Source organism: Pelomonas nitida (genome assembly GCF_043555975.1).
Lineage (GTDB): Bacteria > Pseudomonadota > Gammaproteobacteria > Burkholderiales > Burkholderiaceae_C > Pelomonas > Pelomonas nitida.
In genome coordinates this window covers 286,267-340,886 of sequence record NZ_JBIGIA010000003.1, presented here as the reverse complement: position 1 = coordinate 340,886, position 54,620 = coordinate 286,267, and the positions used below count along the sequence as shown (strand labels likewise).

At 70.4% G+C, this 54,620-nt stretch carries 53 protein-coding genes and 1 tRNA gene (2 of these 54 only partly in view); 21 read left to right on the top strand and 33 right to left on the bottom strand.

Annotation, left to right across the window (positions count from 1 at the left end; translation table 11 throughout):
- The 3 genes in view from ACG00X_RS05920 to ACG00X_RS05910 are tightly spaced (at most 11 nt apart) and all read right to left on the bottom strand, a layout consistent with a single transcriptional unit that may run on beyond the window.
- Positions 1-553, bottom strand: partial view of a protein-glutamate methylesterase/protein-glutamine glutaminase gene (locus ACG00X_RS05920; protein WP_394487091.1) — the 5' portion only. The gene continues 536 nt to the left of window position 1, outside the view; only the first 553 of its 1,089 coding nucleotides appear in the window; its start codon is at positions 551-553; its stop codon lies beyond the left edge, outside the window.
- Between the two features lie 11 nt (positions 554-564).
- Positions 565-1,230: a chemoreceptor glutamine deamidase CheD gene (gene cheD, locus ACG00X_RS05915; protein WP_394487090.1), complete on the bottom strand. Its 666-nt coding sequence runs from the start codon at positions 1,228-1,230 to the stop codon at positions 565-567.
- A gap of 3 nt (positions 1,231-1,233) precedes the next feature.
- Positions 1,234-2,085: a CheR family methyltransferase gene (locus ACG00X_RS05910; protein ID WP_394487089.1), complete on the bottom strand. Its 852-nt coding sequence runs from the start codon at positions 2,083-2,085 to the stop codon at positions 1,234-1,236.
- Positions 2,086-2,323: 238 nt separating this feature from the next.
- Between ACG00X_RS05910 and ACG00X_RS05905 the strand changes: the two genes are divergently transcribed.
- From ACG00X_RS05905 to ACG00X_RS05865, 9 genes are all read left to right on the top strand, one after another.
- Positions 2,324-3,034: a GGDEF domain-containing protein gene (locus tag ACG00X_RS05905; RefSeq protein ID WP_394487134.1), complete on the top strand. Its 711-nt coding sequence runs from the start codon at positions 2,324-2,326 to the stop codon at positions 3,032-3,034.
- Between the two features lie 58 nt (positions 3,035-3,092).
- A complete protein-coding gene (locus ACG00X_RS05900) occupies positions 3,093-3,905 on the top strand; it encodes a MinD/ParA family protein (RefSeq protein ID WP_394487088.1) in 813 nt (270 codons plus the stop codon).
- A gap of 165 nt (positions 3,906-4,070) precedes the next feature.
- A complete protein-coding gene (locus ACG00X_RS05895) occupies positions 4,071-4,469 on the top strand; it encodes a group II truncated hemoglobin (RefSeq protein ID WP_394487087.1) in 399 nt (132 codons plus the stop codon).
- Positions 4,470-4,528: 59 nt separating this feature from the next.
- A complete protein-coding gene (locus ACG00X_RS05890; protein WP_394487086.1) occupies positions 4,529-4,906 on the top strand; it encodes a response regulator in 378 nt (125 codons plus the stop codon).
- A gap of 78 nt (positions 4,907-4,984) precedes the next feature.
- A complete protein-coding gene (locus ACG00X_RS05885; RefSeq protein ID WP_394487085.1) occupies positions 4,985-5,554 on the top strand; it encodes a biliverdin-producing heme oxygenase in 570 nt (189 codons plus the stop codon).
- Positions 5,551-7,749: an ATP-binding protein gene (locus tag ACG00X_RS05880; RefSeq protein WP_394487084.1), complete on the top strand. Its 2,199-nt coding sequence runs from the start codon at positions 5,551-5,553 to the stop codon at positions 7,747-7,749. The genes ACG00X_RS05885 and ACG00X_RS05880 overlap by 4 nt, the downstream gene beginning before the upstream one ends.
- Positions 7,750-7,765: 16 nt before the next feature.
- Positions 7,766-8,239: a response regulator gene (locus ACG00X_RS05875; RefSeq protein ID WP_394487083.1), complete on the top strand. Its 474-nt coding sequence runs from the start codon at positions 7,766-7,768 to the stop codon at positions 8,237-8,239.
- 21 nt (positions 8,240-8,260) lie between these two features.
- Positions 8,261-10,228, top strand: coding sequence for a hybrid sensor histidine kinase/response regulator (locus ACG00X_RS05870; RefSeq protein WP_394487082.1), 1,968 nt, complete (start codon positions 8,261-8,263; stop codon positions 10,226-10,228).
- Complete coding sequence (locus tag ACG00X_RS05865) at positions 10,225-12,408, top strand: ATP-binding protein (protein WP_394487081.1); 2,184 nt, start codon at positions 10,225-10,227, stop codon at positions 12,406-12,408. The genes ACG00X_RS05870 and ACG00X_RS05865 overlap by 4 nt, the downstream gene beginning before the upstream one ends.
- A 53-nt stretch (positions 12,409-12,461) precedes the next feature.
- On the opposite strand, the gene ACG00X_RS05860 is transcribed toward ACG00X_RS05865, so the two are convergent.
- From ACG00X_RS05860 to radC, 3 genes are all read right to left on the bottom strand, one after another.
- Positions 12,462-13,106 (bottom strand): hypothetical protein, encoded by a 645-nt coding sequence (locus ACG00X_RS05860; RefSeq protein WP_394487080.1) that lies wholly within the window; start codon positions 13,104-13,106, stop codon positions 12,462-12,464.
- 155 nt (positions 13,107-13,261) lie between these two features.
- Positions 13,262-13,906 carry a Smr/MutS family protein gene (locus ACG00X_RS05855; protein WP_394487079.1) on the bottom strand — a complete coding sequence of 215 codons (645 nt, stop codon included), beginning with the start codon at positions 13,904-13,906 and terminating at the stop codon, positions 13,262-13,264.
- Positions 13,903-14,577: a RadC family protein gene (gene radC, locus ACG00X_RS05850; RefSeq protein ID WP_394487078.1), complete on the bottom strand. Its 675-nt coding sequence runs from the start codon at positions 14,575-14,577 to the stop codon at positions 13,903-13,905. Before radC ends, ACG00X_RS05855 begins: the two co-directional genes overlap by 4 nt.
- A gap of 40 nt (positions 14,578-14,617) precedes the next feature.
- Here radC and ACG00X_RS05845 point away from each other — a divergent pair, with 40 nt between their 5' ends.
- From ACG00X_RS05845 to ACG00X_RS05830, 4 genes are all read left to right on the top strand, one after another.
- A complete protein-coding gene (locus ACG00X_RS05845; protein WP_394487077.1) occupies positions 14,618-15,061 on the top strand; it encodes an FKBP-type peptidyl-prolyl cis-trans isomerase in 444 nt (147 codons plus the stop codon).
- Positions 15,061-16,038, top strand: a complete 978-nt coding sequence (ispH, locus tag ACG00X_RS05840) for a 4-hydroxy-3-methylbut-2-enyl diphosphate reductase (RefSeq protein WP_394487075.1) — start codon at positions 15,061-15,063, stop codon at positions 16,036-16,038. Before ACG00X_RS05845 ends, ispH begins: the two co-directional genes overlap by 1 nt.
- Positions 16,039-16,110: 72 nt before the next feature.
- Positions 16,111-17,412 carry a serine--tRNA ligase gene (gene serS, locus ACG00X_RS05835; RefSeq protein ID WP_394487074.1) on the top strand — a complete coding sequence of 434 codons (1,302 nt, stop codon included), beginning with the start codon at positions 16,111-16,113 and terminating at the stop codon, positions 17,410-17,412.
- A 205-nt stretch (positions 17,413-17,617) separates the two neighbouring features.
- Positions 17,618-17,708 (top strand) — tRNA-Ser (locus ACG00X_RS05830).
- Positions 17,709-17,753: 45 nt separating this feature from the next.
- On the opposite strand, the gene ACG00X_RS05825 is transcribed toward ACG00X_RS05830, so the two are convergent.
- The 5 genes from ACG00X_RS05825 to ACG00X_RS05805 all read right to left on the bottom strand — a co-directional run bounded on the left by ACG00X_RS05825 (position 17,754) and on the right by ACG00X_RS05805 (position 22,807).
- The gene (locus ACG00X_RS05825; RefSeq protein WP_394487073.1) at positions 17,754-19,118 is read right to left on the bottom strand and encodes a multicopper oxidase family protein; all 1,365 of its coding nucleotides are present in this window, start codon (positions 19,116-19,118) and stop codon (positions 17,754-17,756) included.
- Between the two features lie 16 nt (positions 19,119-19,134).
- Positions 19,135-20,496, bottom strand: a complete 1,362-nt coding sequence (locus tag ACG00X_RS05820) for a TolC family protein (RefSeq protein ID WP_394487071.1) — start codon at positions 20,494-20,496, stop codon at positions 19,135-19,137.
- Positions 20,497-20,577: 81 nt separating this feature from the next.
- Complete coding sequence (locus ACG00X_RS05815; RefSeq protein WP_394487070.1) at positions 20,578-20,934, bottom strand: hypothetical protein; 357 nt, start codon at positions 20,932-20,934, stop codon at positions 20,578-20,580.
- A gap of 29 nt (positions 20,935-20,963) precedes the next feature.
- Positions 20,964-21,842, bottom strand: coding sequence for a tRNA glutamyl-Q(34) synthetase GluQRS (gene gluQRS, locus ACG00X_RS05810; protein ID WP_394487069.1), 879 nt, complete (start codon positions 21,840-21,842; stop codon positions 20,964-20,966).
- A complete protein-coding gene (locus ACG00X_RS05805) occupies positions 21,839-22,807 on the bottom strand; it encodes a LysR family transcriptional regulator (protein ID WP_394487067.1) in 969 nt (322 codons plus the stop codon). The genes gluQRS and ACG00X_RS05805 overlap by 4 nt, the downstream gene beginning before the upstream one ends.
- A gap of 336 nt (positions 22,808-23,143) precedes the next feature.
- Here ACG00X_RS05805 and ACG00X_RS05800 point away from each other — a divergent pair, with 336 nt between their 5' ends.
- Positions 23,144-23,869, top strand: coding sequence for a pirin family protein (locus ACG00X_RS05800; RefSeq protein WP_394487066.1), 726 nt, complete (start codon positions 23,144-23,146; stop codon positions 23,867-23,869).
- A 77-nt stretch (positions 23,870-23,946) separates the two neighbouring features.
- On the top strand, positions 23,947-24,501 hold the full coding sequence (locus ACG00X_RS05795) for a flavodoxin family protein (protein WP_394487065.1): 555 nt from the start codon (positions 23,947-23,949) through the stop codon (positions 24,499-24,501).
- A gap of 9 nt (positions 24,502-24,510) precedes the next feature.
- Here ACG00X_RS05795 and ACG00X_RS05790 read toward each other — a convergent pair whose 3' ends face one another.
- Both ACG00X_RS05790 and ACG00X_RS05785 read right to left on the bottom strand, forming a co-directional pair.
- On the bottom strand, positions 24,511-25,713 hold the full coding sequence (locus ACG00X_RS05790; RefSeq protein WP_394487064.1) for a DUF1501 domain-containing protein: 1,203 nt from the start codon (positions 25,711-25,713) through the stop codon (positions 24,511-24,513).
- Positions 25,714-25,717: 4 nt separating this feature from the next.
- Positions 25,718-27,256: a DUF1800 domain-containing protein gene (locus ACG00X_RS05785; RefSeq protein WP_394487063.1), complete on the bottom strand. Its 1,539-nt coding sequence runs from the start codon at positions 27,254-27,256 to the stop codon at positions 25,718-25,720.
- A gap of 280 nt (positions 27,257-27,536) precedes the next feature.
- On the opposite strand from ACG00X_RS05785, the gene ACG00X_RS05780 reads away from it, so the two are divergent.
- Positions 27,537-28,523, top strand: a complete 987-nt coding sequence (locus tag ACG00X_RS05780) for an intradiol ring-cleavage dioxygenase (RefSeq protein WP_394487062.1) — start codon at positions 27,537-27,539, stop codon at positions 28,521-28,523.
- Between the two features lie 37 nt (positions 28,524-28,560).
- Here ACG00X_RS05780 and ACG00X_RS05775 read toward each other — a convergent pair whose 3' ends face one another.
- Entirely contained in the window at positions 28,561-29,553 is a 993-nt protein-coding gene (locus tag ACG00X_RS05775) for a sulfate ABC transporter substrate-binding protein (protein ID WP_394487061.1), read from the bottom strand.
- Positions 29,554-29,625: 72 nt separating this feature from the next.
- Complete coding sequence (locus ACG00X_RS05770; RefSeq protein ID WP_394487060.1) at positions 29,626-30,600, bottom strand: CysB family HTH-type transcriptional regulator; 975 nt, start codon at positions 30,598-30,600, stop codon at positions 29,626-29,628.
- 119 nt (positions 30,601-30,719) lie between these two features.
- Between ACG00X_RS05770 and ACG00X_RS05765 the strand changes: the two genes are divergently transcribed.
- Positions 30,720-31,601, top strand: coding sequence for a dienelactone hydrolase family protein (locus ACG00X_RS05765; RefSeq protein ID WP_394487059.1), 882 nt, complete (start codon positions 30,720-30,722; stop codon positions 31,599-31,601).
- Between the two features lie 83 nt (positions 31,602-31,684).
- Here ACG00X_RS05765 and ACG00X_RS05760 read toward each other — a convergent pair whose 3' ends face one another.
- The 8 genes from ACG00X_RS05760 to ACG00X_RS05725 form a co-directional block, all read right to left on the bottom strand.
- Positions 31,685-32,527 carry a hypothetical protein gene (locus tag ACG00X_RS05760; RefSeq protein ID WP_394487057.1) on the bottom strand — a complete coding sequence of 281 codons (843 nt, stop codon included), beginning with the start codon at positions 32,525-32,527 and terminating at the stop codon, positions 31,685-31,687.
- A 434-nt stretch (positions 32,528-32,961) separates the two neighbouring features.
- Complete coding sequence (locus tag ACG00X_RS05755; protein WP_394487056.1) at positions 32,962-33,549, bottom strand: RBBP9/YdeN family alpha/beta hydrolase; 588 nt, start codon at positions 33,547-33,549, stop codon at positions 32,962-32,964.
- A 10-nt stretch (positions 33,550-33,559) separates the two neighbouring features.
- Positions 33,560-33,778 carry a TOBE domain-containing protein gene (locus ACG00X_RS05750; protein ID WP_394394681.1) on the bottom strand — a complete coding sequence of 73 codons (219 nt, stop codon included), beginning with the start codon at positions 33,776-33,778 and terminating at the stop codon, positions 33,560-33,562.
- Positions 33,779-34,149: 371 nt separating this feature from the next.
- Entirely contained in the window at positions 34,150-34,470 is a 321-nt protein-coding gene (locus ACG00X_RS05745; RefSeq protein ID WP_394487055.1) for a hypothetical protein, read from the bottom strand.
- Positions 34,471-34,591: 121 nt separating this feature from the next.
- Complete coding sequence (locus tag ACG00X_RS05740) at positions 34,592-35,650, bottom strand: sulfate/molybdate ABC transporter ATP-binding protein (protein ID WP_394487054.1); 1,059 nt, start codon at positions 35,648-35,650, stop codon at positions 34,592-34,594.
- Positions 35,651-35,758: 108 nt separating this feature from the next.
- Positions 35,759-36,646, bottom strand: coding sequence for a sulfate ABC transporter permease subunit CysW (gene cysW, locus ACG00X_RS05735; RefSeq protein ID WP_394487053.1), 888 nt, complete (start codon positions 36,644-36,646; stop codon positions 35,759-35,761).
- Positions 36,647-36,725: 79 nt separating this feature from the next.
- Positions 36,726-37,595, bottom strand: a complete 870-nt coding sequence (gene cysT / locus ACG00X_RS05730; RefSeq protein ID WP_394487051.1) for a sulfate ABC transporter permease subunit CysT — start codon at positions 37,593-37,595, stop codon at positions 36,726-36,728.
- A gap of 204 nt (positions 37,596-37,799) precedes the next feature.
- Positions 37,800-38,810: a sulfate ABC transporter substrate-binding protein gene (locus tag ACG00X_RS05725; RefSeq protein ID WP_394487050.1), complete on the bottom strand. Its 1,011-nt coding sequence runs from the start codon at positions 38,808-38,810 to the stop codon at positions 37,800-37,802.
- 205 nt (positions 38,811-39,015) lie between these two features.
- Between ACG00X_RS05725 and cynS the strand changes: the two genes are divergently transcribed.
- Both cynS and ACG00X_RS05715 read left to right on the top strand, forming a co-directional pair.
- Positions 39,016-39,459 (top strand): cyanase, encoded by a 444-nt coding sequence (gene cynS / locus ACG00X_RS05720; RefSeq protein WP_394487132.1) that lies wholly within the window; start codon positions 39,016-39,018, stop codon positions 39,457-39,459.
- Positions 39,460-39,594: 135 nt separating this feature from the next.
- The gene (locus tag ACG00X_RS05715) at positions 39,595-40,398 is read left to right on the top strand and encodes a hypothetical protein (RefSeq protein WP_394487048.1); all 804 of its coding nucleotides are present in this window, start codon (positions 39,595-39,597) and stop codon (positions 40,396-40,398) included.
- A gap of 39 nt (positions 40,399-40,437) precedes the next feature.
- Here the strand turns inward: ACG00X_RS05715 and ACG00X_RS05710 are convergent, their stop codons facing one another.
- The 4 genes from ACG00X_RS05710 to modB all read right to left on the bottom strand — a co-directional run bounded on the left by ACG00X_RS05710 (position 40,438) and on the right by modB (position 43,629).
- Entirely contained in the window at positions 40,438-41,241 is an 804-nt protein-coding gene (locus ACG00X_RS05710; protein ID WP_394487046.1) for a TOBE domain-containing protein, read from the bottom strand.
- A 102-nt stretch (positions 41,242-41,343) separates the two neighbouring features.
- Entirely contained in the window at positions 41,344-42,108 is a 765-nt protein-coding gene (locus ACG00X_RS05705; RefSeq protein ID WP_394487045.1) for an ATP-binding cassette domain-containing protein, read from the bottom strand.
- Positions 42,109-42,202: 94 nt separating this feature from the next.
- Positions 42,203-42,949: a molybdate ABC transporter substrate-binding protein gene (modA, locus tag ACG00X_RS05700; protein WP_394487044.1), complete on the bottom strand. Its 747-nt coding sequence runs from the start codon at positions 42,947-42,949 to the stop codon at positions 42,203-42,205.
- Entirely contained in the window at positions 42,946-43,629 is a 684-nt protein-coding gene (gene modB, locus ACG00X_RS05695) for a molybdate ABC transporter permease subunit (RefSeq protein ID WP_394487043.1), read from the bottom strand. Before modB ends, modA begins: the two co-directional genes overlap by 4 nt.
- A gap of 96 nt (positions 43,630-43,725) precedes the next feature.
- On the opposite strand from modB, the gene ACG00X_RS05690 reads away from it, so the two are divergent.
- Together ACG00X_RS05690 and ACG00X_RS05685 are read left to right on the top strand one after the other, a co-directional pair.
- Complete coding sequence (locus ACG00X_RS05690; RefSeq protein WP_394487042.1) at positions 43,726-44,661, top strand: VTT domain-containing protein; 936 nt, start codon at positions 43,726-43,728, stop codon at positions 44,659-44,661.
- A gap of 225 nt (positions 44,662-44,886) precedes the next feature.
- Positions 44,887-45,501, top strand: a complete 615-nt coding sequence (locus ACG00X_RS05685; protein WP_394487041.1) for a BON domain-containing protein — start codon at positions 44,887-44,889, stop codon at positions 45,499-45,501.
- Positions 45,502-45,530: 29 nt separating this feature from the next.
- Here ACG00X_RS05685 and ACG00X_RS05680 read toward each other — a convergent pair whose 3' ends face one another.
- From ACG00X_RS05680 to ACG00X_RS05655, 6 genes are all read right to left on the bottom strand, one after another.
- The gene (locus ACG00X_RS05680; RefSeq protein WP_394487040.1) at positions 45,531-46,748 is read right to left on the bottom strand and encodes an acetate/propionate family kinase; all 1,218 of its coding nucleotides are present in this window, start codon (positions 46,746-46,748) and stop codon (positions 45,531-45,533) included.
- The gene (locus ACG00X_RS05675) at positions 46,745-48,154 is read right to left on the bottom strand and encodes a bifunctional enoyl-CoA hydratase/phosphate acetyltransferase (RefSeq protein ID WP_394487039.1); all 1,410 of its coding nucleotides are present in this window, start codon (positions 48,152-48,154) and stop codon (positions 46,745-46,747) included. Before ACG00X_RS05675 ends, ACG00X_RS05680 begins: the two co-directional genes overlap by 4 nt.
- A gap of 32 nt (positions 48,155-48,186) precedes the next feature.
- Positions 48,187-49,320, bottom strand: a complete 1,134-nt coding sequence (locus ACG00X_RS05670) for an ABC transporter permease (RefSeq protein ID WP_394487131.1) — start codon at positions 49,318-49,320, stop codon at positions 48,187-48,189.
- Positions 49,321-49,381: 61 nt separating this feature from the next.
- Entirely contained in the window at positions 49,382-52,105 is a 2,724-nt protein-coding gene (gene rbbA, locus ACG00X_RS05665; RefSeq protein ID WP_394487038.1) for a ribosome-associated ATPase/putative transporter RbbA, read from the bottom strand.
- Positions 52,106-52,142: 37 nt separating this feature from the next.
- Complete coding sequence (locus ACG00X_RS05660; protein ID WP_394487037.1) at positions 52,143-53,231, bottom strand: HlyD family secretion protein; 1,089 nt, start codon at positions 53,229-53,231, stop codon at positions 52,143-52,145.
- Positions 53,228-54,620: the 3' portion of an efflux transporter outer membrane subunit gene (locus tag ACG00X_RS05655; protein WP_394487035.1), read on the bottom strand. The gene runs 20 nt beyond the window's last position; 1,393 of the gene's 1,413 nt are visible here — the last part of the coding sequence; its start codon lies off the right edge, out of view; the stop codon is at positions 53,228-53,230. The genes ACG00X_RS05660 and ACG00X_RS05655 overlap by 4 nt, the downstream gene beginning before the upstream one ends.

The following is a 54,620-nucleotide window of genomic DNA, read 5'->3' as shown; positions in this document are numbered from 1 at the left end:
GCACGTCCTTCGTCGCCTCGGTGCCGCCGGTGGAGGCCCCAATGAAGATGATCTTCTCGGTGGACGCTCGGCCGAGGCTGGCCATCGTCACCGGCTTGGCTGGCGCAGCGGGCGCGGTGCCCGGCGCGGCCGGCGGCGGGGCGCGGCGGATGTGGGCCTTGGCCGCGATGCGGATCTTGTCGGTGATGTCCTGGGCCAGCAGCCGGATGCCGTCGGCCACGCCGATCTTGGGCTTGGCGACGAAATCCACGGCCCCCAGTTCCAGCGCCTTGAGCGTCACCTCGGCGCCGCGCTCGGTCAGCGTGGAGACCATGACGACGGGCATCGGGCGCAGGCGCATCAGGCGAGACAGGAAGTCCAGCCCGTCCATGCGCGGCATCTCGACGTCCAGCGTGATGACGTCGGGGTTGAGCGTGCGGATCATTTCCCGCGCCACGAGCGGATCGGCGGCGGCGCCGATGCATTCCATGTCGGTCTGGCGATTGATGATTTCGGTCAGGATGGAGCGCACCAGCGCCGAATCGTCCACCACGACGACCTTGGTTTTGGCCATAGCCGGCCTCCTCAGAACAAGTCGATGGAGCCGCCACTGCTGGCGACGGGCTGCACCTTCTGGATGGCTGCCTTGTCCTGCTGGATCAGGGCATCGGTATTCGTCGGCGCCAGGCGCTTGACCATGGCCTTGCCGCTCGCGGGCAGGAAGCACACCTTGCGCGGATACACGTCCATCACGTCCTTGGACACGATGGGGATGCGCTCCAGCTTCAGGTAGTCCATGACGAAGTTGGTATTGCGCTCGCCGACGTTGAGCGAGTTCATGCCGGAGATGACCGCGCCGCCGCCGAAGATCTTGGCCTCCATGCGGGCCTTGCTGGCGCCGCGCTTCATCATCTCGTTGATGAGCAGTTCCATCGCGAACGAGCCGTAGCGGCCGGAGTCGCCATTGCCCTCGGGCAGCATGAAGTGGTTCATGCCGCCGATCTTGGCCGTGCGGTCCCACAGGCAGGCGGCGATGCATGAGCCCAGCGTCGTCATGACGAGCAGGTCCTCGGTGTCGACGAAGTACTCACCCGGCAGGATCTTGACGGCGGCGTTCTTGAAATGTGCGTCGTAGAAGAAGAACGAGGCCTCACCCTGCTTGCGCGGCTGGGCCTTGAGCTGGTTGACCCGCGCGACGGCAGCCGGGTTGCCGAGGCCGACGGAGGCAGCAGAGGCGAGGGGCGTACTCATGGATCAGACCCGTTCGTAAATGGTTTTGCCGCGCAGCTTGAACAGGTCGCGGGATTCGGTGAAGTTCTCGGAATGACCGACGAACAGCAGGCCGCCCGGGCGCATGACGCGGTGGATGCGTTCCAGCACCTTGCGCTGCGTGGGTGCGTCGAAATAGATCATGACGTTGCGGCAGAACACCATGTGAAAGGGGTCGCCGAGCTGCCACTGCGCATCCATCAGGTTCAGCGGGCGGAAGTCCACCCAGCGCTGCAGTTCGGGCTTCACGCGGATCTTGCCGGAGTTGGCGCCGGTGCCGCGCATGAAGAAGGTCTTCAACCGCGTCGCGTCCAGGCCGCGGGCATCGGCGTTGTAGACACCGCGCCGGGCGGTGGCCAGCACGTTGGTGTCGATGTCGCTCGCCACCAGTTGCACCGACGCAGCGGGGCCGAGCGCTTCGCTGCAGGTCATCAGGATGGAGTACGGCTCTTCGCCCGTCGACGCCGCGCAGCACCAGATCCGCACGCCCTTGCCGGCAAACGCCTTCAGGTCGTCTTTCAGCGCGTGGAAGTGATGTTCCTCGCGGAAGAACGAGGTCAGGTTGGTGGTCAGGCAGTTGACGAACTCCTGCCATTCGGCCGCGCCCGAGGCGCCCGTCGAGGCTTCGAGCCACTGCAGGTAGCTGGCGAAACTCTTGTGGCCGGTCTCACGCAGCCGCCGCGAGAGGCGGCTGTAGACCATGGCGTGCTTACCATCGTGCAGGCTGATGCCGGCATGCTTGTAGATCAACTCGCGCACGCGGTCGAAGTCCGCTTTGCTGAAGCTGAACTCGTGGTCGATCGCATCGGTGCCTGGGGCGAGGTCGGGTGCGGGCATGTCTCGATATCAGATTTGTGGTTGCTCGCAGCAGTTCTGGCGTTTCCGCATCGATTCTGCACCGCAGGCCGTTGGTATGGCCCCCGATCGCTCCAGCATATTGCAAACAGGCGACAGGAACGTGCCTGTTTCACGACCTGGGAGCGCGCGTGCCGCTGATAGACTGACTCGAAAACCCCGCCCTACCGAGCGCTTGCCGCCTCGCCGCCTTTTGGAAAACCGCTTGCCCGCCACCACGATGATCGACGCCCAGGCGCTCGATCTTGACCAGGCCCTGCAATTGCTGCAGCAGGCCGGTGCGCTGCTACCGGACGAGCCGCCACGCAGCGTGGCGTGGCTGCAGGCGGTGCTGGACGCCCTGTGCGACCTGTCGAGCAAGGACGCGCTGACCGGCCTCGTCAACCGCCGCAGCTTCGAGATGGCGTTGACGCGCGAGGTCGACCGCGTCGCCCGCTCCGGCGAGGCCGCGCTGCTGCTGATCCTGGACATCGACCACTTCAAGGCCGTCAACGACACCCATGGCCATGGCGCCGGTGACCTGGTCATCTGCGCTGTTGCCAAGGCCATTGCACAGGCGGTTCGCCCGATGGACCTGGTCGCCCGCGTTGGCGGCGAGGAGTTCGCAATCATCTTGCCGAACTGCGCCACGCATGTCGGCCTCATCGTGGCCGAGCGGGTGCGGGAGCGCGTGGCCGAACTCAGCGTCGAGATCGCGCCGGGCCAGATGCTGGGAGTGACCGTCAGTCTGGGCGGTGCTTTCGCGCCGCAATGGGTGCGGTCGTCGACACTTTTGTGGACGGAGCGGGCCGACCGTCAGCTCTACCGCGCCAAGGCGGACGGCCGCAACCGCACCCGCCTCGAACCTCAGATCGATTCCCTGGTCAGTGCCGAAGAAAAGGGCATGTTGTTCACCCCGCTGAACGTCGATACGCAACAGGACCTGCCATGAGATCCGCACGGCTACCCCAACGGGCATGCACCGGCGTGCGTCGCACGAAGGTTTCCCGATGAACACCACCCACGATTCCGCCGCCCCTGCAGCTCCCACGTCGCGCCCGGTGCGCGGTGGTGCGCGCACGCTGGCCGTCACCAGCGGCAAAGGCGGCGTCGGCAAGACCTTCGTCACCGCCAACCTCGCAGCGGCGCTGGCCGCCCGCGGCCAGAAGGTCCTGGTGCTTGACGCCGACCTGGGCCTCGCCAACCTCGACGTCGTGCTGAACCTGCAGCCCAAGCTGACGCTGCACGATGTCTTCACCGACAAGGCCACGCTGGACCAGGCCATCCTGCCGGCGCCCGGCGGCTTCAGCGTGCTGCTGGCCGGCTCCGGCATGGTGGAGTATTCGCGGCTGACGCCCGACATCCGCGACAAGCTGCTGCACATCATCGACCTCGTGAAGCCCCGTTTCGACTGGGTGCTGCTCGATACCGGCGCCGGCATTTCCGACGTCGTGCTGTTCGCCATCTCGATGGCCAGCGACGTGCTCGTGGTGGCCACGCCCGAGCCGACGTCGCTGACCGATGCTTACGCCACGATCAAGGTGCTGGCGACGCAGCAGGAGCGCCGGCAGGTGGGCCTGCTCGTGAATCAGGCCAACCGTGTTGGCGAGGGGCGGCTCATCTGCGGGCAGTTGCAGCAGGTGCTGCAGCGATTCGTCGGACCGACACCGGGCCAGACCTTCAAGCTCGAACTGATGGGCGAAGTGCGGGCCGATCAGGCGGTGCGCCAGGCCGTGCTCAAGCGCCAGCTCATGCTGGAGCATTTCCCCGGCTGTGACGCGGCCCAGGCCATCAAGGCGCTGGCCAGCAAACTCCTTGGCTGAATCGGAGCCCCTCGCCCAGTCGCGCCGCGCTGAACGCGGGCGCCCCTGGTCGCTCTCCCGTGGGGACGACGATGCCCGCGGCATCAAGCCGCGAGCACGTCGCCTAGGGCGGGCCGGCTTGGGAGCGGCCCAGCGCTCGGCCCGCGAATGCAGTACGGATTGCGCATGTCGGCGGAAGTGAACCCTTCAACTGCTTTCGAGTGGATCGGCGGCGAGGCGCGCGTGCGCGAACTCGTCGATCGCTTCTACGACCTGATGGACCTGGAGCCTGCCTATGCCCGCCTGCGCGAGGCGCATGGCGATTCGCTGGACGCCGCGCGCGACAAGCTGTTCTGGTTCCTGTGCGGCTGGCTGGGCGGGCCGGACCACTACATCAGCCGCTTCGGCCACCCACGGCTGCGGGCACGCCATTTGCCCTTCCGTATCGGGATCGCCGAGCGTGACGAATGGCTGGCCTGCATGTCGCAGGCCATGCGCGAGACGAACGTCGATCCGGCGTTGCAGGCACGCCTCGCGGAGGCGTTTGCCGGCACGGCCGACTGGATGCGGAACGTCGGCGCCTAGGGCCCTGGTTCTTTGTAACGGTCTTCAGTCCGCAGGCCGTGCTCACATAGCATTGCCCGATGATTTCTGCTGTTCCTTCACCGCGCGTCCTGATCGTCGACGACAACGTGGATGCCTCCGAAGTGCTGTCGCTGCTCATTGAGAGCGAGGGCTTCACCGCCGACACCGCGGGTACGCTGGCCCAGGCCCGCGAGCGCATCGCGCAGGTCCCGCCGCACCTCATCTTTCTCGACATGAACCTGCCGGATGGCAGCGGCCTGCAGTTGCTGGCCAGCGTGAAGGCTGACCCCAAGACGCAGGGCATCGACGTCGTCATGCTCAGCGGCTGGGGTGACGAGCGCGTGCGCGAAGAGGCTCAACAGCTCGGCGCCAGTGCCTATGTCGTCAAGCCCGTCAGCCACACCCAGCTGAGCGAGCTGCTCGGGAGGGTTCGCTAGGTGCTGCCGCCGTCAACGGTGGCGGGCGTTGCTTGGGGGCAGGATGCCTCACCGCGCCAGCCGGCTGCAGCCGGTGGCTTGCTGCCCGAACTGCGGGCGGCCACGCGGGCTCAGCATGACCGCATCGAGCAGTTGCTGGCCTTGCAGGCGCCGATGCCGCTGCGTCGCTATGCGGCCATCGTGCTGGGCTTCCAGCATTTCCTGGCGGGCTGGGAGCAGGAACTTGTCGAGGCGTTGCCCACCCGGCTGCATGGCTGGCTGGCGGCGCGCAGCCGTCGCCGTTTCGTGGCGCAGGACGTCGAGTTCCTCGCCGCCGCGCTGCCGGTCGATGTGATGCCCGCCGCCGCGCGCTGCCTGCCGGCGCTCCGTCTCGCGGCGGCATTCGGCGCGTTGTATGTCATCGAAGGCTCGGCGCTGGGCGGTCAGGTCATCACGCCCTGGCTCGAGCGCGATCTCGGGCTGACGCCGGGGCGCGGCGCCAGCTATTTCCATGGCTTTGGCGAGCGCACCGGCGCGATGTGGAAGGAATTTCGTGAACTCGCCCAGGCCGAGGTGGGCGATGCGCCGGCCGACCGGGCCTTGGCTGTTCGGGCCGCCGAGCAGACCTTCGAGGCGCTGATGCTGACGATGGCGCCGCTGCTGCGATGAATGCGCCCGATCGCGCCCCGGTCACTGCGGTTGCCGACTGCGCGAGCGAACCCATCCGCGTGCCCGGCGCCATCCAGCCGCATGGCTGGCTGCTGTCGATCGATGCGTCGGCATCCACGCCCGTGGCCTGGAGCGACAACTGGACGGTGCTGCTGGGCGATACCCCGGCGCCGGCCCTCGCGGCCTTCGCCGCGTCGCTGAGTGGCGAGACGGCCGCGCTCGTCGACGGCGAGGGCGCGCTGTCGCTCGGGCTGCGCGTCGTGGCGGGCCGCACGCTGCACGTGTCGGCCCATCGCCTCGGCGCGCTGGTGCACCTGGAGCTCGAGCCGGCCATCGCCGACCACGGCGCGCAGGCGCCCATCTACAGCCTGGCGCGCCATGTGGTGCCGCTGATGCAGCAAACGCAGTCGGTGCTGGAGGTCTGCGAGGTCGTCACCCGCGAGATGAAGCGCCTCACCGGCTTCGGCCGCTGCCTGGCCTACCGCTTCGACGCGGATGGCCACGGCGAGGTGCTGGCGCAGGCCATCGACGCGGGCTACGAGTCCTACGCCAGCCATCATTTCCCCGCGTCGGACATTCCGGCGCAGGCCCGCGCGCTGTACCGCTTGAACCATCTGCGGCTCATTCCCGACGCGAATTACACGCCCGTACCGGTAGGTTTTGCCGATGGGTCCGGGACGGCGATGGCGCTGGACCTGTCGCAGGCGCAGTTGCGCAGCGTCTCGCCGGTGCACCTCGAGTACATGCGCAACATGGGCACGCTGGCTTCCATGTCGGTGTCGATCATCGTGCGCGGCGAGCTGTGGGGCCTGGTGTCTTGCCACAACCACGAGCCGCTGGCGCTGCCCTACCAGACCCGCATGGCCTGCGAGCATCTGGGGCAGCTGCTCTCCTTGCAGATCGAGGCCAAGGAGGAGAACGAGCAGGTCAGCGAGCAGTTGCGCTTGCGCGAACTGACGCTGACCATGGTGGCCCACCTGGGCGACAGCGACGCCACGCTGCAGCGGCTGGTGGCGGAACCCGGCCCCTTGCTGCGCGTAGCGCGCGCCAGCGGCGCGGCCGTCATCCTCAACGACCGCTGCTGGCGGGTGGGCGACACGCCGGACGAGGCGGCGGTGCTGGCGCTCGGGCAGTGGCTGGGCGGCCGCATCGGCGAGGTGCGCCACACCGATCAGTTGCCGCAGGACGCGCCGGAGTTCGCGGCCCTGGCCGACACGGCAGCCGGTGTGCTGGCGATCTCGATCTCCACGCTGCACCGCCACTATGTCGTGTGGTTTCGCCCCGAAATTCCGCAGACCATCACCTGGGCCGGCGAGCCGCGCAAGGCCGCGTCGCCGGACGCGCGGCTGCATCCACGGCGCAGCTTTGCCAGCTGGGTTGAGCATGTGCGCGGCCGCTCGGCGCCGTGGCGGGCCGCCGAGGTGCATGCGGCGCTGGAGTTACGCCACGCGCTGATCGGCATCGTGCTGCGCCGCGCGGAGGAGATGGCCGAGGTGGCGGCGGAACTGGGACGCGTGAACCGCGAACTCGAGGCTTTCTCGTACACGGTGTCGCACGACCTGCGCGCGCCGATGCGCCACATCTCCGGCTTCGTCGACCTGGTGCTGGAGCTCGACGGCGCCAGCATCAGCGACCGCGCGCGGCGCTATCTGTCCCATGTGAAAGAGGCGTCGGCCCACGCCGGCCTGCTGGTGGATGCGCTGCTGGACTTCTCGCGCATGGGGCGCTCGGCGCTCAAGTGCAGCTGGGTCAACACCGAGCTGCTCGTGCAGGATCTCATCGCCGAGCAGGAGGGCGTGCCGCACGCGGCGCGCATGGAGTGGGTCGTCCAGGGGCCGCTGCCGCGGCTGTGGGCCGACTCGGTGCTGCTGCAACTGGCCTTGCGCAACCTCATCGGCAACGCCGTGAAGTACAGCCGCACGCGCGAGGTGGCACGCATCGAGATCGTGCCGGTGCAGGACGAGCGCGGCGTGGGCCTGTCCATCAGCGACAACGGCGTCGGCTTCCAGATGAAGTACGTCGACAAGCTGTTCGGCGTGTTCCAGCGCCTGCACGGCAGCGAGGCCTTCGAAGGCACCGGCATCGGCCTGGCCAGCGTGAGGCGCATCGTCGAGCGCCATGGTGGTGTGGTCGACGCCTTCGGCGAGGTGGATCGCGGCGCCAGGTTCACGTTCGTGCTGCCGCGACCGGAATGAAGAATCAGAGGACGTCATGCATAACCCCGCAAGCCTGAAGCCCATCCTGCTCGTCGAGGACGACGCGCGGGATCTCGAACTGACGCTCGTGGCGCTGGAGAAGAGCCAGCTCGCCAACGAGGTGATCATCGTGCGCGACGGTGCCGAGGCGCTCGATTACCTGAACCGCGAAGGCGCCCATGCCGGCCGCGCCGAGGGCAACCCCGCCGTCGTGCTGCTGGACCTCAAGCTGCCCAAGGTCAACGGGCTGGAGGTGCTGCGCGCCGTGCGCAGCACGGAGCCGCTCAAGAGCATCCCGGTCGTCATGCTGACGTCGTCGCAGGCGGAGTCCGACGTCGTGAAGAGCTATGAGCTGGGTGTGAACGCCTATGTCGTGAAGCCGGTGGAGTTCAAGCAGTTCGTCACGGCCATCTCCGACCTGGGCATGTTCTGGGCCGTGCTGAACGAGCCGCCACCGGGCTCGCTGCGAACCAGCCGCCGCTATGAATGACGCCCCGGGCGAGCGCACGCGATGCCGACGCTGAAGATCCTGCTGCTGGAAGACTCGGCCTTCGACGCCGAGCTGCTGCAGGCCGTGCTGGACGCGGCCTTCCCGGACCATGCGCTGACCTGGGTGCAGGACGGCGCGTCCTTCCAGCGCGTGCTGTCGGCCGGGCGTTTCGACATCATCCTGTCCGACTACCGGCTGCCCGATTTCGACGGCGGCGAGGTGCTGACCCATGCGCGCGAGCTGGCGCCGCTGGTGCCGTTCATCTTCGTGTCGGGCGTCATCGGCGAGGAGAACACGGCCGAGCTGCTCAAGCGCGGTGCGACCGACTACGTGATGAAAGGCCGCCTCACGCGGCTGCCGCTGGCCATCGAGCGCGCGCTGCGCGAGGTGGCGCAGCGCGAGGCGCAGCAGCATGCGCAGGAGCGGCTGCGCGAGGCTGATGCGCTCTATGCGCGCGTGGTGGACTCTCTGCATGACTACGCCGTCGTGCTGCTGGACAGCCAGGGGCTGGTGCGCGACTGGAACCGTGCGGCCAGCGTCATCTTCGGGCGCGAGCTGGACGAAGTGCGCGGTCGGTCGCCGGAGGTGCTGTATTTGCCGGAAGACCGCGCCGATGGCGTGCTGGCGCGCGAGATGGCGCAGGCGTTGGCCACCGGCTCCGCGCCGGGCGACCGCTGGCTGTTGCGCAAGGACGGCACGCGGCTGCGCGCCGAGGGCGTCATGACGCCCATCTACAGCGCCAGTGGCGAGCACACCGGCTTCTCCAAGATCGTGCGCGACGTGACGGCGGCCTACGAGGCTTCGCTGCAGCTGCAGCAGGCCAAGGAAGAGGCCGAGCGCAGCAACGCGCTCAAGGACGAGTTCCTCGCCGTGCTGTCGCACGAATTGCGATCGCCGCTCAGTGCCATCAGCGGCTGGGCCGACATCCTGGAGAAGCACGCGGTCGGCAACGACCTGCTCGTCAAGGCGGCGCTCGTCATCCGCCGCAACGCGCAGCTGCAGACGCGCATGATCAACGACCTGCTCGACATGAGCGCCGTGGTCGCCGGCAAGCTCGTCGTGCAGCGCGAGACGCTGGATCTCGCCGCGCTGGCGGCCGAATCGCTGCTGTCGCACCTGCACACGGCGCAGGCACGGGGCATCGCGTTGCGCTGCGATGCCGCCGGCCCGTTGTGGGTGGTCGGTGACGCGCAGCGGCTCGGGCAGGTCATGGCCAACCTGGTGGGCAACGCGCTGAAGTTCAGCGCCGATGGGGCGGCCGTCGACGTGACCGCCGCGATGGACGGCGAGGGCCATGTGCGGCTGTCCGTGCAAGACACCGGCCGCGGCATCTCGGCCGAGTTCCTGCCCTATGTGTTCGACCGCCTGCGCCAGGAGGACGGCTCGCGCACCCGCAAGGCCGGCGGCCTGGGCCTGGGCCTGGCGATCGCGCGTGCCATCGTCGAGCTGCATGACGGCGACATCCTCGCGCACAGCGACGGTGTGGGGCAGGGCGCGCGTTTCGACGTCCGCCTGCCGGTGGCGCCGCCGCCGGCGCGCCCGCCGCTCACGGCCATCGCCGAGCCGGCGGGTCAGCCGCCGCCGCGGCTCGATGGGGTGCGTGTGCTGTTGGTCGACGACGAAGACGACGCGCGCGACGTCGGGCAGGCGGCCTTGCAGGAACTGGGGGCTGACGTGACCGTGGCCGGCGGTGCACGTGCGGCGCTGGCGCTGCTGTCCGAGGCGCGGTTCGACGTGCTGGTGTCGGACATCGGCATGCCGGAGATGGACGGGCTGGCGTTGATCCGCACCGTGCGGGCCGCCCCCGCCACGGCGGCGCTGCCGGCCGTCGCGCTGACGGCCTTTGCCATGCTGCCCGACCGGCAATCGGGGCTGGCGGCCGGGTTCCAGCGCTACATCGCCAAGCCCGTCGACGTGCGCAAGCTGGGTGCGGCCATCCGCGATGTGCTGCGCAGCGCGCCGGCCTCGGCTGAGGGGACCTTGCCATGAGCGGCCCGACCGCGGAGCCGGTGACGCTGGACAACTGCGACCGCGAGCCCATCCACACGCCCGGTTCCATCCAGCCCCACGGCGCGCTGCTGGCCTTCGACCGCCTGGGCCGGCTGGTGTCGATGAGCGCCAATGCGAACGAGCTGCTGGGCCTGACGCTCAGCCTGGGCCGGCCGCTGCGCCCGTCGGACCTGGGCGATGACGCCGACATCGCCCGCCTCGTGCAGCAGGGCATTGCCGGCATCGGGGCGGCCGAGAGCCTGCCCGAGTCCAGCGAGGCGTTGTTGCAGGGGCAGGTGTTCGACGTCGTGGTGCATTCGCAGGGCACGCTGTGCCTGTGCGAATTCGAGCAGCGCGACGACGGCGCCCATGGCTTGGCCAGCTTTGCGCAAACGGCCTACCGTGCGATGGACAAGCTCAAGCGCCAGTCGTCCATTGCCCGGCTGCTCGATGTGGCGGTGGCCGAGGTGCGCGCCATGACGGGCTTCGACCGGGTGATGGCCTACCGCTTCCGGCATGACGACAGCGGCGACATCGTGGCCGAGGCCTGCCGCGGCGATCTGGAGCCCTACGTGGGGCGGCGCTACCCCGCCAGCGACATCCCGGCCCAGGCGCGCCGCCTCTATGTGCTCAACACGCTGAGGCTGATTGCCGACGTGCACTACGCGCCGGTGGCTCTGATCGCCGCGCCGGGGCACGCCGAGCCGCTGGACCTGAGTCACAGCGTGCTGCGCAGCGTCTCGCCCATCCACATCGAGTACCTCACGAACATGGGCGTGGGTGCGTCGATGAGCGTGTCCATCGTGGTGGGCGGGCGGCTGTGGGGCATGCTGGCCTGCCATCACATGGGCCCCTTGCGCGTGCCGTATGCGCTGCGCATGGCCTGTGATGTCGTGGCGCAGTTGATCGCGGCGTCGGTGCAGTCGCTGGCTGCCCGTGAGCGCGAGGCGGTGATGGCGCGCGCGGCGATGCTGCGCGCTGACATCGCCGCCCAGATCGCCCAGGGTCACGAGGCCGTGGACGTGCTGGCACGCGAGGCGCCCGCGCTGTGCGAAAGCCTGGCCTGCGACGCGCTCGTGGTCAGCCTCGACGGCCGCGTGCGTTGCCACGGCCCGGTGGACGAGCGCTGGGCCGCCGCCATCGTGGGGTGGTTGCAGCTGAAAGGGCAGACGCTGGTGCACGAGAGCCGCGCCGATGCGCTGCCGGCGGCCGTGGGTGGTGAGCGGCCCTGCGGCGCGCTGGGCCTGCGTTTCGACGCACCGGGTGCGGGCTGGGTCGTGGCGCTGCGGCGCGAGCAGATCGAGACCATCCGCTGGGGCGGCCGGCCCGAGAAGGTGATGGCGCACGGGCCGCTGGGCCCGCGGTTAACGCCGCGCGGCTCGTTTGCCGAATGGCGCGAGACTGTGCGCGGCACCGCCGTGCCCTGGTCGGAGGTCGAGCTGGAAAGTGCGACGCTGCTGCTGGACGCCGTCAGTCGCGCCCATGCCGATCGCGTGCTGGAGCTGGACCGGCTGCGCTCCCAGCTGTGGGCCGTGCTGGGCCACGACCTGCGCGATCCGCTGCATTCGCTGAGCATGGCGTCCGTCGCGCTCGACCGCGAACAGCGGGCCGGCGGTCGGCTGTCGTCGGTGATCCGCAACTCCACCAACCGCATGCAGCGGCTGCTGCGGGACCTGCAGGACATCACGCGCATCCAGAACGGCCTGGGCCTGGCCATCGAGGCCGAGGACGTCGACCTCGCCGCGCTCTTGGCCGAGGTGCTTGCCGACCAGCAAACCGTGCATGCCGACATGGCGGTAGCGGCCGACCTGCCCGCCAGTTTGGCGGCGCGGGTGGATCCGCTGCGATACCTGCAGATGGTGGCCAACCTGCTGAGCAACGCGCGTCATCACGGGCAGGGGCTGATCCGCCTGGAACTCGTCGCGCACGACGGCCAGGCCGTGCTGACCGTGCGCAACCCGGCGCCGCCCATCCCGGGCGAGCTGCTCGACGGGCTGTTCGACCCGTTCAAGCGCACGTCACTGCGGAACGCCCGCAATCCGGGCAGCATGGGCCTGGGCCTCTACATCGTCGACCAAGTGGCGCGGGCCCACGGCGGCAGCATCCGGTATGCGCCGGGCGAGGGCGAGGTGGCCTTCGTGCTGACGGTGCCGCTGAGCGGGCCTGACGCAGCGGGCTGAGCGGACGAACGGGTGGCTGGCCGGCCGGCTGAGCGGCCGGCCGTCAGCCAGGGTCAGTCGACCCGGAACGCGAAGTCCTGCTGGAACAAGGCGTCGCCCTGGCATTGGTAGCCGGACAGGGCCGCCTCGACGGCACGTTGCAGCGAGCGGCGCGTCTTGCTGTCAGGCGCGCCCTGCGTCACGCGGATGTCGGTGCCGACCACGCGGCCGCTGCGCACGGTGGCCACCACCTGCAGCACGGCCTCGCCGCTCCAGCTCAAGGCCGGCATGTCGGGCGCCGGCATCACGGAGCAGACGGCGCCAGGGGTTTGCACACGCTGCGTGACGGCCGGTTGCGACGGCGTCGTGTCCACGTGAGTGGGGCCCGTGGGGGGCGTGGCCGGCCGGCTGTCCTGGATGACCTGGGTCGTCACGACCGGGTCTGGCGCGATGACGGGATCGGCCGGCAGCGGCACGCGGATGGGTTCGATCTCCTTCATCACCGGGCGATCCACGGGACGCGGCTCGGGCTTGGGCGGCTCGGGTGTCACCTCGGGCGGCAGCGGCTTCATCGTGATCAACCGTGGCGGCTCCGGCGCCACCCGCACGAGCCCGGCGCTCAGCGCGCAGATGCCTGCAACGTGCAGTGCGACGACCAAGCCGAGGCCCACATAGCGCTTGGGCTTGGGGCTGGCATAGGTGGAGTGGGACAGGTCCATGGGCGCTCCTCTCGTGGGGCAGTAATGAAGCCGGTGCCCGCGTGTACCGCGGCTGTAACTCAGGCTAATGCGGGAGGAGGAGCGGGTCAATGGTGGCTTTGCCCGTCGGCGCTATGCCACGCACGGCGGCGTTCGCAGCCGTTGTCAGTGCCGTGTCAGGCCGTGCCGGTGAGCAGCACGATGAGGGCGCCCGCGCCGCCATCGCTGCCGCGGGCCTGTACGAAGGCCAGCACCTCGTTCTTCTGCACCAGCCAGCGGCGCACGCGGCCCTTGAGCACCGGCTCGCGCCCCGGTGAGCCATGGCCCTTGCCGTGCACCACGCGCACGCAACGCAGGCCGCGCCGGGCGCTGTCGTGGATGAACAGGCTCAGCGCCTCGCGTGCGGCGTCGCGGCGCAGGCCGTGCAGGTCGAGCTGCCCCTGCAGCGCCCAGTGCCCGCGGCGCAGCTTGCGCACCACTTCCACGCTGATGCCGTCGCGGCGAAAACTCAGCGTTTCATCGGTGTCCAGCAGCGTGTCGATGTCGATGTCGTCGGACAGCGCCTGCAGCAGCACCGCCCGCTCGTCGGCTTCGCGCTGGCGTGGCTCGGGGCTGGGCTGGGCGAGGTCGTGCAGCACGCGGTCGACGCGGCGCAGCGGCGTCACCGGGCCCACGGTCAGCTCGAAGACGCGGCGCTCCTGGTCGGCCAGGCGTTGTGCGGCCGCGCGGCGTTCACGCTCCAGCTCGGCGGCCGCGCGCGAGGCGGCAAGCTCGCGCGCCAGCGGCTTGAGGTCGGCCAGGCTGCGGACGGTCTTGGTCACAGCAGGCCCCGTTCGGCGAAGGAGACCACCTCGCCCGCGCCGACGATGAAGTGGTCGACGACGCGCACGTCGACGAGGGCCAGCGCCTGGCTCAGCTGGCGTGTCAGCAGCTCGTCGGCGCGGGACGGCTCGGCGACGCCGCTGGGGTGGTTGTGCGCCAGGATGGCGGCACCCGCACCGAGCGCCAGTGCGCGCTTGACGACCTCGCGGGGGTGCACGGTCGTTTGGCTCAGCGAGCCGTGGAACAGCGTCTCCATCGCGATGAGCCGCAACTGCGCGTCCAGGAACAGCACCGCGAACACCTCCTGCCCCAGGCCGCCCAGGTGCAGGCGCAGAAAGGTCTTGACGGTGTCCACGTCGTTCATCGCCGGCTTCTCGGCCAGCCGCTGGCCGAGGGAGCGGCGGGCGATCTCCAGCACCGCCGCGATTTCGGCGCGCTTGGCCGGGCCCAGCCCCTTGACCTTGCCGAGGTCCTGCACGCTGGCCGCCAGCAGCCCGGCCCAGCCACCGAAACGGTCCAGCAGGCTCTGCGCCAGCTGCAGCACCGGCAGGCCCTGGATGCCCGTGCGCAGCAGCAACGCCAGCAGTTCCGCGTCCGCCAGCGCCTGCGGCCCGCGGGCGAGCAGCTTCTCGCGCGGGCGGGCGTCCGGGGGCAGGTGGGTCAGCGGCATAAAATCGGCAGTCTAGCCAAGCGCTTCTCCACTCTCTCGAATGAACCCCATCCAGGCCGGCTCCTTCCTCACGCTGCACTACCGGCTCTCGGGCCCGGACGGCGCCGACATCGTCAACACCTTTGACGACAAGCCCGCCACGCTGTCGCTGGGCGCCGGCCAGCTGTCGCCCGCCATCGAGGCACGGCTGATCGGCCTGCCCGAAGGCGCGCACGAGACCTTCCAGCTCGCCGCCGGCGAAGCCTTCGGCGAACGCAACCCCGAGCTGCTGCAGCGCGTGAAGCTCACGCTGCTGCGCACGCTGGGCGACCCCGACGAGGTCTACAACGTCGGCGACGTCGTGCAGTTCCCCGGCCCGGACGGGCAGGGCGGCTATGCCGGCGTCGTGCGCGAACTGGGCGACGAGGCCTTGCTGTTCGACTTCAACCACCCGCTGGCCGGCCAGCCGGTGAGTTTCGAAGTCCAGGTGATCGGGGTGCTGTGATGGAAACCACCGTGAACCTGCAGGAAGTGTTGCTGGCCGAGCCGCGGGGCTTTTGCGCCGGCGTGGACCGCGCCATCGAGATCGTCGAGCGCGCGCTCGTCAAGTTCGGCGCGCCGATCTACGTGCGCCATGAGATCGTCCACAACACCTATGTCGTCAGCGACCTGAAGTCGCGCGGCGCGATCTTCATCGAGGACCTGGCCGAGGTGCCGGCCGGCGCGACGCTGGTGTTCAGCGCGCACGGCGTCAGCCAGGAGGTGCGCCGCGAGGCCAATGCGCGCGGCTTCCAGATCTTCGACGCGACCTGCCCGCTGGTCACCAAGGTCCACGTGGAGGTGGCCAAGCTGCACCGCGAGGGCTTCGAGTTCATCATGATCGGCCACAAAGGCCACCCCGAGGTCGAGGGCACGATGGGCCAGCTGTCCGAAGGCATCTTCCTGGTGGAAGACGTCGAGGACGTGGCCAAGGTCACCGTCAAGGATCAGTCCAAGCTCGCCGTCGTCACGCAAACGACGCTGAGCGTCGACGATGCCGCCGAGATCCTGGCCGAGGTCAAGCGCGTGTTCCCGGGCGTGCGCGAACCCAAGAAGCAGGACATCTGCTACGCCACGCAGAACCGCCAGGACGCCGTCAAGGTGCTGGCGCCGCAGGTGGACGTCGTCATCGTCGTCGGCAGCCCGACCAGCTCCAACAGCAACCGCCTGCGCGAGCTGGCCGAGCGCCTGGGCACGCCGGGCTACATGGTCGACGCTGCCGAGGATCTGAAGGCCGAGTGGCTGGAAGGCAGGCCGCGCGTGGGCCTGACGGCCGGCGCCTCCGCGCCCGACGTGCTCGTGCAGGCCGTCATCGACCGCCTGCGCGCGCTGGGCGCCACCACCGTGCGCAGCCTGCCCGGCGTGGAGGAGCATGTGCGCTTCCCGCTGCCCATGGGGCTGGGCGACAAGTCCATGGCCGAGGTGAGTGCGTCCCGATCTTGACGCCGGCGCTTCATGCACCCGGTGGCGCCTGACTTCGGCGCCGCTTTCGTATCCAGTTTCTGAAGGACATCCATGCTCGACATCACCCAGCTGCGCAAGGACCTCGACGCCGTCATCGAGCGCCTGAATGCGCGCAAGTCTCCGCAGCCTTTCCTCGACGTGGAGCGCTACAAGGCGCTCGAAGCCGAACGCAAGGACATCCAGGTCAAGACCGAAGCCTTCCAGGCCCGCCGCAACGCGCTGTCCAAGCAGATCGGCGCCGCCAAGGGCAAGGGCGAGGACGCCTCGGCGCTGATGGCCGAGGTGGGCGGCATTGCCGACGAACTCAAGGCCGGCGCGGAGCGGCTGGACGCCATCCAGCTCGAACTCAACCAGCTGCTGATGGGCGTGCCCAACCTGCCCGACACCAGCGTGCCCACCGGTGCGGACGAGACCGGCAACGTCGAGGTGCGCCGCTGGGGCACCCCGCGCACGTTCGACTTCGAGGTCAAGGACCACGTGGACCTCGGCGCGCCGATGGGCCTGGACTTCGAGACCGGCGCCAAGCTGTCGGGCTCGCGCTTCACGTTCCTGAAGGGGCCCGTGGCCCGGCTGCACCGCGCGCTTGCCCAGTTCATGCTGGACGTGCAGACCACCGAGCACGGCTACACCGAGTGCTACACGCCCTACATCGTCAACCGCGAAATCCTCGAAGGCACGGGCCAGTTGCCCAAGTTCAAGGAGGACATGTTCTGGGTGCTGCGCGGCGGCGACGACGAGCAGGTGGAGCAATACCTGATCTCCACGTCGGAAATCTCGCTGACCAACACCGTGCGCGAGAGCGTGCTCAAGGCGGAAGAGCTGCCCATCAAGCTGACGGCGCACAGCCCCTGCTTCCGCTCCGAGGCCGGCTCGGCCGGGCGTGACACGCGCGGCCTGATCCGCCAGCACCAGTTCGACAAGGTCGAGATGGTGCGCATCGAGCACCCCGAACACAGCATGGCCGCGCTCGAAGAGATGACGGGCCACGCCGAGGCCGTGCTGCAGAAGCTGGGCCTGCCGTACCGCACCATGCTGCTGTGCACGGGTGACATGGGCTTCGGCTCGACGAAGACCTACGACCTGGAAGTGTGGCTGCCGGCGCAGAACACCTTCCGCGAGATCAGCTCCTGCTCGAACATGGGCGCCTTCCAGGCTCGCCGCATGCAGGCGCGCTTCAAGAATGCCCAGGGCAAGAACGAGCTGGTGCACACGCTCAACGGCTCCGGCCTGGCGGTGGGCCGCACGTTGGTCGCCGTGCTGGAAAACTATCAGCGAGCCGACGGCACTGTTGAAGTGCCGGAGGTTCTCCGCCCATACATGGGCGGAGTGTCGGTGCTTGCACCGACGCGCTGAGAGTTTGGGCGCAGGCTAACTTCGCGCAGCGAAGTTAAGCGCAGCGGGCCGCAGCCAGAACTACCAGCAGGCCGACGGCAGCGTCACGGTGCCCGAGGCGCTGCGCCCCTACATGGGCGGTGTTGAGGTGTTGCGCGGCTGAATTTGCTCGGGGTGCAAAAAGCTGTCTATAATGATTGGCTTCGCACCAGCGCACACCGAATCAGGAGAGGTGGCAGAGTGGTCGAATGTACCTGACTCGAAATCAGGCGTACGGTATCCCCGTACCGAGGGTTCGAATCCCTCCCTCTCCGCCACGACAAGCCCGCCGGACTATCCGGCGGGCTTTTTCGTTTCTGGGCTCAGTGGTGGTCGTGATGGCCTTGCGGCTTGCGCACGTTCACATCGATGGCGGCAGGCGTGGTGGCGCCAGGCGCCGTCGGGGCTGCGGGTGCGTCGCCGACCTCGCGGGCCAGCGTGCCGGGCGGATGCTGGAACCAGCCCGGGTCGGTGTAGTCGCCGCGCGGCAGGCCGCGGCGCACTTTCAGCACACTGAACATGCCGCCCATGGCCACCGGGCCGAACGGGCCTTCGCCGGCCATCATCGGCGCGGTGTTGGCGGGCCCGGGCATCTGCATCTCCGTCATCTCGTGCATGCCTGACTGGCCCATGGCCATGTAGCCGGGCACGAGCTTGCGGATCTTGGCCTCCAGGTCGCTCGCATCCACGCCCAGCATGGTGGGCACGTTGTGGCCCATCGCGTTCATCGTGTGATGCGCCTTGTGGCAGTGGAAGGCCCAATCGCCTTCCTCGTCGGCCAGCAGTTCGATCTGGCGCATCTGGCCCACGGCGATGTCGGTGGTCACCTCCGGCCAGCGCGCCGAACGCGGCACGGGGCCGCCATCCGTGCCAGTCACCTCGAACTCATGGCCATGCAGATGGATGGGGTGGTTGGTCATCGTGAGGTTGCCCACGCGGATGCGCACGCGGTCGCCCTGGCGTGCCACCAGCGGCGCGATGCCCGGGAAGATGCGGCTGTTCCAGCTCCACAGGTTGAAGTCCAGCATCGTCATCACCTTCGGCACGGCGCTGCCAGGCTCGATGTCGTAGGCGTTGAGCAGGAAGGCATAGTCGCGGTCCACCTCGGCGATGTGCGGATGCCGGGTGCGCGGATGCGTGATCCACAGGCCCATCATGCCCATGGCCATCTGCACCATTTCGTCGGCGTGCGGGTGGTACATGAAGGTGCCGGGTCGGCGGGCGACGAACTCGTAGACCCAGGTCTTGCCGGGCGGAATGGCCGGCTGCGTGAGGCCCGACACGCCGTCCATGCCGTTGGGCAGCCGCTGGCCGTGCCAGTGCATGGTGGTGGGCTCGGGCAGGCGGTTGGTCACGTACAGGCGCACGCGGTCGCCTTCGACGACCTCGATGGTGGGCCCGGGGCTCTGGCCGTTATAACCCCACAGCCGGGCGGTGAAGCCGGGCGCCATCTCGCGCACGACGGGTTCGGCGACGAGATGGAATTCCTTGACGCCGTCTTTCATGCGCCAGGGGGCGGTCCAGCCGTTCAGCGTGACGACGGGGTTGTACGGGCGGCCCGTGGGCGGGATGAGCGGCGGCTGGGTCTCGGGCGAGGTCTGGCTGACGGGTTCAGGCAGCGCGGCCATGGCGACCTTGGAAACGGCGGCGAGCGAGGCTGCGCCGAGCAGGGAGCGTCGATTGAACATGGGAGGTCCTCGGAGATCAGTGGAAGGCGGGCGCGGCCAGCGGGCCGGCGAGTGCCTGGTCCAGGTCGGCCTGGGCGAGCCAGAAGTCGCGCAGCGCCTCCTGCGCGGCGCTGACGGCGGCGACCTGTGCGCGCGCGTCGGCCAGCAGCTCGAAGACCCCGATGAGCATGCCGTTGTAGCGCAGCAGCTGCTCGTCGGCGATGCGTGCGGCCAGCGGCATCAGCTCGTCGCGATGATGGCGCGCGACCTCGAAGGCGCTTCGGTACAGGCCGTGCGCCTCGCGCACCTCCGAGCGGGCGCGGATGGCCGTGTCGGCAGCCTCGTGCGCCGCCTGGCGCGCCAGCGCCTGCGCGCGCGGCAGCGGGCCGGGGCCGAACAGCGGCAGCTCCAGCGCCACCTCCCAGCCGCGCTGGGTCGGCTGCTCGTTGGACGAGTTGCGCACCGCGCCCAGCTCCAGCATGGACACGAAGCGCGTCGTCTGGGCGAGCTGGGCCTGGCGTGCCGCCTGCTCCAGTGACGAGCGCGCGGCCATGACGTCCAGTCGTTGCGTCAGCGCGCGGGTCTCGGCGTCGGCCAGCTCGCGCGGCGTGTCAGGCAAGGCCGGCAGTTGCGCGGGGAGTTGCAGCGCTGCGCCGTTCTCCAGCCCCAGCAGCCGCACCAGGCGTTCGCGCGCTTGCAGCTGCTGCTGACGGGCCAGGGCCAAGGCCAATCGGGCGTCGGCCTCGAAGGCCTGCTCACGCGCCTGGGCGAGCGCATTGAAATTGCCGGCGGCCTGCATGCGGCGGGCCAGCTCGGCGCCGGCCTCGGCGGCGTCCATGACCTGCTCGCGGTAGCGCAGCGTCTCCTCGGCCGACACCGCGCGCACCCAGGCGCGGCGGGTGTCGGCGGCGAGCGCCAGCACTTCGGCGGCGGTCTGCTGTTGCTCGGCCTGCAGGCGGCGCTGTTCGGCAGCGCGCACCAGCGGCAGCGTCAGCAGCCGTGCCAGGTCGAGCTGCCAGCCGCGCTCCAGCTCCACCTCGCTGCCCCGCGTGAGGCGGCTGAAACGAAAGCCCGGGTTGGGCAGCCGGGACGCATCGGCCACCTCGGCGGCAGACACGTCCAGCCGCGCCAGCCGGGCGAGCAGCGCGCGGTTGTTCTGCAGCGCGAGCTGCACGGCGCCGTCGGCGTCCAGCGGCACCTGCAGCCGCGCGGCGACCGCCTGCGGCGACAGCGGTGAGTCGCCGACGGGCTGGGCGAGATGGGGGTGCGTCAAGCGATTGACGTCGGCGAGCGGGGGCGCGGAGGACGCGCCAACGGGGGCCTGGAGATCGGTGCTGGCGCAGCCGGCCAGGGCCAGCAATACCAGCGGCCAGGCCGCACGGAAGAAGACAGGGGACATACAACAAGCCTCTCGAGGCAGGGCGAAAGCGAGCCGCCGGTCACCCGAGGCGGGGACGGCGGGGCAGCAGCGAAGAGAGTGTCAGGCCCGGGGTGGCGGGTCGGGGAGCGGCGGCACGACGCTGACCCAGGCTTCGGCCGGCGCAAGGCCAGCGCGGGTGGCCGGTGTGCAGGTGGCCGCATTCGTCGTCAGCGCCGGTGGCGGCGCGGCGGCCAGGCAGCACGGCGCGCAAAGCTTGCAGGCCTTGGCGGCGGTGGCGTGGGCCTGCCCGTGATCGCCATGGGCGCCATGATCGCCATGAGCGCCATGAGCGCCATGAGCGTCCGCATGGTGGGCATGCGGCGCATGCGTGGCCGGCGGCGGCTCACAGCCCAGATGCGCGGCCGCCAGCACGCCGCGCAAGGGCAGCAGCAGGAGCAGCAGGCAGAGGACGAACAAGCGGCCGGATCGACGCATGGCCCGGGACTTTAACTGCCGCTGCCGAAGTGCCCGCCCGGCCATCGCGCCGCCGCCTCGGCCAGCCATGGGCCGAGCGCGGGCGACACCGGCGGGGCGCTCAACCCCAGGCGTGCCATCGCTTCACGCAGCCGCTCTTGCGGGGCGCCGATGTCGATCGCCGCGGCGCCGTTCTGCTTCGACAGCTTGTGCCCGTCGGCCGCGAGCACCAACGGCGTGTGCAGATAGCGCGGCGTGGGCAGGCCCAGCGCGCGTTGCAGTGCGATCTGGCGCGGCGTGTTGTCGGCCAGGTCTTCGCCGCGCACGACGTCGGTGATGGCCTGCTCGGCATCGTCCACGACGACGGCGAGCTGGTAGGCCCACAGGCCGTCGGCGCGCTTGAGCACGAAGTCGCCGACCTCGGTGGCCAGGTCTTGCGAGTGCGCGCCGAGCCGGCGGTCCTGCCAGTCGATGCGGCCCTGCACGCGAAAGCGCCAGGCGCGCACCGGCCGGCCCTGGGTGCCGCCGTTCTCGGGCCGGCAGGTGCCGGGGTAGATCAGTTCGCCATGTTTCGCGCGCGGCCCCATCGCGGCGGCGATCTCGGCCCGCGTGCAGGCGCAGCCGTAGGCCAGGCCGGCCGCGATCAGCCGGTCCAGCGCGGCCTGGTAAAGGTCGCCCCGGCGGGACTGCCAGACGGGCGCCTCGTCCGGCACCAGGCCCAGCGCGGCGAGCTGGCCCAGGATGACGTCATCGGTGCCCGGCGGGCAGCGCGGGCCGTCGACGTCCTCGATGCGCACCAGCCATTGGCCGCCGTGGGCGCGGGCGTCGAGCCAGCTGGCCAGCGCGGCGACGAGCGAGCCGTCGTGCAGCGGCCCGGTCGGCGAGGGGGCGAAGCGGCCCCGGTAGCTCAAAGCACCAGCCCTTCGTGCTGCTCCAGCAGCGCGCGGCGCGTCGTGTCGTGGCGCAACCGCTCCAGCCACCAGGCCAGCGCGCGGCCGGGCGCGTGGCCGGTGTCGCGCCAGGCGTAGCTCATGACGCCGGTCCGGCGGCCCTCGTAGGTGGTCTTGCGCACGAGGCGGCCGGCTTCGAGGTGCCGCCGCACCATGCTGATGGGCAGTGAACCGCAGCCCAGGCCCCGCAGCATCGCTTCCAGCTTGGTGGCCATGGACGGCATGGTCAGCACGTCCTGCCCGGGCAGCAGGCCCACGGTGATGGGTTTGAGCGTGCGGGCGCTGTCGGCCACGGCAATGATGCGGTGGTCGGCGATCTGCGACGCCGTCAGCGGCTCGGGCAGGGCGGCCAGCGGGTGGTGGGGGGCGATGCAGAAGGCGAACTCCAGTTCGCCGGCCGGCTCGCAGTGAATGCTGCTGCTGGCCGACTGGGCCGGCACGCCCAGGGCGAGGTCGGCCTGGCCGTGCAGCAGCGCCTCCCAGGTGCCGGCCAGCACTTCCACGCGCAGCTTCAGCCGCGTGGGCGGTGGTGTGCCGTCCTCGCAGCGCTCGGCGTAGAAGGCTTCCATCAGGTCGAAGACGGCGCGGCGCGCCACGGCGTCGTCCATCACCAGCGTCAGCTCGCTCTCCCAGCCGGTGGCGATGCGCCGCACGCGGTTGGCCACGGCGTCCAGCTCCTGCAGCAGGCGCCGGCCTTCCACCAGCAGTTCCTGGCCGGCCGACGTCAGCACCGCCTGGCGGGAGCTGCGGTCGAACAGCAGCACGTCCAGCGCGTCTTCCAGCTGCCGCACGGAGTAGGTCAGCGCCGACGGCACGCGGCCCATCTCGCGCGCCGCCGCGGCAAAGCTGCCGGTGCGGGCGATGGTGTCCATCATGGTCAGGGCTTCGGGGGTCAGCGCGCGGCGCTTGTCTTGGGAGGTGGGCATCCTAGCTACGACGGTTGGGCGCGCCCGGGTGGGCGGCGATGGGGTGCGCGGGCCAGGCGCGACGACGCTGCGGGCTCATGCCCGCAAGGAGGCGCAACGCGGCCGGCGCATGCCGGCGCGGCGCCATCGGGCGTGCGGCGTTGCCGCCTGAGACGCGGCGGTGGTCGTTGGACCGGTTGGGGAGTGGGGCTGTCACTGGCAAGCGCTGGAAAGTGGTCGACCGTCGCATCTGGGATTTGTTCAGTCTATTTGAATGATGCCCTCAGAGCGCCTTGTCGATGGCGGGCGGCCTCGCTCCTACATTGACTGCATCGCAAGCAGAAAGAGGAGCCCCACATGGCAATGCAACTCATCAAGTCGGCCGACCGCGGCTATGCCGACCATGGCTGGCTGAAGTCCTTCCACAGCTTTTCGTTTGCCGACTACTACGACCCGGCTCGCATGGGCTTCGGCGCCCTGCGGGTCATCAACGAGGACAAGATCGCCCCGGGCACGGGCTTCGGCACGCACGGCCACCGCGACATGGAGATCATCAGCTATGTGCTGTCGGGTGAGCTGGCGCACAAGGACAGCATGGGCAACGGCGAGCAGGGCGCCGCGAACAGCGGTGTCGTGCGGCCGGGCGACGTGCAGCGCATGAGCGCCGGCACGGGCGTGATGCATAGCGAGTTCAACCACGCCAAGGACCAGACCACGCACTTCCTGCAGATCTGGATCCAGCCCGACCGCCGCGGCATCGCGCCGAGCTACGAGCAGAAGCATTTCGATGCCGGCTCCAAGCGCGGCAAGCTGCGCCTGGTGGCCGCCAACGACGGCGCCGGCGGCGCGGTCACCATCCATGCCGACGCGAAGCTGTACGCGGGCCTGTTCGACGGCGCCGAGGCCGCCGAGCTGGCGCTGGCGCCGGGGCGCATCGCCTACGTGCACCTGGTCCGCGGCGCGCTGACGGCCAACGGACAAGCCCTCACGGCAGGCGACGCGCTGCAGGTCCGCGACACTGCGCAGCTGACGCTGGCGGCCGGTCAGAACGCCGAAGTACTGGTCTTCGACCTGGCCGCCTGACCCGCAACCCCAGGCCCGGCACGCGGTGTGCCGGGCCTGATCTCACCCTACCTCACCCCACCCCGAAAGGACTTTTCATGAGCAAGATCGTCGTCGTCTACCACTCCGGCTACGGCCACACCCAGAAGATCGCCGAGGCGGTGGCCGCCGGAGCCGGCGCCCAGCTGGCCGCCATCAACGCCGAAGGCGTGCTGGCCGACGCGGACTGGGCGGCGCTCAACGCGGCCGACGCCATCGTGTTCGGTTCGCCCACCTACATGGGCAACGTCAGCTGGCAGTTCAAGCGCTTCGCCGACGCCACGTCCAAGCCCTGGTTCACGCGCGCCTGGCAGGACAAGCTGGCCGCCGGCTTCACGAACTCCGCCTCGCTGAACGGCGACAAGGCCGGCACGCTGAGCTATCTGCAGACGCTGTCCAACCAGCACGGCATGCTGTGGATCAGCCTGGGCATGCCGCCGGCCAACAGCAAGGCCGCCACCCGCGCCGACGTCAACAACCTCGGCGGCTCGGGCGGCCTGCTGGCGGCCACGCCGTCGGACGCCTCCACCGCCGAAATGGTGGACGGTGACCTGGCCACGGCCAAGGCCTTCGGCGAGCGCATCAAGGCGGCCGTGGAGCGCGTGGCCCGCTGAGCGGCCGCGTCAGAGCAGGCCGGCGTCCCGCGCGCTGGCGCCGGGGAACACGGTGGCCAGCTGCGCGTTGCTCAGGCCGTACATGCGCTTGAACAGCCCGCCGAACAGCGCGCGGTACTCGTTGAGCACCGGATAGTCGCGGTTCTGGAACAGCGTGGCGGCCTTGAGCTCCACCTGTTCGCCGGCAACGCGGCCGCCCCGCACGCCACCGCCCAGCACCCAATAGGTGCTGCCGTGGCCGTGGTCGGTGCCGCGGTTGCCGTTCTCGCGGAAGGTGCGGCCGAACTCGCTGACGACGACGACGACGGTGTTGGCCCACTGCGGCCCCATCTCGTCGGCGAACAGCGCCAGGCCGCGGCCCAGCTCGCCCAGCCGTGTGGCGAGCTGGCCGGTGGCGCCACCCTGGCCGACGTGGGTGTCCCAACCGCCCACGTCGATGAAGCCCAGCGTCACGCGTTCGCGCATCAGCCGCGCCACGCGGCGTGCCTCCAGCGCGAAGCCCTTGGTGGCGATGGCGCCGCGGCTGGCGGCCTCCATCTCGCCGGCCATCTCCCGCGACACCTCGTCGCGCACCTCGAAGCCGCCGCTGACCGTGCTGGCCAGCCGCGTGTTGGCGTACATGCCGGCAATGGCCTGCGCCTGCGCGGCGCTGAGGCCCGGCTTGCCCAGCTCGCGCAGCGCCTGGTTGCCCACGGGCAGCTTGCCGCGCAGGATCAGCGGCACCTGGTCGGTGAAGGCCATGGCCTCCAGGCGCGAGCCCGCGCCCAGCACGCCGGCCAGGCGGTTCATGAAGCCGCTGCGGAAGTCGCGCGAGCCGTCGTCGGCCTGGCCCAGCTCGATGTGGTCCTGCGTCTCGAAATGGCTGCGCGTCGTGTCGTGGGTGCCGGCGAAAGGCACGAAGGCCGCCTGCCGCTTCAGCCACAGCGGGTGAAGGCTGTCGCCCAGCGCCGGGGCCAGGCCCCAGCCGGCGTCCAGCGGCAAGGCGGCGTCGCGCGGGATCGCGATGTTGGGCCGGGCTTCGTAATAGAAGCTCGACGACGTGGGCACCAGCAGGTTGGCCGCGTCGTAGGCGCCGCGCAGGAAGACGACCAGCAGCCGTGGCTGTGCCGCCGACGCGGCGGGCGTGGCGGCCCAGAGGCGGGTGGGCAGCGCGGCTGTGCCAAGGCCGGCGAGGCTGGCCAGGCCGAGCGGGAGCAGAGTGCGGCGTTTCATGGCTTCACCTGTGCATGAAATCGGGGGAGGCGAGCAGGTAGGTGTTCCATTCCTGCGGCGAAGTGGCCGTGCCGAGCGCCTGCTGCGTGGGCGCCGCCAGCCGGGGCGCGATGCCGTCGTAATACAGCGGGTTGGCGATCTGCGGGAAGGCCGGCCGGTCCTTGGGCTCGCCTTCCACCTTGAACAGCCCGGCGCTGCCGCTGCCGATGGCGCGCGCGATCTCGAAGCGCGTGGTCATCTGCCCGGGGCCTGCCCAGGCGCTCTCGTCCATCGCGTAGCCGTCGGGCGTTTGGCGGTTGTAGGGCGCCTGGCCCAGGCGGTAGAGCCAGCCGATCATGGGGGCCGTGTTCAGCACCACCTTGTCGGCGTAGGCCAGCCGCACGGCGGAGACGACGTAATGCGTCGGGTCCTTGAACTTGCGGCCCAGCGAGGCCTCGAACTCCGGCGCGGCGATCATGGCGCGCAACACCTCGGCGATGCTGCCGTCGCTCTGCTGCCAGCGCTCGGCCATGCGCCTGACCAGCGCCGGCGGCGGCTCGTCGGCCACGAAATACTGCGCCAGCTTGTGCGAGACGAAGCGGGCCGTGCTCGGGTGCCGGGCGAGCCGGTCGAGCACCTCGTCCAGCTCCGCATAGCCGCGGCCCTTGACGGTGATGCCCAGCAGCGTCTTGTCGCCGAAGTCGTGGCGGGCCGGGTTGAACTCGGTGAGGCCGTCGCGGCGGTATTGCGCCTCCTGCGCGGGCTTGAGCTTGGGGCGGTTGTCGCCCAGGTTCACGCCCAGCCCGGTGAGCACGCGGGCCAGCTCCTGCACGTCGCGCTGGCTGTAGCCGCCGCCCACGCCCAGGGTGTGCAGCTCCAGCAGCTCGCGGGCGTAGTTCTCGTTGATGCGGTTGGCGGCGTTCTGCTCGTTGTCCAGGTAGCGCAGCATGGCCGGGTGGTGGGCCGTGTAGCCCAGCAGCTCGCGGAACGACCCCAGCGAGCGTTCGCGCAGGCCTTGCTCGTAGTCGCCCACCATCGCGCGCAGGTTGTGCTTGAACTGGTGCACGTTGAAGTGGTTGAACCAGAACCACGTCATCTGCTCCTGCAGCTGGCGTGGCGAATACAGCGCGTTCAGCAGCTGGCGCGCGGACGCCTCGCGGGCCAGCCGTGTCATGGCCTGCTGGTAGGCCTTCTGTGCCTCGGCCTTGGCGGCATCGTCGGTGATGGCGTCGGCGGCCTTGCGCTGCGCTTCCATCTGCTGCACCAGCGGTACCAGCGGTTGTTGCGACACCGTCATCGCCTGGATCTGGGCCTGGGCGGCCTCCGGCAGGGCGGCGGCGGTTCGCGGCGTCAATTGCTCGGTGAGCCAGGCCTCACGGCCCTGGCGCCGAACGGCAGCCAGATCGGCGCTGCCGGCGCCCCAGGTGAGGCGGTCCAGCCAGAGGGCGTCCTGCGCGGCGCTGGTGGCGGTGCTGCGGGCAGCCGGCGTCTGTTGGGGTGTGCTGTGGCAGGCCGCGAGCAGCAGCAGGGTCGCGTACAGCGCGGCGCGGGGCAGGGCTTTCATCGGACGGGGCCTTTCGGGCAGGGCACGGGGCCAACGGTTCCCCAGGGCCCGGCGTTGACGCTGGCAGGCTAGCAGAAACCCGCTCCCGCGCTTGTCGGCCGGCCTGCGCGGTGCCGATGCACGCCGGGCGGCGCAGCGGCATGTGTCTGCCCGACACATTCTGCAGACACGGGCGATACCGCCCGCTGCGACATTGCCTGCCTTTGCCCGGTGCGGCCCGGTATGGCTTTGGCCCTGCCGGCGCTCCCGACACCTGCCAGACCTCGCAAGGACGCCCGACATGGCCAAGCCTCCTCCCTCCCCGGCAACGGCCGGGTCTCTGCCGCCCACCGGGCGGCGCCGCTTGCTGGGGGCTGCCGGCGGGCTGGGCGCTGCGTCGCTGCTCGGCTGTGCCGGCACGGGGCCTTCACCGGGCATGACACCCACGCCTGCCGACAGCGACCTGGCGCGGCTGGACCGGCTGCTGGCCGGCGGCCTGCCAGCCTGCCGCGTCGCGCCCACGGAAACCGAGGGGCCGTTCCCGCTGCGCGCCGCGCTGGCCGGCGCGGCGCTGCTGCGCGCCGACATCACCGAGGGCTGCCCTGGCGTGCCGCTCACCTTGCGCGTCAGGCTGGTCGACGTGAACAACGGCTGCCGGCCCATCGCGGGCGCCTGGGTCTATGTCTGGCACTGCGACCGCGACGGCCGCTACTCCGGCTACGACGGCATGGGCAACCCGGGCCAGTCCGGCCGCAGCTTCCTGCGGGGCGTGCAGCGCAGCGGCGCCGACGGCACGGTCAGCTTCACGACCATCTACCCGGGCTGGTACGAGGGGCGCATCACGCACATCCACTGCATGGCCTTCCTGGCCAGCGGCGCGCTGAAGAACGACAGCCCGTCCATGGCGACGACGCAGTTCGCCTTCCCCGACCGCGTGAATGCGGCCGTGTACGCGAGCCCGCTCTACGGCAAGGGGCCGAACACCTCGGTGCTGCGGCTCGAAGACGACGGCGTGTTCAGCGACGGCGCGGAGGCCGAGATGCTGACGGTGTTCGGCAGCGTCGAGGCCGGCTATGCGGCGGGCATCGTGGTGGGCGTGGACCCCACCGTGTCCAACCCCGTCGAGGCCGGGCCTCCGGGTGGTCCTTTCGGCGGCCCTCCCGGCGGCCCGCAGGGAGGGCCACTGGGCGGCCCGGGCCGGCGCCCGCCCATGCCGGGCGGCGCCATGCCGCTGCGGGGCGGGCCCGGGCCACGCGGTGGGTCGGGTGGGCGCGGTGGCGCGGGCTGAAGCCGCCGGCTGACCGCGCCGGTAGAAGTGGCGGAACTTACTTCGCGCCGGGCGTGTAGATCTTGTCGAAGGTGCCGCCGTCGTCGAAGTGCGCCTTCTGCACCTGGCGCCAGCTGCCGAACAGCTCGTCGATGGTGAACAGCTTCACCGGGCCGAAGGTCTTGGCGTACTTGGCCGCGACCTGGGCGTCACGCGGGCGGTAGTAGTTCTGCGCCGCGATCTCCTGGCCTTCCGGGCTGTAGAGGTATTCCAGGTAGGCCTGCGCCTGCTTGCGCGTGCCGCGCTTGTCGACGACCTTGTCCACCACGGCCACCGGCGGCTCGGCCAGGATGGAGATGCTCGGCGTGACGATCTCGAACTTGTCCGGGCCCAGCTCCTTGACGGCGAGGTAGGCCTCGTTCTCCCACGCAATCAGCACGTCGCCGATGCCGCGCTCGACGAAGGTCGTCGTCGCGCCGCGCGCGCCCGAGTCCAGCACCTTGGTGTTGGCGTAGATCTTCTTGACGAAGTCCTGCGCGGCCGCAGGCGTGCCGCCGCTCTTGATCGAATAGCCCCAGGCGGCCAGGTAGTTCCAGCGCGCACCGCCGCTGGTCTTGGGGTTGGGCGTGATGACCTCCACACCGGGGCGGATCAGGTCCGGCCAGTCCTTGATCAGCTTGGGGTTGCCCTTGCGCACGAGGAACACGATGGTCGACGTGTAGGGCGTCGAGTTGTGGGGCAGCTTCTTCTGCCAGTCGAGCGGCAGCAGCTTGATGTCGGCCAGCGCGTCGATGTCGTAGGCCAGGGCCAGCGTCACGACGTCTGCCTGCAGCCCGTCGATGACGGAGCGGGCCTGCTTGCCCGAGCCGCCGTGCGATGCCTTGATGCTCAGTGCCTCGCCCGTCTTGGTCTTCCAGTTGGCGGCGAAGGCCTTGTTGAAGTCCTGGTAGAGCTCGCGCGTCGGGTCGTAGGACACGTTGAGCAGCGTGGTGTCGGCAAGGGCGCCGGCAGCGGCAACGGTGAAGGTGAGGGCAGTGAGAAGTCGGCGCATGGCTGGGTGGTCGTGGAGGGCAGGGCGGGAAAAGAGGGTGTCGGGAGGGTCTTGGATGGAGCGGGGCCCGGGTCAGGCGGCCTTGAACCAGGGCTGGGCCGGCTCATCGCCATCGGCGGGCGCGGCGACGGCCTCGTGGCGCGCGGCGTCCACCACCTCGCGCTTGAGCGGTGACGCGAAGGTCTGGATGAACTCGTACACGTAGTCGCGCAGGTAGGCGCTGCGGCGCACGGCCAGTCGGGTCATGTTGTCTTCGAACAGGTGGCGGGCGTCGATGGCGCGCAGGTGGCGGTCGCGGTCCTCGTCGAACGCGATCGCCGCGACGATGCCCACGCCGAGGCCCAGCTCCACGTAGGTCTTGATGACGTCGGCGTCCATCGCGCTGAGCACGATGTGCGGCTGCAGCTGGGCGGCCGCGAAGGCGGCGTCGATGTGCGAGCGGCCGGTGTAGCCAGGCTCGTACGTGATGATGGGGAACTGCGCCAGCCGGGCCAGCGTCAACGGCCCTTCCTGCAGCGGGTGGCCGGGTGTGACGACGACCGAATGCGTCCAGCGGTAGCAGGGCAGGGCGATGAGTTCGGGGTACTCTGCCAGCGCCTCGGTGGCGATGCCCACGTCGGCCTCGCCGTCCAGCAGCAGCCGCGCGATCTGCTGCGGCGAGCCCTGCTGCAGGTGCAGGCTCACGTCGGGGTGGTGGGCGCGAAAGTCCCGCACGGCCGGCGGCAGTGCGTAGCGCGCCTGGCTGTGTGTGGCGGCGATGCGCAGCCGGCCGCTGCCGGCCTGGGCGAAGTCGTCCGCCGCGCGCTTCAGGTTCTCGGCTTCCAGCAGCAGCCGCTCGATGACTGGCAGCACCTGCTCGCCCGGCTCGGTCAGCCCCGTGAGCCGCTTGCCGACGCGCACGAACAGCTCGATGCCCAGCTCCTCCTCCAGCTCACGGATCTGGCGGCTCACCCCGGGCTGAGACGTGTGCAGGGCCTGCGCCACCTCGGTCAGGTTGAAGCCGCGGCGCTGGGCCTCGCGAACGGAACGGAGCTGCTGGAAGTTCATGCGGAGCGATTCTGTGAAGTGCCGCCGCTTCTGTCGTCGAACGAATCGCGATATCGATATGCGGTTCCTGATGGGTAGGGCCCCTACAGTCGGCCAGTCCCCGCATAAGGAGCTTTGTGATGACGAATCCGCGTGACATCCCCGCGCAGGCCTGGCCGCTGTTCGACCGCTATGTGCACGGAGACCTCAGCCGCCGCGGCTTTCTGGAGCAGGCGGCCACCTTTGCCGGCGGGCCGGCCGGCGCCGCCGCACTGCTGGCCGCGCTGAGCCCCGATTTCGCAGCCGCCCAGCAGGTCAAGCCCGACGACGCGCGCCTGGTGACGCGGCGCCAGGCCTTCCCGTCACCCGACGGCAACGGCGAGGTCAAGGGCTATCTGGCGCGGCCGGCCGGCGCCACGGGCAAGCTGCCGGCCGTGCTGGTCATCCACGAGAACCGTGGCCTGAACCCGCACATCGAGGACATCGCGCGCCGCGTCGCGCTGGCCGGCTACCTGGCCTATGCCCCTGATGCGTTGACCCCGCTGGGCGGCTACCCGGGCGATGAGGACAAGGCACGCGAACTGTTCGGCAAGCTCGACCCCGCCAAGGCCCGCGCCGACATCGTCGCCGGCGCGCGCGGCCTGATGACGCTGCCCGAGGCCAACGGCAAGCTGGGCGCCGTGGGCTTCTGCTGGGGCGGCGCGCTGGCCAACCATGTGGCCACGCAACTGCCCGAACTCGCCGTGGCCGTGCCCTTCTACGGCGGCGCCCCGGCCGCCGTCGACGTGCCCCGCATCAAGGCGCGTCTGCTGCTGCACTACGCCGGCAACGACGAACGCGTCAACGCCAGCTGGCCTGCCTACGAGACCGCACTCAAGGCAGCCGGCGTTCGCTACGAGCAATTCGTCTACGCCGGCACGCAGCACGGCTTCAACAACGACACGACGCCGAGGTTCGATGCGGCGTCGGCCAAGCTGGCGTGGGAGAGGACGTTGGGGGCGTTCAGGCAGATGCTGGGGTAGCGACAACAAAAAAGCCGGCGCAGGGCCGGCTTCGTACGTTGCTCAAGGTGCCCGGTAGGCGTCCTTGGCTTGAGGGTCTGGGTTCACGGCGTCGGCGTGCATGTGAAGACCGCAATCCCCACGTAGCCCGAATCACCTGCGATGACTCGGAACGGCGAGACGATGCGCAGCTGGTTGTTGGCGCCCGTAGCCGTCCCGATGACCATGCCCGCGCCACTTCCCAGATAGGCGCCAGCGATGGTGTAGGCATCCGGCGTTTGGAGTGTGCGGCCGTTGTAGGTCAGCGTGCCGCGGCTGTTGCCCGCCGTGATCGAGATGGTCACGTCCACCGTGGCGACGCTGTTCGCGAAGCTCAGGTTGGCCGTGCCCGTCGCGTTGGCGAAATAGGTGGTCGAGGTGCCGCTGACTTGGCTTGGCGACGTGAACTTGCCTTCATCGCACTTGTAGGTGCCGCTTGCAGGAAATGCGGTCGGCCTGTTGTAGACGACGTAGTGATAGGCACCGTTGGAAAACGACTCCAGTTGGGAGCTGCCGCTCGACGTTGTTGCGGTTCCCTTTCTCCAGCGACCCAAGGCGAAGTCGGCATCCCCCGCGACATCGGCCACGGCGCGCGCGGTCCCGGTCAACTGGTACGAATTCACGGTCACCACGCTGCCGTCGGCCAACTGTTCGGCTGTTTTCAAGACGCCAAACGACTGTTCACTCACGCCGGCAATATGGTAGGCCGGCGAGGAACCTTGGGCATAAGCAGTTGCCACGGCAGACGGCGTTGAGCCGCCGGTGCCGGTGGTCGGGGTTGGCGTTGGGGTGTTCGTGCCGACGCTTGAGTTGTCAGACGGGCTGCTGTCGCTGCCTCCGCCACCGCAAGCAGCAAGTGCCACGACCAGAGGCAGAGCCACGAGTACCTTCGTCATTTCGATGCGCATTTATTTACCTAATTTGAATCCGTCAAAATTTCTTGCATTTGACGAATTTAAATTTTCAAGGTGAATGCAATGCGTCTCGCGGTAATTTTTGGCGATTTGCTGGGGTGTTGCGGGGAATTTTTACCAGCTGGTCAACATGGCTTCACCTAGCCAAGCCCAGCTCAGTGGTGCGATGTCCTGGAGAACTGCGTGCCGTGCATTCGACCAGGTTCGAGTGTAATTCTTTGGCCAAACGATCGTGGATCGTGTCGCATTGCTGGTGGTTTTACTTTGTGATTATTTTGATGTCATTTATTTTATTGAATGGCGGGTTGGACAAGATATTTGAGTGCGGTAGTCGGCCCGCCAGCCCGCAAATCGCGCCGAAGAAAATCTTTTGCCAATTAATGATTTGGGTGGCTTTTCTTGAGAGATCTTGTTTCGTGCTGTCCGCACTAAATTGCAAACGCCCACTCCCTGAACTCCGCATGCCGCGGCCGGTGCTCCGCCGCGTGGCGGGCGCGGGCGGCGTCGACCCAGCTCTTGGCTGCCGGTAGCGGGCCGAAGCCGGCCTCGGCGTTGATGTGGCCCACGGCCCCGAGGTTGCTGTAGCTGGCGCCCCAGCGGTGCGCCCAGCGGGCGGCGCTGGCGGCGCTCATCCAGGGGTCATTGCTGCTGGCCAGCAGGCGCGAGCGGCGTGGCAGGCGGTGGTGGGGCAAGGCCTCGGCGAGGCCGAACTTGTCGGGCTCGGCCGGGGCGACGAACAGCGCTTCGCGGATGGGCGAGTCGGCATGCTCGGCGAGGTGGCGGGCCAGGGCCAGGCAGCCGAAGCTGTGGGCCACGGCCAGCCATTCGCCGTCACCTGCCACTTCCAGCGTGCGCTGGATGCGCTCGGCCCAACGCTCCAGCTCGGGCTTGCTCGGGTCGCGCTGCGTGACGCGGCGGGCGTCACGGTACTGGCCCTGCAGCCAGGTCTGCCAGTGCGCCGGGCCGCTGTCGTGCAGGCCGGGAATGATGAGGACACGTGGAGGCTTGTAGCTCATGGCCCGGCCCTCACAGCGTGGCGATGGAGACTTCCGTCGACTTCACGAGGGCGACGACTTCGCGGCCCACTTCGAGGCCGAGGTCCTTGACCGAACGCGTCGTGATGACGGAGGTGACGACGTCGCCGCTGCGTGTGATGACGTCCACCTCGGACACGACCGGGCCTTCGATGATTTCCTTGATGGTGCCGCGGAACTGGTTGCGGACGTTGATGGCGGTGATGGTCATGCGGGGCTCCGGCTGGGATGGGGAACCCAGTGTGTGAGCCCGGCTTCAGTCGCGGAACGAAGCAATCCGCAGCAGCGCATGCCGGCGCCGCATATCAGCCTTCATGGCGCAGCGGGCGACGCTTAAACCTAGATCCGGCAGTTGACCGCTCGCTACGCACCGAAACGCTGGCGGCATCAACGCCTGGCGTCTCCTGCGACGTTCACCACGTCGATGAGCAGCGCTGCAGGCCCGCTGGGCTGGAGCTTCGTGCCGCTGGCCGCGTTGCTTCTCCTCGTGGGCACGAGCCCACTTCGTCGTCGCGCCTTGCCAGCGACCCGCCTCGCCCGCCCCTCGGGCGCGCCCAACTGCCGGATCTAGGTTGAACTTGTTCAGGGCCGTCGGGGCTTGGCGGGCGTTTGCAGCAGCAGCTGGCAGTCGATGATGGCGCCGTCGAACGAGGGCTGGTCGATGCAGGCGTCGTAGGCCGGGTTGCCGGAGGTGGAGCTGGCGGCGAGGCCTGCGGCCGGCGCGTCGAAGCGCAGCGGCTCCGAGCTGCGGGCCTGCAGCGCCGCCGCGAATTCGGGCGGTTCGGCGTTGCGGGCGGCCTGTCGGGCGGGGGAGTCGTCCTGCGGTGAGCGCGTCAGCTGATAGGCGCCCACCAGGGCGATCGCGACGGCGAGGAGCAGGCGCTGCGAGGCGGGAAGTGACATGCTGGTCTCCCTGGGCAGGCGCGCCGGCTGGGGTTGCCGGCAGGCGCCTGCTCATAAGACGTCAGATTGCCCCGCGCCGATAGGGCGGCCGCGCGACAGCCGCCCACAACTTTGAGGAGGATCAGATGCCGGCGCCGGCCTCGAACAGGCTCAGTCGCGCGGCGCTGAGCTTCACGCGCTGCCCGCCCTGCAGGCGCAGCGCCTCGGCCTGGTCGCGGGTGAGTTCGGCTTCGAGCGGCTGGCCGTCGGGGCCGATCAGCTCGACGCGCGCGCTGGCGCCGAAGGACAGCACGCGCTCCACCGTGGCGGTCAGGCCGGGCGCGGATTCGTCGGTGACGATCTGCAGCTCGTGCGGCCGCGCGTAGGCCTGCACCTCGCCGGCACCATGCTGGCCGGCGTGCGGCAGCTGGTGTTCGCCGATGTGCAGCACGCCGTCGCGGGCCTGGCCGACGAAGCGGTTGACGGCGCCGAGAAAGCCGTAGACGAAGGGCGTGGCCGGGCGCTCGTACACCTCCTGCGGCGTGCCGACCTGTTCCACGCGGCCGTGGTCCATCAGCACGATGCGGTCGGCCACTTCCAGCGCTTCGTCCTGGTCGTGCGTGACGAAGATGCTGGTGATGTGCAGCTCGTCGTGCAGGCGGCGCAGCCAGCGGCGCAGTTCCTTGCGCACCTTGGCGTCGAGTGCGCCGAAGGGCTCGTCCAGCAGCAGCACGCGGGGCTCGACGGCCAGTGCGCGGGCGAGCGCGATGCGCTGGCGCTGGCCGCCCGAGAGCTGCGGCGGGAAGCGGTCGCCCAGCCAGTCCAGCTGCACGAGCTTGAGCAGTTCGGTGACGCGCTTCTTGATCTCGGCTTCGGGCAGGCGCTGCTTGCGGGGCTTCACGCGCAGGCCGAACGCGACGTTGTCGAACACCGTCATGTGGCGGAACAGCGCGTAGTGCTGGAACACGAAGCCGACCTGGCGTTCGCGCACATGCGTGTCGGACGCGTCCTGGCCGTCCAGCAGTACACGGCCCGCGTCGGCCTGCTCCAGCCCCGCGATGATGCGCAGCAGCGTGGTCTTGCCGCAGCCCGACGGGCCCAGCAGCGCGACGAGCTCGCCGGTCGGGAAGTCGAGGGACACGTCGCCCAGCGCCGTGAAGTTGCCGAAGCGCTTGTGGATGTTTTGGACCTGGATGCCCATCTGTTTACCCCTCGACTGGCGAGTACGCCAGCCGATCCCCCGAGGGGATGCGGGCCGGCTCGGGAGCGGCCCGGCGCTCGGCCCGCTCGAATTGATGACTGCGTCGAATCACGACGCTTCCTTGACGTTCGACTGGCTGGCGCGCCATTCGATGAATTGCTTGATCACCAGCGTCACCAGCGCCAGAAGCGCCAGCACGGAGGCGACGGCGAAGGCGGCGGAGAACTGGTATTCGTTGTAGAGGATCTCGACGTGCAGCGGCAGCGTGTTGGTCATGCCGCGGATGTGGCCGGAGACGACGGACACGGCGCCGAACTCGCCCATGGCCCGCGCGTTGCACAGGATGACGCCGTACAGCAGGCCCCACTTGATGTTGGGCAGCGTGACGCGGCGGAAGGTCTGCCAGCCGCTGGCGCCGAGCACGGTGGCGGCTTCTTCCTCGTCGCGGCCCTGGGCCTGCATGAGCGGAATCAGCTCGCGGGCGACGAAGGGGAAGGTGACGAACACGGTGGCCAGCACGATGCCCGGCACGGCGAAGATGATCTTCAGGTCGTGCGCCTGCAGCCAGGGGCCGAGCCAGCCCTGGGCACCGAACAACAGCACATACATCAGCCCCGCCACGACGGGCGACACCGAGAACGGCAGGTCGATCAGCGTGATCAGCAACTGCTTGCCGCGGAACTCGTGCTTGGCGATGAGCCAGGCGGCGCTGACGCCGAACACGAGGTTCAGCGGCACGGCGATGAAGGCGGCCGTCAGCGTGAGCTGGATGGCGGAGATGGTTTCCTCGTCGGCCAGCGCCGAGAAATAGAGGTCCCAGCCCTTGCGCAGCGCCTCGGTGAACACGGCCACCAGCGGCAGCAGCAGGAAGATGGCGAAGAAGCCCAGGCCCAGCGCCAGCAGCGCGAAGCGCACGGCCGGCGACTCTCGCGTGGCGGGGTTGTCCTCGTACTTGGCGCGGGCGCGCGGCGGGGCGAAGTGCAGCGCGGTGCTCATGCGGCCTCCTGACGGGCCGTCTCAGCGCAGGCCGCGCGCGCCCTGATGGGGGCCGGGGTGAAACGAAGGTGGGGGTTCATCATTTGCGCGCTCCGCGTTGCGAGGCCCAGGCCTGCAGGCCGTTGATGACGAGCAGCAGCACGAAGCTGAAGATCAGCATCACGGCCGCTATTGCCGTGGCGCCCACATAGTCGTACTGCTCCAGCTTGGAGATGATCATCAGCGGCGTGATCTCGCTGACCAGCGGGATGTTGCCGGCGATGAAGATGACCGAGCCGTACTCGCCGACCGCGCGCGCGAAGGCCAGCGCGAAGCCGGTCAGCAGCGCCGGCAGCAGCGTGGGCAGCACCACGTAGCGGAAGGTCGTCCAGCGCCGTGCGCCCAGCGACGCGGCGGCTTCCTCCAGCTCGGTCTCCATGTCCTCCAGCACGGGCTGCACGGTGCGCACGATGAAGGGCAGGCCGATGAAGATCAGCGCCAGCAGCACGCCCACCGGCGTGAAGGCGATCTTGGCGCCGTCGGCACCGAACAGGAAGGCCAGCGCGCCGCCCGGCGCGAACAGCGAGCCGACCCAGCCGTTGGGCGCGTACAGCGCCGTCAGCGCAATGCCGGCCACGGCGGTGGGCAGCGCGAAGGGCAGGTCGATGAGCGCGTCCACCAGCTTCTTGCCGGGGAACTCGTAGCGCACGATGCACCAAGCCAGGATCAGCCCGAAGACCAGGTTGATGCCCGCCGCGAGCAGCGAGGCGCCGAAGCTGAGCTTGTACGACGCGACGACGCGCGGCGACGTGACGGCTGCCCAGAACGCGTCGAACCCATGGCCCGACGATTTCAGGAACACCGCCGCCAGCGGGATCAGCACGATCAGCGACAGGTAGAACAGCGTGAAGCCCAACGTCGGCGCAAAGCCGGGCAGGACACGGCGTCTACTCAGGGAGAAAGAAGTCATGTGGTTTTGGTGTTCTGGCAGTTCGGGCCGAGCGCCGGGCCGCCCCCAAGCCGGCCCGCTTAGGCGATGTGCGAGCGGCTCCATGCCGCGAGCATCGCCATCCCCTCGGGGGCTGAGGCCGGACACAGGGCGTCCAGTGGACGGCCTGTGCCTGCCGAAGCTCTGCGGCAATGCCGCAGAGCGGTCCCGACAAGAGGCTGTAGGTCAGCGTTTGATTGATGCCATCACCTGATCAAACGTGCCGCCATCGGCGAAATGCGTCTTGCCGACCTTGTCCCAGCCGCCCAGCGCCTTGTCGACGGTGAACAGCTTGATGTTGGCGAAACGCTGCGCGTGCTTCTTGAAGACGGCCGGGTCGCGCGGGCGGAAGTTGTTCTTCGCGATGATCTCCTGCGCCTCCGGGCTCCAGTGGAAGTCGAGGTAAGCCTTGGCCAGCGCGGCCGTGCCCTTCTTGGCGGCGACCTTGTCGACCAGTGCGACCGGTGCGTCGGTCTCGATGGAGATGCTGGGGTTGACCTGCTCGAACTGGCCCTTGCCGAACTCGTTCTCGATCAGCTCCACCTCGGCCTCGAAGGTGACGAGCACATCGCCGATGCCGCGCTGCGTGAACGTGGTGGTGGCGCCGCGGCCGCCGCCGTCCAGCACGGGCACGTTGGCGAAGACCTTGGAGACGAAGTCCTTGGCCTGGGCGTCGCTGCCGCCGGTGGCCACGACGCTGCCCCATGCGGCCAGGTAGCCGTAGCGGCCGTTGCCGGTGACCTTGGGGTTGGGAATGATGACCTGCACGCCGGGGCGGGCCAGGTCAGCCCAGTCCTTGATGCCCTTGGGGTTGCCCTTGCGCACCAGGAACAGCATGGTCGAGGAGTAGGGCGCCGAGGCGTTGGGGAAGCGGTTGCGCCAGTCGGCCGGCGTCAGGCCGGCGGAGGCCAGCTGGTCGACGTCGGTGGCTTGGTTCATCGTCACGACGTCGGCCTCCAGCCCGCTGATGACGGCGCCGATCTGCTTGCTGGAACCGCCATGGCTCTGGTTGACCGTCACGGCCTGGCCCTTGGCCTTCTGCGCGGCAACGAAGGCCGGGTTGATCTGCTTGTAGAGCTCGCGCGCCACGTCGTAGGAGACGTTCAGCAGCGTCGGGTCGGCTGCCAGTGCGGGCAGTGCCGTCGTGGAGGCGAACAAGGCCAGCAGGGCGCGGCGGGTGGTCAGGAAAGTGGGCATGGCGGGGCCGGGCGATGGAACGAAGGCGTGAGGGTGCCCAAAGTCGCTTATTCGCGGAACGACAGTTTTCTTATTTCCATATTCGGAAGCCGCCTTTGGATGGCATGGCGCTTGCTGCCGTCATGAGCGAGGGCCGGGCCCGCTTCTGCGAACTTGCCGCGCGCCCGCCCTTGCCATGCCACCCCTGCCGGAGTTCTCCATGCCGCTGAGCCGCCTCGACGTCACCGAAAAAATCATCGCCACCAAGGTGGCCAAGGGCCTGAAATGGGCGGATGTGGCGCAGGCCGTGGGCCTGAGCAAGGAGTGGGTCACGGCCGGCTGCCTGGGCCAGATGACCTTCAACGACGAGCAGGCCGCGACGCTGGCCGGCCTGTTCGACCTGACCGAGGCCGAGGCGCAGTGGCTCAAGGTGGTGCCCTACAAGGGCAGCCTCCCCACGGCGGTGCCGACCGACCCGCTGATCTACCGCTTCTACGAGCTGATCAGCGTCTACGGCACCACGTTCAAGGAGCTGATCCACGAGGAATTCGGCGACGGCATCATGAGCGCCATCGACTTCAAGATGGACTTGCATCGGGAGCCCCACCCGGCGGGTGACCGGGTGAGCATCGTCATGAGCGGCAAGTTCCTGCCGTACAAGACGTACTGACACCGCTACCGAGCGGTGCCGCGAGAGTCGCCGCGAGAGGCGCGCTTGCGCAGATGCAAAGGGCGCCCCGGCGAGGCTTCGCGGTACATTGCCGCCCGCATTCACAGACAGGGCGCTGCAGCGCGGGAGACAACCATGAGCACTGAACACCACCCCCAGGACATCGCGGTCCGCTTCACGGCCGCCCGCGCCGCCGGCCAGTCGTTGCCGGCCTACCCGGGCACGCTGCCGGCCACGCTGGCCGAGGCCTACGCCACCCAGGCGGCGGCCATTGCCCGCTGGCCTGACGCCGTGGCCGGCTGGAAGGTCGCCCGCGTGAACCCGGCCTTCGCCACGCAGTTCCCCGAGGAGCGTCTCATCGGCCCCGCGTTCGCGCCCAATGTGCACCGCGTGGCCGCCGGTGGCACGGCGACCTGCCCGGTGTTCGAGGGCGGCTTCGCGGCCGTGGAGGCCGAGGTGGTCATCGTCGTCGCGCAGGACGCACCCGCCGGCAAGGCCGACTGGACGGCCGACACCGTGCTGCCGTTCGTCAAGTCCATGCACATCGGCGTGGAAGTGGCCAGCAGCCCGCTCGCGACGCTGAACGACCTCGGCCCCGGCGCGGTCATCTCCGACTTCGGCAACAACTGGGGTGTCGTCGTCGGCGCCGAGATCGCCAACTGGCGCGAGCTGGAAACCATCGATGTCGAGACCTTCATCGACGGTCAGTCGGTGGGCACCGGCAAGGTCGCCATCAAGCCCGGCCCGCTGGGCGCGCTGGCCTTCACGCTGAACAAGCGCGCGCAGCAAGGCACGATCCTGAAGGCCGGCGACGTGATCTCCACCGGCATGATCACCGGCGTGCACGACATCCGCGCCGGCCAGCAGTCGCGCCACGTGTTCGCGGGCGCGGGCGAGGTGAATGTGCGCATCACCAAGGCGGGCGCGGCGGCCGCCTGAGCGGCAGCCACCGCCGGTGGCGCCCTGATGCGCGGGCGCTCAGGCCCGCACCGCCAGCATCACCGCATAGGCCTTGAACACGGCGGTGGCCGGCTGGCCCACGGCGAGGTTGAGCCCGTCCACGGCATCGTTGGTGACGCTGGCCGTCACGACGGTGCCGCCCGGCAGCGTCAGCCCGATCAGCGACGACACGGCGCCGCGCTCCACGCGCGAGACGGTGCCGGCCAGCTGATTGCGGGCGGACAGCCGGTAGCCGCCGAAGTCGGTGACCAGCAACACCTCGCTGGCCTTCACGAGCGCCAGCGCCTCCTTGCCGGTCTGCACCTGCAGCTCCTGCGCGGCCTGCGTGGTCAGCGACGCGGTGACCTCCTGGCCGCCGTCCAGCGTGACGCGCACGGTGGTGGTCGAGGGGCCCGGGTTCACGCCGGCGATGCGGCCGTGGAACTGGTTGCGGGCGGTGGTCTTCATGGACATCCTCTTCAGCAGCGCGTCGAGCGCGGGTTGGGTGGCCAGCCAGCTGGCCTGTTCGTGCAGAAAGGCGGCATGCCGGACCTGCAGTTCGCGCCAGGCGGCCAGCAGCGCCAGGCCGTCGGCGGTGAGCCGCGTGCCGCCGCCGCCCGTGCCGCCCGTGGCGGTTTCGAGCAGCGGCGCGTGGGTCAGCGCGGCGGCGGCGTCCAGCACGAGCCAGGCGCCTTTGTAGCTGTAGCCGGCGGCGCGGGCGGCCTTCTGCAGCGAGCCGGTCAGCGCGAGGGCGGCCAGCAGGTCGAAGAAGCGGCCGTCGAGCCGGCCGGCCAGGCGCAGCTCGCCTTGCAGCAGCGGGTGATCAGTGGGCAGCAGGCTCAAGGGAAAGGGTGGGCGGTGGCGGGGCGCCATCATCGCCTGTGCCCGTGGACGAGGGCGGTCGTCGGCGTGAAGGCGGATGTGCCGGCGCCGGTGGCCGCCGCGTCAAGCCAGCTCGGCCTTCAGCAAGGCCAGGCGCCGCTGCTCGTCGGCGCTGGGCGCGGGGAGGTCGTCCAGCGCGGCGTGGCCCTGGCCGGCGGCGAGGTCCACCGTGCGGGTGATGCGGCCGCCGTCGACGACGTAGGCACGCTGCGCCAGCGCGGCGACGTCGTCGAGGTCGTGCGTGATCATGACGGCCGGGATGCCCCAGCGCTCGCGCACGGCGCGCAGCTCGTCGCGCAACTGGCGGCGCAGCAGCGGGTTCAGCGCGGTGAAGGGTTCGTCCAGCAGCAGCACCTGCGGGTTGCTGGCCAGCGCGCGAGCGAGGGCCACGCGTTGCTGCTGGCCGCCGGACAGCGTGGCCGGCCGGCTGCGCGCCATGGCCGTGAGGCCGAAGGCCTCGATCAACTCGTCCACCCGCGCGGCATCGGCCGGCTTGAGGCGGCGCCGCCAGTCGGTCAGCCCGAAGGCGATGTTGTCGCGCACGCTGAGGTGGGGAAACAGCGCGTAGTGCTGGAACAGATAGCCCACGCCGCGCGCCTCGGGCGGCAGGTTGATGCCGGCGGCGGTGTCGAGCAGCGCGCGCCCGTTCAGCCGCACGTGGCCGGCGCCCACCGGCAGCAGTCCGGCCATGGCCTGCAGCGTCAGCGACTTGCCGGCGCCCGACGGCCCGTACAGCGCAACGAAGGGCGCGTCGGTGGCGAAGGCGATGTCCAGGTCGAAGCGGCGCCGGGCGTCGCTGACCGAGAGCTGGAGTGCGACGTCGATCACCGGGGCTGCGGCCCGCAGGCCGGTTGTGCGCGCACCGCCCCGGCCGCGCGGGGCCGAGAAGAGGGGCGGGGTGGCGGTTGAAACGGCATGGCGATCAGGGCTGCGGCCGGCCGAAGCCGTAGCGCGCCAGGATGGCCTGCGCCTCGGTGCTGGCGAGGTAGGCGACGAAATCCCGCGCGAGTGCCGGCTGCTTGCTGTCGGCGACGATGGCGGCCGGGTAGGTGACCGGCGCATGGCCGCCCACCGTCATCGCGATGCTGACCTTGCCCTTGGCGAGCTCGGCGTCGGTGCGGTAGACGAAGGCGGCCTCGACCTCGCCGCGCGACACGTAGTCCAGCACCTGGCGCACGTTGTCGGCGAAGACGATCTTGGGCTGCAGTGCCGCCCACAGCTGGGCCCCTTCCAGCGCTTGCTGCGTGTAACGCCCCACCGGCACGGTGGCGACCTTGCCGACGGCGACGCGCTTCACCTCGGACTTGCCCAGGTCGGCCAGCGCCGCCACGGCGGGCGCGCCCTGGGCTGGCGTGATCAGCACCAGCGAGTTGGCGGCGAAGTCGCGGCGCGAGTCGGCGGCCACGAGCTTTTGCTCCACGCCGCGGTTCATCGTTTCCTGGTCGGCGCTGGCGAACACATCGGCCGGTGCGCCCTGTGCGATCTGCTGCAGCAGCACGCCCGAGGCCGCGAAATTGAAGCGCACGCTGGCACCGGGCCGCGCGGCCTCGAACTTGGGGCCGATCTCCTTGAACGCATCCGTCAGGCTGGCGGCGGCCGAGACGGTGAGCTGCTGCGCCGAGGCCAGCAGGGGAAGGGCGAGGGACAGCGCGAGCAGCAGGCGTTTCATGACGTGGAGCGTTGCAGGTAGCGGTTGGACAGGACGAGGATGGCGACGGACACGGCGGAGACGACCAGCGCCAGCATCAGCGCCAGCTCGTCGTGGCCGGCCTGGACGGCGTCGTAGATGGCCATGGAGGCGGTCTGGGTCTGGCCGGGAATGGAGCCGGCCACCATCAGCGAGGCGCCGAACTCGCCCATCGCGCGGGCGAAGGCCAGCAGCGTGCCGGCGAGGATGCCGGGCCAGGCCAGCGGCAGCGTGACGCGCACAAAGGTGCTCCAGCGCGACTGCCGCAGCGTGCGCGCTGCGGCCTCCAACTGGCCGTCCACCTGCGCGAACGCGCTGCTCGCCGCCTTGAGCACCAGCGGCAGCGCCACCAGCGTGGAGGCCAGCACGGCGCCGTGCCAGTGGAAGATGACCGTGTAGTCGAAGTGCTCGCGCAGCCAGGCGCCCAGCGCGCTGCGCCGGCCCATCAGCACCAGGATGCCGTAGCCCAGCACCGTGGGCGGCAGCACCAGCGGCAGCATGCAGATGGCCTCCAGCAGGCCGCGCCCCGGCAGCCGGGTGCGGGCGAACACCCAGCCCAGCGCCACGCCCAGCAGCAGCGCCAGGACGGTGGCGACCAGGGCCACGCGCAGCGTCAGCGTCAGTGGCGCGGCGTCGAACTGGGTCCAGAGATCGGTGGGCATGGCTTCGTACTGTAGTTCAGTACATTGCGAAGGCCGGAGCGCCCTCGCCGCAGCGAAGGGCTTGTGGCCGCGGCTATGCTCGCCGCCCCACCCGTCATGGACTACCTGACCGATCTCTTCGCCCACCACGGCTTGCTGGCCGTGGCGCTCGCCGTGCTGCTGGAGCAGCTCGGTGCGCCGCTGCCGTCCACGCCGGTGCTGCTGCTGGCGGGCGTCGCGTCGGCCCACCATGCCGGTTTCGCGCTGCAGGCCTTCGCCACGGCGACGCTGGCGGCCATGGCGGCCAACGCGCTGTGGTTCGCCGCCGGGCGGCGGCTCGGGCGGCGCGTGCTCACCACGCTGTGCCGCATCTCCATCTCGCCGGACAGCTGCGTGCGCCAGAACGAGGCCAGCTTCGCCCGCCGCGGCGTGCTGACGCTGGTCATCGCCAAGTTCGTGCCGGGGCTGTCCATCCTGGCGCCGCCGCTGGCTGGCGCCTTGGGCATGCCGGCGCGGCGTTTCCTGGGCTGGAACCTGCTCGGCTCGGCGCTGTGGGCCGGCGCGTCGATTGCGGTCGGCAGCGTCTTCCACACGCAGATCGGCGCGCTGTTGCGGGCACTCAGCCAGCTGGGCAGCCTGGCGCTGGCCATCGGCGGCGTGGTGGTGCTGGCCTATCTGGGCTGGCGGCTGTGGCGCCGTGCGCAGCTGCGCCGTGAGCTGGATCGTTTCGAGCGCCTGGCGCCGGCCGAGGCGCTGGCGCTGCGCGACGGGCGTGCCGACATCGTCTTCGTCGATGTGCGCGCCCGGGCGCCCGGCCTGCCGCTGCCCACGCGCATCCCCGGCGCGCGTCACCTGGATCTCGGCGCCCTGGGCGACACGGCGCTGGCCGGCTGGCCGGTGGCGTCCGAGTTCATCACCTATTGCGCCTGCCCCAACGATGCCTCGGCCGTGCGTGCGGCGCAGTGGCTCAAGACCCAGGGGCGGCAGGCCCGCGTGCTGCACGGCGGCATCGACGCCTGGGTGCAGGCCGGCCTCGCGCTCGAGACGGCCTGAGCCGCGACGGCCGCGGCGTCGGCACCGTCCGACAGGCCACTGCGACGGCGGCCGATGGGGCGCCGGACCCTGGCCGGCCACAGTTGCTGCATGGCCGAGCGACGCAGGCAGCGCGGCGACGGCGATGCCGGCAGCAACGACACCGGCCGCAGCCGAACTGCCTGTTTAAGCGGCGCTTGTGCAGGTCGCCCCCAGGCCTGTTGACCCCGCATGAAGGAGACGGAGATGAGTTTCAGAGACGTCTTTTCCCGAGACGACCGCGAAGTGCGGTCGCTGATCACGCCCGACGGCAACCTGCGCGTGGCGCCCGACGCCAAGCCGGTGCCGACACCGGCCCCCCGCGTGCTGCTGCGCCGCCCGGCGCCACGCCCCCGGGCGCGCGTGCTGCCCTGGGTGCTCGCCATCGCGGCCGGTGCGGCCGCCGCGCTGATCGGCATGGCCGTGATGCAGGACTCGCGCTCGGTCGGCACCCAGCTGGACGACGCGGTGGCCGGCGTGCGCAACGCGGGCGATCAGGCCGGCCAGGCCGTGTCTGATTCGCAGACGGCGGCCGTGCAGGCCTCGCGCGACGCGCTGATGGGCGTGGGTGCTGCCATCGACGACGCCGGCATCACCGCCAAGGTGAAGGCCGCGCTGGCCGTCGACCCGGCGCTCAGCGCGGCGCGCATCGAGGTGAGCACCGAACGCGGCATCGTGCGCCTGGACGGCCCCGCGCCCGACGCCACCGCGCGCGAGCGCGCCGGCGTGTTGGCGGCGGCACCTGCGGGCGTGCGCGTGGTGGACAACCGGCTGACGGTGCCGGCCGCACCCGGCGTGAGCGTGGCCGCCGCGCCGCGCTGATCGCCCCGGCCGGGCCTGGCGCCCGGTCGTCAGGCCGCGCCGGGTGTGGCGGCCAGCACGCGCAGCGCGTGCCGCGCCGCCACCCATTCCTCGTTCGCCGGCTCCACGGCCACGCGCACGGTGCTCTGAGCCGCCGAGATGACCGGCGCATGCGCGGCGTTGGCGGCGGCGTCGAGGCTGGCGCCGAGGAAGCCCAGCCCCTGGACGACGCGCTCGCGGATCTCCGCCTGGTGCTCGCCGATGCCGGCGGTGAACACCAGCAGGTCCAGCCCGCCCAGCACCGCCACGAGGGCGCCGATCTCGCGCACGATGCGGCGCACGAACAGCGCCAGCGCCGCCGCGCAGCGCGGGTCGTCGGCCTCGTGGGCCAGCAGCTCGCGCGGCTCGGCGGAGCGGCCCGAGACGCCCAGCAGGCCGGACTGGTGATAGAGCAGCTGGCCCACGTCGTGCAGGCTCAGGCCCTCGATCTCCATCAGGTAGAGCACGGCGCCGGGGTCCAGCGCGCCGCAGCGCGTGCCCATCATCAGGCCGTCGAGGGCCGAGAAGCCCATCGTCGTGGCCACACTGCGCAGGCCCTGCAGCGCGCACAGGCTGGCGCCGCTGCCGAGGTGGGCCACGATGCAGCGGCCGCTGGCCTGGGCGCCATGCCGCTCCGGCAGCACCAGCGACTGGTATTCGTACGACAGGCCATGAAAGCCATAGCGCCGCAGGCCGCGTTCCCAGGCCGAGTAGGGCAGCGGCAGCATCTGCTCGACTTGCGGCAGGCTGCGATGGAAGGCGGTGTCGAAGCAGGCCACCTGCGGCAGCGTGGGGTGCAGTTGCAGCAGCGCCTCCATGGCCTCCAGCGCGAAGGGCTGGTGCAGCGGCGCCAGCGGGATGTAGCTGCGCAACTCGGCCAGCACGCCGGCGTCCACGCGCACCGGCTCGGCATGCGCGGCGCCGCCGTGCACGACGCGGTGGGCCACGGCCTGCAGCGGCGTGCTGCCCAGGCGCTCGCGCAGCGCCGCCAGGATGGCCGCCAGCGCGTCGTGATACGGCGCGGCGTCGCCCAGCGGCAGCGGGCGGTCGGTGCCGTCCTGCGTCTGCAGCCGAGGCGCTGGGCCGCCGATGCCCAGCACCTTGCCGCCCCACCAGGGCCGGCGCGGCAGCGCCTGCAGGCCGGCACTGGCGTCGAACAGCGCGAACTTGATGCTGGACGAGCCGCAGTTCAGTACGGCGACGACGAGGTCGGGCGCGGTGTCGCTCACGGCGGCGTGCTCCGGTAGTGGTGGGCCAGCAGCACGGCCAGCGCGCAGGAGGCGATGCGCGACTCGGCGCTGTCGGCGCGGCTCGTCAGCACCACGGGCACGCGGGTGCCCAGCACGATGCCGGCGCTGGCCGCGCCGCCCAGGTACTCCAGCTGCTTGGCCAGCATGTTGCCGCTCTCCAGGTCGGGCACCACCAGCACGTCGGCCTGGCCGGCCACGTCGGACTGGATGCCTTTGATGCGCGCCGCGGCGATGGAGACGGCGTTGTCGAAGGCGAGCGGCCCGTCCAGGTCGGCGCCGGCGATCTGGCCGCGGTCGGCCATCTTGCACAGCGCGGCGGCGTCCAGCGTGGCCGGCATGCGCGGGTTCACGGTCTCCACGGCGGCCAGGATGGCGACCTTGGGCCGGGCCACGCCGATGGCCTGGGCCAGCTCGATGGCGTTGCGCACGATGTCGGCCTTCTGCTCCAGCGACGGCGTGATGTTGAGCGCGGCGTCGGTGATGATGAAGGGGCGCGGGTAGGCCGGCGTCTGCATCAGGAAGCAGTGGCTCGCGCGGCGCTTGGTGCGCAGCCCGGCGGCGGGGTCCAGCACGGCGGACATGAGCTCGTCGGTGTGCAGACTGCCTTTCATCAGCGCCTGCACGTCGCCCCGGGCGGCCATCGCGGCGGCGTGTTCGGCGGCGGCGTGGCTGTGCTCCACGTCTTCCACCTGCAGGCCGGTGAGGTCCCAGCCACGCGCGTCGGCCACGGCCTGCAGCCGTGCGCGCGGCGCCACCAGCACCGGCTCGATGAGGCCGGCCGCGCGCGCCTGCAGCGCCGCTTCGAGGCTGACGTCGTCGCAGGGGTGGACGACGGCCACCTTCAGCGCGCCCAGCGAGCGCACGGCCGCCAGCAGCCGGGCCTGGCCGTCCGGCCCTGCGCTGAGCCGCACCTCGGGCAGCTGGTGGGCGCGCCATTCGATGCGCTCGGTGGGCGCCATCACCTGGGCCTCGCCGTCGATGACGAGCTTGCCGTCCTGGTTCAGGCAGCGGCAGGCCAGCGTCAGGCGGTGGTGGTTCGCTTCCTTGGTGCTGACGGTGACGCTGACGCGCAGCACGTCGCCGATGTGCACCGGGGCAAGGAACTTCAGCGTCTGGCCGAGGTAGATGGTGCCGGGCCCGGGCAGGCGTGTGCCCAGCACGGCCGAGATCAACGCGCCGCCGAACATGCCGTGGGCGATGACGCCCTGAAAGCGGGTGGAGGCGGCGAACTGTGCGTCCAGGTGCTGGGGGTTCAGGTCGCCGGAGAGCACGGCGAAGAGTTGCAGGTCCGCTGCGGTGACGGTGCGTTCGAGCGTGGCGGTCTCGCCGACGGCGATCTCGTCGAACGTGCGGTTGCGCAGCAGGTCCAGGGCCGGGGTGTTCATGGGTCTCCTAGGGGCGGGGCGGCGGTGCGGGTTCAGGCCATCAGGCTGATGGTCTTGCGAAAGCGTGACAGCGCGGCGATGAAGAGCACGCTGCCGATGGCGAGCACGGCCAGCAGTTGCGGCCACACGACGGCCAGCCCCGCGCCGCGGTACAAGATGGCCTGCGATGCGGCGACGAAATGCGTCGTCGGTGCTGCCTGCATGATCCAGCGCACCATGTCGGGCATGCTCTCCTGCGGCGTGACGCCACCGGACAGCATCTGCAGCGGCAGCAGCACCAGCACCAGCAGCATGCCGAACTGCGGCATGGAGCGCGCCAGCGTGGCCAGGAAGATGCCCAGCGACGTGGTGGCGAACAGGTGCAGCGCCGCGGCCACGCCGAACAGCGCCACCGAGCCCTGCACCGGCACGCCCAGTGCGCCCTGCACGACGAAGGTCAGCGACGCCATCGCGGCGAGCAGCACCACCAGGCCCATGGACCAGACCTTGGCCAGCATGATCTCGCCCGGCGTCACGGGCATCACGAGCAGGTGCTCCACGGTGCCGTGTTCACGCTCGCGGATCAGCGCTGCGCCGGTCAGGATGATGGAGAGCATGGTCACGTTGTTGATGATCTCCATCAGCGAGCCGAACCAGCTGTGCTCCATGTTGGGGTTGAAGCGCATGCGCAGCGCCAGGTCCACCGGCGGCGCGGTGCTGCCGCTGTGGCGCTGCACGAAGCCGGCCACCTCCGCTGCCACGATCTGCTGCACGTAGCCGCCGCCGGTGAAGGCCTGGCTCATGCGCGTGGCGTCGACGTTGAGCTGCAGCGCTGGCGCGCGGCCGGCCAGCACGTCGCGCTGGAAGCCCGGCGGGATGACCAGCACGAAGGTGTAATCGCCGCGGTCCATGCCGGCGTCGATCTCGCGCGCCGTGATCATGTCGGGACTGCGAAAGCGCGGCGGATAGAAGCTCGCGATCAGCCGGGCCGACAGCGGCGATCCGTCTTCGTCGACGACGGCGATGGCCGCGTGGCGCAGGCTCTCGGGCATGGCCGTGGCCGCCGTGTAGATGGACAGGCTGAAGGTGTAGACGATGAGCACCAGCATCATCGGGTCGCGCCACAGGCTCCACAGCTCCTTGACGCCGAGGCGGTAGACATGCGCGAGGTTCAGCCGTCGGCGCATGCCGGGGCGCCTTGCGGAGCCGGCGCCAGGCGCCGCGCCTGCACTGGGGTTCTCGCTCATCTCAGGTCTCCTGCTTGCGCAACAGCGCCATGGCCAGGCCCAGGATGACCGGCACGGCCACGGCCAGCGGCCACAGGCTGGTCGCCAGGTCCTGCAGGCCCAGCGCCTTGTTGAACACGCCGCGGCTCATGGTCAGGAAATGCGCAGCCGGATAGACCTTGCCGACGAGCGCGCCCACGCCTTCCAGCGACGACACGGGGTCGATGAGGCCGGCGAACTGCACGCAGGGGACGACGGTGCCGATCATCGTGATGAACAGCGCGGCGATCTGGCTGCGTGTGAACGTCGAGGCCAGCAGCCCGAGCCCGGTGGCTGCGGTGACGTACAGCAGCGCGGCCAGGCTCAGGGCCGCCAGGCTGCCCTTCAGCGGCACGTCAAACAGCGTCACCGCCAGGCCGACCAGCATGAAGAAGTTCAGCATGGCCAGCAGCACATAGGGCAGCTGCTTGCCGAGCAGGAATTCGCTGCGGCGCACCGGCGTCACGTAGAGGTTGAGGATGGAGCCGAGCTCCTTCTCGCGCACCACCGACAGCGCGGTCAGCATGGCCGGGATCATCATCAACAGCATCGGGATGACCGCCGGCACCATGGCCTGCAGGCTCTTCACGTCGGGGTTGTAGCGGTAGCGCAGCTCCACGCTGCTGAGGCTGGCCGGCGTGGCGCCCAGCCGCTCGCGCGCCATCTCGACCAGCCACAGCTGATGCATGGCCATGGCGTAGCCGCGCGCCGTCTCGCCGCGCGACGGCATGGCGCCGTCGACCCACACGCCGATCTGGGCGGCGCGGCCGCGCGCCACGTCGCGCGCGAAGCCGTGCGGGATCTCCACCGCCACGGCCAGCTCGCCGGCCCGCATGCGCCGGTCGAGCTCGGCGTGGTCGTGCAGCGGTGGCTGCTCGAGAAAGTAGCGGGAGCCGGCCAGGCGCTGCGTGTAGCTCTGGCTCAGGCCGGTCTGGTCCTGGTCCAGCACGGCATAGCGCAGGTTCTCGACGTCCATGCTGATGCCGTAGCCCATGATGAACATCAGGATGGCCGTGCCCAGCAGCGCCAGCGTGGCGCGTACCGGGTCGCGGCGCAGCTCCAGCGCCTCGCGCAGGCTGTAGCTCCAGGCGCGCGTGAGGCTGAAGCGGCGCGAAGGCGCCACGGGCGTCACCGCCTCCGCCGGCGCCTGGGCGGCGGGCGCGTGGGGGGCTGGCGCCTCGGCGCCGGCGGCTTCCTGCAGGTAGGCGATGAAGGCCTGCTCCAGGCTGGCCGCACCGCGCGAGGCCTGGATGGCGGCCGGGGTGTCGCTGACGAGCACGCGGCCGGCGTGCATCAGCGACACGCGGTCGCAGCGCAAGGCCTCGTTCATGAAGTGCGTGGAGATGAAGATGGTCACACCATCGCGGCGGGCCAACTCCACCATCAGCTGCCAGAACATGTCGCGCGCCACCGGGTCGACACCCGAGGTCGGCTCATCCAGGATGAGCAGCTCCGGCCGGTGCACCATGGCCACGGCCAGCGACAGCCGTTGGCGCAAGCCCAGCGGCAGCGTCTCGGGCAGGCTGTGCTGCACCTCGACCAGGTCGAAGCGCGCCAGCATCTCGTCCACGCGCGGCTCGATGTCGCTCACCTCGAACAGCCGGGCATGCAGCACCAGGTTCTGCCGCACGGTCAGCTCGCCGTAGAGCGAGAAGGCCTGCGTCATGTAGCCGACGCGGCCGCGCGTCTGCAGGTCGCGCGGGTCCACCTCGCGGCCGAACAGCCAGGCCTGCCCCTCGCTGGCGCTGAGCAGGCCGGTCAGCATCTTCATCGTCGTCGACTTGCCGCAGCCATTGGAGCCGAGGAAGCCGAAGATCTCGCCGCGGCGGATGCGGAAGTCGACATGGTCCACGGCCGTGAAGTCGCCGAAGCGCATCGTCAGCCCGCGGGCCTCGATGGCGATCTGTGCATCGGCGTCGGCCGCCAGCGGCGGCACCACGACCTCGCGGTGCCCGCGCCGCCGCTCTTCGGGCAGCAGCGCGATGAAGGCCTGCTCCAGCGCGGCATGCGTGCCGCGCAGCTCGGCGGGTGTGCCGGTGGCCAGCACGCGGCCGGCGTCCATGGCGACCAGCCAGTCGAAGCCCTCGGCCTCGTCCATGTAGGCCGTTGCCACGACGACGCTCATGCCGGGCCGCTGCGCGCGGATGCGCGCGATCAGCTGCCAGAACTGCGCGCGCGACAGCGGGTCCACGCCGGTGGTGGGCTCGTCGAGGATGAGCAGGTCGGGGTCGTGGATGAGCGCGCAGCACAGCCCGAGCTTTTGCTTCATGCCGCCCGACAGCTTGCCCGCAGGCCGGGCGAGGAAGGGCAGCAGCCCGGTGCTGCCGCACAGCTCGTCGATGCGCCGCCGCCGCTCCGGCGCGCTGTGGCCGAACAGGCGGCCGAAGAACTGCAGGTTCTCCTCGACCGACAGCGTCGGGTAGAGGTTGCGGCCCAGCCCCTGCGGCATGTAGGCGATGCAGGGGCAGACGGCTTCGCGGTGCGCGCGCGAGGCCATGTCGCCGCCCAGCACCTCCAGCTGCCCGTCTTGCAGCGCGCGTGCGCCGGCCATCAGCGACAGCAGGCTGGACTTGCCGACGCCGTCGGGCCCGATGAGGCCCAGCATGCGCCCGGCCGGCAGCGTCAGCGAGACGTCGTCCAGTGCCCGGGTCTTGCCGTAGTGCAGGCGCAAGCCCTGCAGGCGCGCCAGGGGTGTCGGGTCGGTCATCGCCGTTGTCTGCTATGGGCGCGGGGGAGGGCAGGCTTCATTGGTCGACCAGCTTGGCCAGCGAGGCAGGCCAGGCCTGCTGCGCGTCCAGCCGCACCCAGGCGACGCCGGGCAGGCCGGTCTTGACCTGGTCGGCATGCCGCTGCAGCAGCGCCGGGTCGATCTGGGCCCGCACGCGGAACATCAGCTTCTGGCGTTCGCTGGCCGTCTCCACGGTCTTGGGCGTGAACTGGGCGGTGCTGGAGACGAACGACACCTTCGCCGGGATGACCAGCCCGGGGGCGGCGTCCAGCACGAGGCGCACCTCGCTGCCCAGCGCCAGCCGGCCGGCGACGGCCTCGGGCACGAAGAAGCTCATGTAGACATCGCTGAGGTCCACGAGGTTGAGCACCTTGCCGCCGGCGCCCAGCACCTCGCCGGCCTCGGCGATGCGGTATTGCACGCGGCCCGCGCGTGGTGCCGTCAGCAGCGCGTCGTCGAGGTCGGCCTTGACGCGGTCCACCGTGGCGCTGCCGGCCTTGACGGTGGCCTTGGTGCCGACGGCCTGCGTGCGTGCGGCCTCGATGGCGGCCGTGGCGGCGGCCACCTGGGCCTGCGCCGCGCTCAGTGCGGCCTCCACGCTGCGCACGCGGGCGCGGTCGTCGTCCAGCTCCTGCTCGGACGACGCGCCCTCCTGGGCCAGCGCCTGCGAGCGCGACAGGCGGCGGCGGGCGGCGTCCAGCTCGGCCTCGCGCTGCGCAACGACGGCCTGCGCGGCGCGGCGGTCGCTTTCGCGCACGGCGATCTGGGCCTGCGCGCTGTCGACGGTGGACTCGGCCTGCCGCAGCCGTGCCTGGGCCTCGGCGTATTGCGCCTCCAGGCTCTGCACCTGCAGCCGGGCGAGCGGCTGGCCGGCGCGCACGAAGTCGCCCTCGCCCACCATGACGTCCTGCAAGCGACCGGGCAGCTTGGTGGCGATGTCGATCTCGGTCGCCTCGATGCGGCCGTTGCCCTGCACGAAGGCGTCGCCCGGGGTGGGGGCGTGCCAGCGTGTCCAGGCCCAGGCGGCGAGTGCGAGCACGGCCACGGCGCCCGCAGCGGGGATCAGCAGGGCTCGGAGGGCGGGCTTGGCGGTCGGGGCGGTCATGGCTGGCTTCCCAGGAGGGCGGGTTGGGCAGTGGTTGTGGAGGAGGGCAGCGGGCCGCCACCGAGTGCGGCGTACAGGCTGGCCTGGCTGGCCAGCAGCGCGCGTCGCACCTGGACCTGCTGCTGCTCGGCCGCGAGCAGGTCGCGCTGGGCGTCGAGCACCTGCAGGAAGTCGGCGGCGCCGGTGTCGTAGCGGCGCTGGGCCAGGTGGGCGCGGTCGGCCTGGGTGGCCAGCGTCTGATCGGCAATGGCGAGCTGTTCGGCCAGGTGCTGGCGGGCCGACAACGCGTCGTTGACGTCGCGCAGCGCCTGTTGAACCGCGCGCTCATAACTCAGCAGTGCCTGGCGGCGGCGGGCTTGCTGCACGGCCAGGTTCTGCTCGCGGCGGCCGCCGTCGAGCAGCGGTAGCGCCACGTCGGGGGTCAGGCTCCAGGCGCTGCTGCCCGGTTTCAGCAAGCCGGACAGCTCCGCGCTGGCACTGCCGAAGGCGGCGGTCAGGCTGATGCGCGGCAGGTAGGCGGCGCGTGCGGCTTCGATGTTGGCATCGGCCGCGAGCAGCTGGTGTTCGGCGGCGATCAGGTCGGGCCGTTGGCGCAGCAGATCTGCCGGCAGGCCGGCCTGCAGCGGTGGCAGTTCGGCCAGCCGGGGCTCGGCCGAGGCCGGCGTGCCACCGACCAGCAGCGACAGCGCCTGCCACTGCGCCTCGCGCTGCTGCTGCAGCTGCGACACCAGCGCGGCGGCCTGCGTCTGCAGCAGCTGCACCTGCGTCAGCGCCAGGCGCGATGTGGCGCCCAGTTCGACGCGGCGCTTGAAGATGCGCAGCGACTCCTCACGGCTGTCCAGCGTGCGCCGGGCGAGCCGCAGGCGCTCGTCCAGCTCGGCCAGCTGCAGCCAGGTCTGGGCCACCTGTTGCACCAGGGACAGCGTGACCGCCTGCGCGGCCGAATCGCTGGCGAGCCAGGCCTCGCGCGCAGCGTCGTCGAGCCGCGCGAGGCGGCCCCACAGATCCAGCTCCCAACTGGCCAGCCCCAGTCCCAGCTGGAACTGCTCGCCGAGTAGCGGGCGCCGCGTGATGCTCAGGTCTGCCGGCACGCGGCTGCGCTGCGCCTGGGCGTCGAGGGCGACCTGTGGGCGGCGCTGGCTGGCCTGCACGCCGGCGAGCGCCTGTGCCTCGTCGAGCCGTGCGAGTGCGAGCGCGCGGTCGCGGTTGTTGGCCAGCGCCTGCCGGATCACGGCCTGCAGCGCCGGGTCGGTGAAGTAATCGCCCCAGGCCGGCGGCGTGGCGGCCGGTTGGCTGGGGGCGCCGGCGTAGTGCGGGGGCAGGTCGTGCGCGGGCGTCGGATGGGGTGTCAGGGGCGCGCAGCCAGCGAGCATGGCGGCCACCAGGGCC

Coding starts and splice junctions, on each gene's coding strand:
- ACG00X_RS05790 (WP_394487064.1), bottom strand. CDS start 25,713: ATGAAACGCCGCACTCTGCTCCCGCTCGGCCTGGCCAGCCTCGCCGGC.
- cysT (WP_394487051.1), bottom strand. CDS start 37,595: ATGACTTCTTTCTCCCTGAGTAGACGCCGTGTCCTGCCCGGCTTTGCG.
- ACG00X_RS05715 (WP_394487048.1), top strand. CDS start 39,595: ATGAGCACTGAACACCACCCCCAGGACATCGCGGTCCGCTTCACGGCC.
- ACG00X_RS05820 (WP_394487071.1), bottom strand. CDS start 20,496: ATGTCCCCTGTCTTCTTCCGTGCGGCCTGGCCGCTGGTATTGCTGGCC.
- ACG00X_RS05900 (WP_394487088.1), top strand. CDS start 3,093: ATGAACACCACCCACGATTCCGCCGCCCCTGCAGCTCCCACGTCGCGC.
- ACG00X_RS05685 (WP_394487041.1), top strand. CDS start 44,887: ATGAGTTTCAGAGACGTCTTTTCCCGAGACGACCGCGAAGTGCGGTCG.
- ACG00X_RS05795 (WP_394487065.1), top strand. CDS start 23,947: ATGAGCAAGATCGTCGTCGTCTACCACTCCGGCTACGGCCACACCCAG.
- ACG00X_RS05725 (WP_394487050.1), bottom strand. CDS start 38,810: ATGCCCACTTTCCTGACCACCCGCCGCGCCCTGCTGGCCTTGTTCGCC.
- ACG00X_RS05760 (WP_394487057.1), bottom strand. CDS start 32,527: ATGCGCATCGAAATGACGAAGGTACTCGTGGCTCTGCCTCTGGTCGTG.
- modB (WP_394487043.1), bottom strand. CDS start 43,629: ATGCCCACCGATCTCTGGACCCAGTTCGACGCCGCGCCACTGACGCTG.
- ispH (WP_394487075.1), top strand. CDS start 15,061: ATGGAAACCACCGTGAACCTGCAGGAAGTGTTGCTGGCCGAGCCGCGG.
- ACG00X_RS05780 (WP_394487062.1), top strand. CDS start 27,537: ATGGCCAAGCCTCCTCCCTCCCCGGCAACGGCCGGGTCTCTGCCGCCC.
- ACG00X_RS05755 (WP_394487056.1), bottom strand. CDS start 33,549: ATGAGCTACAAGCCTCCACGTGTCCTCATCATTCCCGGCCTGCACGAC.
- ACG00X_RS05860 (WP_394487080.1), bottom strand. CDS start 13,106: ATGGACCTGTCCCACTCCACCTATGCCAGCCCCAAGCCCAAGCGCTAT.
- ACG00X_RS05690 (WP_394487042.1), top strand. CDS start 43,726: ATGGACTACCTGACCGATCTCTTCGCCCACCACGGCTTGCTGGCCGTG.
- radC (WP_394487078.1), bottom strand. CDS start 14,577: ATGCCGCTGACCCACCTGCCCCCGGACGCCCGCCCGCGCGAGAAGCTG.
- ACG00X_RS05875 (WP_394487083.1), top strand. CDS start 7,766: ATGCATAACCCCGCAAGCCTGAAGCCCATCCTGCTCGTCGAGGACGAC.
- ACG00X_RS05825 (WP_394487073.1), bottom strand. CDS start 19,118: ATGTTCAATCGACGCTCCCTGCTCGGCGCAGCCTCGCTCGCCGCCGTT.
- ACG00X_RS05870 (WP_394487082.1), top strand. CDS start 8,261: ATGCCGACGCTGAAGATCCTGCTGCTGGAAGACTCGGCCTTCGACGCC.
- serS (WP_394487074.1), top strand. CDS start 16,111: ATGCTCGACATCACCCAGCTGCGCAAGGACCTCGACGCCGTCATCGAG.
- ACG00X_RS05905 (WP_394487134.1), top strand. CDS start 2,324: ATGATCGACGCCCAGGCGCTCGATCTTGACCAGGCCCTGCAATTGCTG.
- ACG00X_RS05895 (WP_394487087.1), top strand. CDS start 4,071: ATGTCGGCGGAAGTGAACCCTTCAACTGCTTTCGAGTGGATCGGCGGC.
- ACG00X_RS05785 (WP_394487063.1), bottom strand. CDS start 27,256: ATGAAAGCCCTGCCCCGCGCCGCGCTGTACGCGACCCTGCTGCTGCTC.
- ACG00X_RS05770 (WP_394487060.1), bottom strand. CDS start 30,600: ATGAACTTCCAGCAGCTCCGTTCCGTTCGCGAGGCCCAGCGCCGCGGC.
- ACG00X_RS05910 (WP_394487089.1), bottom strand. CDS start 2,085: ATGCCCGCACCCGACCTCGCCCCAGGCACCGATGCGATCGACCACGAG.
- cheD (WP_394487090.1), bottom strand. CDS start 1,230: ATGAGTACGCCCCTCGCCTCTGCTGCCTCCGTCGGCCTCGGCAACCCG.
- ACG00X_RS05775 (WP_394487061.1), bottom strand. CDS start 29,553: ATGCGCCGACTTCTCACTGCCCTCACCTTCACCGTTGCCGCTGCCGGC.
- ACG00X_RS05660 (WP_394487037.1), bottom strand. CDS start 53,231: ATGACCGCCCCGACCGCCAAGCCCGCCCTCCGAGCCCTGCTGATCCCC.
- ACG00X_RS05670 (WP_394487131.1), bottom strand. CDS start 49,320: ATGCGCCGACGGCTGAACCTCGCGCATGTCTACCGCCTCGGCGTCAAG.
- ACG00X_RS05865 (WP_394487081.1), top strand. CDS start 10,225: ATGAGCGGCCCGACCGCGGAGCCGGTGACGCTGGACAACTGCGACCGC.
- ACG00X_RS05890 (WP_394487086.1), top strand. CDS start 4,529: ATGATTTCTGCTGTTCCTTCACCGCGCGTCCTGATCGTCGACGACAAC.
- ACG00X_RS05845 (WP_394487077.1), top strand. CDS start 14,618: ATGAACCCCATCCAGGCCGGCTCCTTCCTCACGCTGCACTACCGGCTC.
- cysW (WP_394487053.1), bottom strand. CDS start 36,646: ATGAGCACCGCGCTGCACTTCGCCCCGCCGCGCGCCCGCGCCAAGTAC.
- rbbA (WP_394487038.1), bottom strand. CDS start 52,105: ATGACCGACCCGACACCCCTGGCGCGCCTGCAGGGCTTGCGCCTGCAC.
- ACG00X_RS05740 (WP_394487054.1), bottom strand. CDS start 35,650: ATGGGCATCCAGGTCCAAAACATCCACAAGCGCTTCGGCAACTTCACG.
- ACG00X_RS05880 (WP_394487084.1), top strand. CDS start 5,551: ATGAATGCGCCCGATCGCGCCCCGGTCACTGCGGTTGCCGACTGCGCG.
- ACG00X_RS05800 (WP_394487066.1), top strand. CDS start 23,144: ATGGCAATGCAACTCATCAAGTCGGCCGACCGCGGCTATGCCGACCAT.
- ACG00X_RS05675 (WP_394487039.1), bottom strand. CDS start 48,154: ATGAACACCCCGGCCCTGGACCTGCTGCGCAACCGCACGTTCGACGAG.
- ACG00X_RS05750 (WP_394394681.1), bottom strand. CDS start 33,778: ATGACCATCACCGCCATCAACGTCCGCAACCAGTTCCGCGGCACCATC.
- ACG00X_RS05765 (WP_394487059.1), top strand. CDS start 30,720: ATGACGAATCCGCGTGACATCCCCGCGCAGGCCTGGCCGCTGTTCGAC.
- ACG00X_RS05745 (WP_394487055.1), bottom strand. CDS start 34,470: ATGTCACTTCCCGCCTCGCAGCGCCTGCTCCTCGCCGTCGCGATCGCC.
- ACG00X_RS05805 (WP_394487067.1), bottom strand. CDS start 22,807: ATGCCCACCTCCCAAGACAAGCGCCGCGCGCTGACCCCCGAAGCCCTG.
- modA (WP_394487044.1), bottom strand. CDS start 42,949: ATGAAACGCCTGCTGCTCGCGCTGTCCCTCGCCCTTCCCCTGCTGGCC.